This window comes from Rhodanobacter sp. Root179, assembly GCF_001428465.1.
Lineage (GTDB): Bacteria > Pseudomonadota > Gammaproteobacteria > Xanthomonadales > Rhodanobacteraceae > Rhodanobacter.
Genome location: NZ_LMHR01000083.1, coordinates 56214 through 111411 on the forward strand (window position 1 = coordinate 56214; position 55198 = coordinate 111411).

At 66.4% G+C, this 55198-nt stretch carries 54 protein-coding genes and 1 pseudogene (1 of these 55 running past the window's edge); 20 read left to right on the plus strand and 35 right to left on the minus strand.

Annotation, left to right across the window (positions count from 1 at the left end; all coding sequences use genetic code 11):
* Window positions 1–955 carry the 3' portion of a cardiolipin synthase gene (gene cls, locus ASD82_RS12320; RefSeq protein WP_056718121.1) on the plus strand. 440 nt of this gene lie to the left of the window's left edge, so 955 of the gene's 1395 nt are visible here — the last part of the coding sequence; its start codon lies beyond the left edge, outside the window; it ends in the stop codon at window positions 953–955.
* Between the two features lie 17 nt (window positions 956–972).
* The gene (locus ASD82_RS12325) at window positions 973–1752 is read left to right on the plus strand and encodes a PHB depolymerase family esterase (protein WP_056718122.1); all 780 of its coding nucleotides are present in this window, start codon (window positions 973–975) and stop codon (window positions 1750–1752) included.
* A gap of 4 nt (window positions 1753–1756) precedes the next feature.
* Here the strand turns inward: ASD82_RS12325 and ASD82_RS12330 are convergent, their stop codons facing one another.
* Window positions 1757–2143, minus strand: coding sequence for a hypothetical protein (locus ASD82_RS12330; protein WP_056718123.1), 387 nt, complete (start codon window positions 2141–2143; stop codon window positions 1757–1759).
* A 100-nt stretch (window positions 2144–2243) separates the two neighbouring features.
* On the opposite strand from ASD82_RS12330, the gene pncA reads away from it, so the two are divergent.
* On the plus strand, window positions 2244–2873 hold the full coding sequence (pncA, locus tag ASD82_RS12335; RefSeq protein WP_056718124.1) for a bifunctional nicotinamidase/pyrazinamidase: 630 nt from the start codon (window positions 2244–2246) through the stop codon (window positions 2871–2873).
* Between the two features lie 14 nt (window positions 2874–2887).
* Here the strand turns inward: pncA and ASD82_RS12340 are convergent, their stop codons facing one another.
* The 4 genes from ASD82_RS12340 to ASD82_RS12355 form a co-directional block, all read right to left on the minus strand.
* Complete coding sequence (locus tag ASD82_RS12340; protein WP_056718125.1) at window positions 2888–3076, minus strand: CPXCG motif-containing cysteine-rich protein; 189 nt, start codon at window positions 3074–3076, stop codon at window positions 2888–2890.
* Window positions 3077–3132: 56 nt separating this feature from the next.
* Window positions 3133–3588: a putative toxin-antitoxin system toxin component, PIN family gene (locus ASD82_RS12345; RefSeq protein ID WP_056718126.1), complete on the minus strand. Its 456-nt coding sequence runs from the start codon at window positions 3586–3588 to the stop codon at window positions 3133–3135.
* 107 nt (window positions 3589–3695) lie between these two features.
* Entirely contained in the window at window positions 3696–4673 is a 978-nt protein-coding gene (locus ASD82_RS12350) for a PD40 domain-containing protein (protein WP_056718127.1), read from the minus strand.
* A 45-nt stretch (window positions 4674–4718) separates the two neighbouring features.
* Entirely contained in the window at window positions 4719–5204 is a 486-nt protein-coding gene (locus ASD82_RS12355; protein WP_157599259.1) for a hypothetical protein, read from the minus strand.
* Between the two features lie 24 nt (window positions 5205–5228).
* Between ASD82_RS12355 and ASD82_RS12360 the strand changes: the two genes are divergently transcribed.
* Together ASD82_RS12360 and ASD82_RS12365 are read left to right on the plus strand one after the other, a co-directional pair.
* Complete coding sequence (locus ASD82_RS12360; RefSeq protein ID WP_056718129.1) at window positions 5229–7193, plus strand: winged helix-turn-helix domain-containing protein; 1965 nt, start codon at window positions 5229–5231, stop codon at window positions 7191–7193.
* A gap of 95 nt (window positions 7194–7288) precedes the next feature.
* Entirely contained in the window at window positions 7289–7582 is a 294-nt protein-coding gene (locus tag ASD82_RS12365; protein ID WP_056718130.1) for a hypothetical protein, read from the plus strand.
* A 13-nt stretch (window positions 7583–7595) separates the two neighbouring features.
* On the opposite strand, the gene ASD82_RS12370 is transcribed toward ASD82_RS12365, so the two are convergent.
* From ASD82_RS12370 to ASD82_RS12385, 4 genes are all read right to left on the minus strand, one after another.
* The gene (locus ASD82_RS12370; RefSeq protein WP_056718131.1) at window positions 7596–8309 is read right to left on the minus strand and encodes an HAD family hydrolase; all 714 of its coding nucleotides are present in this window, start codon (window positions 8307–8309) and stop codon (window positions 7596–7598) included.
* Between the two features lie 82 nt (window positions 8310–8391).
* Complete coding sequence (locus tag ASD82_RS12375) at window positions 8392–9060, minus strand: energy transducer TonB (RefSeq protein WP_056718132.1); 669 nt, start codon at window positions 9058–9060, stop codon at window positions 8392–8394.
* Between the two features lie 49 nt (window positions 9061–9109).
* Window positions 9110–9631: a hypothetical protein gene (locus ASD82_RS12380; RefSeq protein ID WP_056718133.1), complete on the minus strand. Its 522-nt coding sequence runs from the start codon at window positions 9629–9631 to the stop codon at window positions 9110–9112.
* Window positions 9632–9633: 2 nt separating this feature from the next.
* Complete coding sequence (locus ASD82_RS12385; protein ID WP_056718173.1) at window positions 9634–10008, minus strand: YciI family protein; 375 nt, start codon at window positions 10006–10008, stop codon at window positions 9634–9636.
* 64 nt (window positions 10009–10072) lie between these two features.
* Here ASD82_RS12385 and tsaA point away from each other — a divergent pair, with 64 nt between their 5' ends.
* A complete protein-coding gene (tsaA, locus tag ASD82_RS12390; protein ID WP_056718134.1) occupies window positions 10073–10618 on the plus strand; it encodes a tRNA (N6-threonylcarbamoyladenosine(37)-N6)-methyltransferase TrmO in 546 nt (181 codons plus the stop codon).
* Window positions 10619–10716: 98 nt separating this feature from the next.
* Here the strand turns inward: tsaA and ASD82_RS12395 are convergent, their stop codons facing one another.
* Entirely contained in the window at window positions 10717–13551 is a 2835-nt protein-coding gene (locus tag ASD82_RS12395) for a TonB-dependent receptor (protein ID WP_056718135.1), read from the minus strand.
* Between the two features lie 246 nt (window positions 13552–13797).
* Window positions 13798–16944, minus strand: coding sequence for a GH92 family glycosyl hydrolase (locus tag ASD82_RS12400; RefSeq protein ID WP_235580703.1), 3147 nt, complete (start codon window positions 16942–16944; stop codon window positions 13798–13800).
* 1025 nt (window positions 16945–17969) lie between these two features.
* Here ASD82_RS12400 and ASD82_RS12405 point away from each other — a divergent pair.
* Window positions 17970–20363: a GH92 family glycosyl hydrolase gene (locus tag ASD82_RS12405; protein WP_056718136.1), complete on the plus strand. Its 2394-nt coding sequence runs from the start codon at window positions 17970–17972 to the stop codon at window positions 20361–20363.
* A 22-nt stretch (window positions 20364–20385) separates the two neighbouring features.
* Here the strand turns inward: ASD82_RS12405 and ASD82_RS12410 are convergent, their stop codons facing one another.
* Window positions 20386–20631, minus strand: a complete 246-nt coding sequence (locus tag ASD82_RS12410) for a hypothetical protein (RefSeq protein ID WP_056718137.1) — start codon at window positions 20629–20631, stop codon at window positions 20386–20388.
* A gap of 377 nt (window positions 20632–21008) precedes the next feature.
* Here ASD82_RS12410 and ASD82_RS12415 point away from each other — a divergent pair, with 377 nt between their 5' ends.
* A complete protein-coding gene (locus ASD82_RS12415; protein WP_056718138.1) occupies window positions 21009–21812 on the plus strand; it encodes an META and DUF4377 domain-containing protein in 804 nt (267 codons plus the stop codon).
* 23 nt (window positions 21813–21835) lie between these two features.
* On the opposite strand, the gene ASD82_RS12420 is transcribed toward ASD82_RS12415, so the two are convergent.
* The 4 genes from ASD82_RS12420 to ASD82_RS12435 form a co-directional block, all read right to left on the minus strand.
* Entirely contained in the window at window positions 21836–22210 is a 375-nt protein-coding gene (locus tag ASD82_RS12420; protein ID WP_235580704.1) for a hypothetical protein, read from the minus strand.
* A 92-nt stretch (window positions 22211–22302) separates the two neighbouring features.
* Entirely contained in the window at window positions 22303–22716 is a 414-nt protein-coding gene (locus tag ASD82_RS12425) for a YbaN family protein (RefSeq protein WP_235580705.1), read from the minus strand.
* 81 nt (window positions 22717–22797) lie between these two features.
* On the minus strand, window positions 22798–24990 hold the full coding sequence (locus tag ASD82_RS12430) for a M3 family metallopeptidase (protein WP_200950293.1): 2193 nt from the start codon (window positions 24988–24990) through the stop codon (window positions 22798–22800).
* A 142-nt stretch (window positions 24991–25132) separates the two neighbouring features.
* Complete coding sequence (locus tag ASD82_RS12435) at window positions 25133–25327, minus strand: hypothetical protein (RefSeq protein WP_056718141.1); 195 nt, start codon at window positions 25325–25327, stop codon at window positions 25133–25135.
* A 250-nt stretch (window positions 25328–25577) separates the two neighbouring features.
* On the opposite strand from ASD82_RS12435, the gene ASD82_RS12440 reads away from it, so the two are divergent.
* On the plus strand, window positions 25578–25982 hold the full coding sequence (locus ASD82_RS12440; RefSeq protein ID WP_056718142.1) for a DUF4087 domain-containing protein: 405 nt from the start codon (window positions 25578–25580) through the stop codon (window positions 25980–25982).
* 39 nt (window positions 25983–26021) lie between these two features.
* Here ASD82_RS12440 and ASD82_RS12445 read toward each other — a convergent pair whose 3' ends face one another.
* The 3 genes from ASD82_RS12445 to ASD82_RS12455 form a co-directional block, all read right to left on the minus strand.
* Entirely contained in the window at window positions 26022–26945 is a 924-nt protein-coding gene (locus ASD82_RS12445; protein WP_056718143.1) for a M14 family metallocarboxypeptidase, read from the minus strand.
* A gap of 57 nt (window positions 26946–27002) precedes the next feature.
* Window positions 27003–27518, minus strand: a complete 516-nt coding sequence (locus ASD82_RS12450) for a DUF3016 domain-containing protein (protein WP_056718144.1) — start codon at window positions 27516–27518, stop codon at window positions 27003–27005.
* Window positions 27519–27675: 157 nt separating this feature from the next.
* Window positions 27676–29439: a diguanylate cyclase gene (locus ASD82_RS12455; protein WP_056718145.1), complete on the minus strand. Its 1764-nt coding sequence runs from the start codon at window positions 29437–29439 to the stop codon at window positions 27676–27678.
* 251 nt (window positions 29440–29690) lie between these two features.
* Here ASD82_RS12455 and ASD82_RS12460 point away from each other — a divergent pair, with 251 nt between their 5' ends.
* The gene (locus ASD82_RS12460) at window positions 29691–30131 is read left to right on the plus strand and encodes a CHRD domain-containing protein (protein WP_056718146.1); all 441 of its coding nucleotides are present in this window, start codon (window positions 29691–29693) and stop codon (window positions 30129–30131) included.
* 52 nt (window positions 30132–30183) lie between these two features.
* Here the strand turns inward: ASD82_RS12460 and ASD82_RS12465 are convergent, their stop codons facing one another.
* Complete coding sequence (locus ASD82_RS12465; protein ID WP_056718147.1) at window positions 30184–31203, minus strand: hypothetical protein; 1020 nt, start codon at window positions 31201–31203, stop codon at window positions 30184–30186.
* A 179-nt stretch (window positions 31204–31382) separates the two neighbouring features.
* Between ASD82_RS12465 and ASD82_RS12470 the strand changes: the two genes are divergently transcribed.
* The 3 genes from ASD82_RS12470 (at window position 31383) to ASD82_RS12480 (ending at window position 33716) form a co-directional block, all read left to right on the plus strand.
* On the plus strand, window positions 31383–32777 hold the full coding sequence (locus ASD82_RS12470) for an Hsp70 family protein (RefSeq protein ID WP_056718148.1): 1395 nt from the start codon (window positions 31383–31385) through the stop codon (window positions 32775–32777).
* A 113-nt stretch (window positions 32778–32890) separates the two neighbouring features.
* A complete protein-coding gene (locus ASD82_RS12475) occupies window positions 32891–33382 on the plus strand; it encodes an SRPBCC family protein (RefSeq protein WP_056718149.1) in 492 nt (163 codons plus the stop codon).
* Window positions 33372–33716, plus strand: a complete 345-nt coding sequence (locus ASD82_RS12480; RefSeq protein ID WP_235580706.1) for a helix-turn-helix domain-containing protein — start codon at window positions 33372–33374, stop codon at window positions 33714–33716. Before ASD82_RS12475 ends, ASD82_RS12480 begins: the two co-directional genes overlap by 11 nt.
* Before the next feature lie 9 nt (window positions 33717–33725).
* Here the strand turns inward: ASD82_RS12480 and ASD82_RS12485 are convergent, their stop codons facing one another.
* Window positions 33726–34715 carry a mechanosensitive ion channel family protein gene (locus ASD82_RS12485; protein WP_056718151.1) on the minus strand — a complete coding sequence of 330 codons (990 nt, stop codon included), beginning with the start codon at window positions 34713–34715 and terminating at the stop codon, window positions 33726–33728.
* A 174-nt stretch (window positions 34716–34889) separates the two neighbouring features.
* On the opposite strand from ASD82_RS12485, the gene ASD82_RS12490 reads away from it, so the two are divergent.
* A complete protein-coding gene (locus ASD82_RS12490) occupies window positions 34890–36995 on the plus strand; it encodes a catalase (protein ID WP_056718176.1) in 2106 nt (701 codons plus the stop codon).
* 77 nt (window positions 36996–37072) lie between these two features.
* A complete protein-coding gene (locus tag ASD82_RS12495; RefSeq protein ID WP_056718152.1) occupies window positions 37073–37414 on the plus strand; it encodes a cupin domain-containing protein in 342 nt (113 codons plus the stop codon).
* Between the two features lie 39 nt (window positions 37415–37453).
* Here the strand turns inward: ASD82_RS12495 and ASD82_RS12500 are convergent, their stop codons facing one another.
* Both ASD82_RS12500 and ASD82_RS12505 read right to left on the minus strand, forming a co-directional pair.
* On the minus strand, window positions 37454–37993 hold the full coding sequence (locus ASD82_RS12500; RefSeq protein WP_056718153.1) for a DinB family protein: 540 nt from the start codon (window positions 37991–37993) through the stop codon (window positions 37454–37456).
* 72 nt (window positions 37994–38065) lie between these two features.
* Window positions 38066–38785: an SGNH/GDSL hydrolase family protein gene (locus ASD82_RS12505; RefSeq protein WP_056718154.1), complete on the minus strand. Its 720-nt coding sequence runs from the start codon at window positions 38783–38785 to the stop codon at window positions 38066–38068.
* Between the two features lie 317 nt (window positions 38786–39102).
* Between ASD82_RS12505 and ASD82_RS12510 the strand changes: the two genes are divergently transcribed.
* Window positions 39103–39651 (plus strand): hypothetical protein, encoded by a 549-nt coding sequence (locus ASD82_RS12510; RefSeq protein WP_056718155.1) that lies wholly within the window; start codon window positions 39103–39105, stop codon window positions 39649–39651.
* Window positions 39652–39788: 137 nt separating this feature from the next.
* On the opposite strand, the gene ASD82_RS12515 is transcribed toward ASD82_RS12510, so the two are convergent.
* From ASD82_RS12515 to ggt, 3 genes are all read right to left on the minus strand, one after another.
* Window positions 39789–39989, minus strand: a complete 201-nt coding sequence (locus ASD82_RS12515; protein ID WP_056718156.1) for a hypothetical protein — start codon at window positions 39987–39989, stop codon at window positions 39789–39791.
* 48 nt (window positions 39990–40037) lie between these two features.
* Window positions 40038–41330 (minus strand): phospholipase D-like domain-containing protein, encoded by a 1293-nt coding sequence (locus ASD82_RS12520; RefSeq protein ID WP_082585330.1) that lies wholly within the window; start codon window positions 41328–41330, stop codon window positions 40038–40040.
* Between the two features lie 125 nt (window positions 41331–41455).
* Window positions 41456–43270, minus strand: a complete 1815-nt coding sequence (ggt, locus tag ASD82_RS12525) for a gamma-glutamyltransferase (RefSeq protein WP_056718157.1) — start codon at window positions 43268–43270, stop codon at window positions 41456–41458.
* A gap of 98 nt (window positions 43271–43368) precedes the next feature.
* Between ggt and ASD82_RS12530 the strand changes: the two genes are divergently transcribed.
* The 4 genes and pseudogenes from ASD82_RS12530 to ASD82_RS12545 all read left to right on the plus strand — a co-directional run bounded on the left by ASD82_RS12530 (window position 43369) and on the right by ASD82_RS12545 (window position 46710).
* Entirely contained in the window at window positions 43369–44592 is a 1224-nt protein-coding gene (locus ASD82_RS12530; RefSeq protein WP_056718158.1) for a serine hydrolase, read from the plus strand.
* A 102-nt stretch (window positions 44593–44694) separates the two neighbouring features.
* Window positions 44695–44850 (plus strand): annotated as a pseudogene (locus ASD82_RS17955) (HupB); the annotation flags it as partial.
* A gap of 125 nt (window positions 44851–44975) precedes the next feature.
* On the plus strand, window positions 44976–45392 hold the full coding sequence (locus tag ASD82_RS12540; protein WP_056718159.1) for a VOC family protein: 417 nt from the start codon (window positions 44976–44978) through the stop codon (window positions 45390–45392).
* Between the two features lie 10 nt (window positions 45393–45402).
* A complete protein-coding gene (locus ASD82_RS12545; RefSeq protein ID WP_056718160.1) occupies window positions 45403–46710 on the plus strand; it encodes a hypothetical protein in 1308 nt (435 codons plus the stop codon).
* 19 nt (window positions 46711–46729) lie between these two features.
* Here the strand turns inward: ASD82_RS12545 and ASD82_RS12550 are convergent, their stop codons facing one another.
* The 9 genes from ASD82_RS12550 to ASD82_RS12585 form a co-directional block, all read right to left on the minus strand.
* On the minus strand, window positions 46730–48352 hold the full coding sequence (locus ASD82_RS12550) for a cyclic nucleotide-binding domain-containing thioredoxin-disulfide reductase (RefSeq protein WP_056718161.1): 1623 nt from the start codon (window positions 48350–48352) through the stop codon (window positions 46730–46732).
* Between the two features lie 105 nt (window positions 48353–48457).
* Window positions 48458–48820, minus strand: coding sequence for a UBP-type zinc finger domain-containing protein (locus tag ASD82_RS12555; protein WP_056718162.1), 363 nt, complete (start codon window positions 48818–48820; stop codon window positions 48458–48460).
* A 90-nt stretch (window positions 48821–48910) separates the two neighbouring features.
* The gene (locus ASD82_RS12560) at window positions 48911–49336 is read right to left on the minus strand and encodes a GFA family protein (RefSeq protein WP_056718163.1); all 426 of its coding nucleotides are present in this window, start codon (window positions 49334–49336) and stop codon (window positions 48911–48913) included.
* 641 nt (window positions 49337–49977) lie between these two features.
* The gene (locus tag ASD82_RS12565) at window positions 49978–50292 is read right to left on the minus strand and encodes a hypothetical protein (protein ID WP_157599261.1); all 315 of its coding nucleotides are present in this window, start codon (window positions 50290–50292) and stop codon (window positions 49978–49980) included.
* Window positions 50293–50697: 405 nt separating this feature from the next.
* Entirely contained in the window at window positions 50698–51108 is a 411-nt protein-coding gene (locus tag ASD82_RS12570) for a hypothetical protein (RefSeq protein WP_056718165.1), read from the minus strand.
* Between the two features lie 207 nt (window positions 51109–51315).
* Window positions 51316–51759, minus strand: a complete 444-nt coding sequence (locus ASD82_RS17785) for a hypothetical protein (protein WP_157599262.1) — start codon at window positions 51757–51759, stop codon at window positions 51316–51318.
* A gap of 328 nt (window positions 51760–52087) precedes the next feature.
* A complete protein-coding gene (locus tag ASD82_RS12575; RefSeq protein ID WP_082585331.1) occupies window positions 52088–53245 on the minus strand; it encodes an aminotransferase class I/II-fold pyridoxal phosphate-dependent enzyme in 1158 nt (385 codons plus the stop codon).
* A gap of 67 nt (window positions 53246–53312) precedes the next feature.
* Entirely contained in the window at window positions 53313–53801 is a 489-nt protein-coding gene (locus ASD82_RS12580; RefSeq protein ID WP_056718167.1) for a GNAT family N-acetyltransferase, read from the minus strand.
* 88 nt (window positions 53802–53889) lie between these two features.
* Complete coding sequence (locus ASD82_RS12585; protein ID WP_056718168.1) at window positions 53890–55065, minus strand: hypothetical protein; 1176 nt, start codon at window positions 55063–55065, stop codon at window positions 53890–53892.
* Between the last annotated feature and the right edge of the window lie 133 nt (window positions 55066–55198).

A 55198-nucleotide genomic window follows, 5' to 3' on the forward strand; every position in this document is an offset into this window, starting at 1 on the left:
GCGCTTGCAGCAGGTCCTGCTGCAGCAAGCCGCCGCCGGGGTGCGCGTCTGCGTGCTGTTCGACGGCATCGGCAGCCATGCGCTGCCACGCAGCTATGTCGAGACCCTGCGTGCCGGTGGCGTGCAGATCCACCGCTTCGCCACGCATCGCTGGCGCAACCGGCTGCAGCTCAACTTCCGCAACCATCGCAAGATCGTGGTGGTCGATGGCGCGCGCGGCTATGTCGGCGGACTCAACGTGGGTGACGAATACCTTGGCCTGAAGCCGCCGCTGGCGCCGTGGCGTGACACCATGCTGGAACTGCGCGGACCGGTGGTGGCCGACCTGCAGCAGCTGTTTGCCGACGACTGGCACTGGATCACCGGCAGCACGCCACCGCTGCTGCCGGTGCCGACTGGAGACGGGCACGCCAGCGCGCTGATCGTGGCCAGTGGCCCGGCCGATCCGCAGGAAACCGGTTCGCTGTTCTTCACTGCCGCGATCAACGCGGCGCGCCAGCGCGTGTGGCTCAGCACGCCCTATTTCATCCCCGACCACGCGGTGCGTGCGGCGCTGCAGCTGGCCGTGCTGCGCGGCGTGGACGTGCGCATCCTGATTCCGTCGCGCCCGGACCACCACACCGTCTTCCTGGCCTCGACCCTGCACGCGTACCAGGCGGTGCGCGCCGGCATCAAGGTGTTCCGCTACCAGCCGGGCTTCCTGCACCAGAAGGCGCTGCTGATCGATCGCGAGGCCGCGGCGATCGGCAGCATGAACCTGGACAGCCGCTCGTTCCGGCTGAACTTCGAGGTCGGCGCGATGGTGGTCGACCACGGTTTCGCTGCGGACGTGGCGGTCATGCTGCTCGACGACTTCAGGCGCGCCCAGGCCATCGACGAACACGAGTATCGCGATGCACCGTACCTGCGCCGGGTCGCCATGCATGTGGCGCGCCTGTTCGATCCGCTGCTTTGACATCACGGAGAAGCACCATGCGCCAGCTCGCCCTGCTGCTGTGCCTGATGACGGCATGCATTGCCGGCCACGCCGCCGAACCGGCGCATCTGGACGAACGCTCACTAGTCCTGGACGGCGTGACACATCGCTACCAGGTCTTCGTTCCGGCCGGCTGGACGGCCAAACGGCACTGGGCGGTGGTGTTGTTCCTGCACGGCAGTGGCGAACGCGGCGACGACAACCGCGCCCAGCTGAGCCAGGGCCTGCCGCCGTGGCTCGTCGAGCACAGGGACTTCCCCGCCGTAGTGGTGATCCCCCAGGCACCGCAGGGAGCTCGCTGGAACGGCGCGGTCGAGAAGATGGCGCTGCAGGCGCTGGAGGACAGCATCAAGGCCTGGCACGGCGATCGCCGGCGGCTCTACCTCACCGGCTTGTCAATGGGCGGCTACGGCTCATGGCAGATCGCGGTGGATCGTCCGGGGCTGTTCGCCGCCGCCGCGATCATCTGCGGCGGTATCCGTCACCCGAACGACAACGCCGACCTGTACCTGCGTGGCATCCCCGCCGGCATCGACGATCCGTACACCTGGGTCGCCACCCACATCGGAAACTTGCCGGTATGGATCTTCCACGGCGCACTCGACGATGTGGTGCCGCCGCGGGAATCGCGGCAGATGGCCGCCGCGCTCAAGGCGCGCCACGCCGACGTGCGCTATACCGAATTTGCCACGCTCAACCACGGCTCATGGCAGGCCGCGTACGCCACCGACGGGCTGTGGCCGTGGTTGTTCGCGCACCGATTGCCGGCGCGCTGAAGATTCAGCGGCGGCGGCCGAAGCGGTGTTTCCAGTCGCCGCTGCACAGGGCCCAGGCAAGGTAGATGCCCACGGCCACGCCGAGCACTTCGCACAGGGTGCGCAGGCCGATGCTGTCCGGATCGTGCACTTCGGCCAGCTTCACCTTGAGCAGTTGCAGCGACTGCATCCGCCCGTAATTGAAATAGAACAGGTTCCACAGGTCGCCGCTGACGGTCAGTGCGCTGGCCAGCAGGAACGACCAGCCGATCTGCGGACCGTAACTCCAGCCATTGCGCCGACCCAGCCAGTGGAACAACAGGAACAGGACGAATCCCGCCACGGCGGAAATCAGGCCGGCCTGCAGGCCACCGATGATTCCGTATCCCATCCACGACTGGTCGTACTGCACTGCGCGCCCCCGGTTCGTATGCCTGCGGCCATTATGGGTCATCCGGTCGCGTAGCCGGTTCCGGTTAGACTTTCGCCGACCGATCCACAAGAAACCGTCGATGACATCGAACCGCCCTGCCCATGCCGCGCTGATCCTGGTCGACGTGCAACCGGACTTCATGCCCGGTGGCGCGCTGGCCTGTCACGAGGGCGACACCATCATCCCCGGCATCGACGCCTTGCTGCGCGCGCGCCGCTTCCGCCACGTGGTCGCCACGCAGGACTGGCATCCGCCAGGTCACGTGTCGTTCGCCAGCCGTCATCCGGGACGCGCCGCCTTCGAGCGGATCGACCTGTACGGCCAGCCGCAGACGCTGTGGCCCGATCACTGCGTGCAGGGCACGGCCGGGGCCGAGCTGCATCCGGGCATCGACTGGTCGGCACTGGACGCGGTGATCCGCAAGGGCAGCGATCCCGCGGTGGATTCCTACAGCGGCTTTCGCGAGAACCATGGCCCGGATGGAAGCCGCCCCAGCACCGGCCTGGCCGGCTGGCTGCGCGAACGCGGCGTGGACGAGGTCGTCGTCTGCGGACTGGCCCGCGACGTCTGCGTGCTGTGGACGGCGCAGGATGCGCGGGAACTCGGCTTTCGCGCCAGCGTGCTGTGGGACCTCAGCCGCCCGGTGACGCCGGTCAGCGATGCAACCACCCGCGCCGCGCTGCTGGAGCAGGGCATCGGCATCGTGTAGCAGCGCGGGCTCGCTCAGGCATCGTTCTCGCCGGATGCGCGCACCGCGATCGCACCGTCCTCGTCGACCTCCACGCTCAGCGTGATCGGGCGACAGCACACCTGGCAATCCTCGATGTACTGCTGGCTGGAAATCGAGGCGTCGATCAGGATGCCGATGGATTCGCCGCAATACGGGCAATCGATGATCTCTGGCGTGAGCATGGCGCATCTCCACGGGTAGCCAGGCCAGTACAGCACGAAGCCGGGTGACGCGGTCGTCAACCGTGGCGCGGCGACCAGGCCTGCGGCAGGCCGATCCAGAACAAGCCGTCGCGGGCGCAGCGCGGCGCCAGCTTCAGCAGTTCGTTGTCCTTGCTGACCAGCCAGCGTGCACCCGAGGCCTGCGCCAGCTCCAGGAACATCTGGTCGTCCGGGTCCGCGCAGCGCGGCAGCGATACCCCAGGCGACGCGGTGGCCTGTTCGTCCGGCAGGCAGTGCACCAGGGCATCGAACGCGGCCTCGATGCCGGGTCGGGCTTCGGCGCTGATCGGCACCTGCGGATAGTGCAGCACGCGCAGCCATTCGGCGCGGCAGTCTCTGCGCGTCACCGCCTGGATGCGGCCCTCGCGCATCGCCACGTGCAGCGCCGCGGACTGCGCATCGTGGAACAGGAAGATGTCCAGGCACACGTTGGTGTCCAGCACGACGCGTGGTGGCGAAGAGGCGGCAATCATCACGCCATGATGCGGCAATCAGGCCATGCGATGCACGGCACGCGCCCGGAACGAAACGAACAGGCCGCGATGGCGATGGCCGCCGCGGCCTTGTTCCCCGCGCAGGTTCAGTCGCCGCCGCTCCTGTTCAACCTGACGCGCGTGCTGACGTAGACATCGCCCGGGTCGGCCGGCACCTGGGCGAAATGCTTGCGGCCGAAGTACAGGCGGGTGCCGTCGGCCGACAATGTGGCGCGGGTTTCCGCGCCGTCCGGCGTGTTGACGGCGGTGTTCTCGATCGGACCTTGCACCGTCCACGGCGAAGCGGTGTCCGGGCGCGTGGCATGCCAGATGTCCTGATTGCGCGGATCGGCGCTGGCGCGGTTGCTGCTGAACACGATTTCCAGCCCGTCGCGGCGCACGTTCGGCATCAGGTCGGCGGCGTCGGTGCTCAGCTCGGCCACGCGCACGCCGGGCCCGAACGTGCCGTCGGCGCGCATCCGGCTCATGTAGATGTCATGGCTCTTGCTGTCCGGATAGCCGTCGCTGGAGAAATACAGGAAGGTGCCCTCGGCGGTTTCCACCACCGACGGGCTGTACTCCGAACCCCGGGTGTTCGGGCCGCCGTCCGCGTAGCCGCCCAGGTCAACCGGCGTGCCCCAGCCGTGCGCGGGGTTTTCCCGGGTCAGGAAGATGTCGCCGGCCGGCGGGCTGCCGGGCGGCGGCGCCGGCATCGCCTTGCAGCCGGCGCAGTCCCCGGCGTTCTGCCGCGAGCTGACGAACAGCAGCCACTTGCCGGGCAACGGCGTGGGACAGTAGTCGGCGGCGGTGGGCGAGTTCACCGGCGCACCGAGGTTGGCGGCGTGCTCCCAGCTGCGCAGCGCGACGTTCCAGCTCGCACGCCAGTTGTCCAGGCCGCCATTGCGGGTGGACATGAAGTACAGGTACTTACCGTCCGGCGATTCGATCGGGCAGCCCTCGGCCGCCGCGGTGTTAATCCCGGGAGCGGGCACCGCGTTGCTCCACGCGCCGTAGTTCCTGGCGTAAGTGCTGGCGGACAGGACCACGGCGATGGCCAGTGCGCATTGTGGGTATTTGCGGTTCATGCGTATCTCCTTGCGTATGAGATGGACAACCGCGGCAAGCCCCGCTCAGCGGGCTTGCCGCGCCATGGCGACGAGCCGCGGCTCGCCTTGCGAAAGCCGGTGCATCACGACCTGCACGTTATCGACGCCGCGCCCCTGGCAGGCGCGACCGATTCCGGCCATCAGTCGCTCGCGCGCGGCGTAGACTTGGCCGAAGTTGTGCAGGCCGGTCCATGCCTCGACCTGGCGCTGGGTGGGCAGGCGGGGTGACGCGCAATCGGCGACGAACCCGGTGACCCGGACCGACAGCAGCGTCGCCGCGCCCTCCTGGGCGAAGGCCGGTGCGATACATGCCGTGAGCAGGACGGCGGCGAAACGAAGGCGACGGTTCATGGCGATCTCCTCGGGCGACGTGCCGGCGGATGCCGGTGTGGCCAGCTTCGGGAATGCGACGCCACGGGTCTTGAGGCCGCCGCTGGGGAAGCACTGGACATTGCTTGGATTCCTTGGGAAAACATTGGGGGCCGCCCCGCAGCGCAGGTTTTCGTCCACCCACGTGCACCGCCACAGGACGCCATGGACCCCTCAACGCCCGCCCCGCTCGCCTTCGACGAATCCGCGATCGACTTCGCGGGCCGGCGATTGCTGCGCGACGGCATCGAGCAGCCGCTGGAACCCAAGGCCTTCGCCGTGCTGGCGCTGCTCGCCGGCACCCCCGGCCGGGTCTTCACCCGCGACGAGATCCTCGACGCCGTCTGGGGCCACCGCCACGTCACCCCGGGGGTGCTGAACCGGCTGATGACCCTGTTGCGGCACGCGCTCGGCGAGGACGCGAAAGCGGCGCGCTACCTGCACACCGTGCATGGCGTGGGTTACCGCTTCGACCTTCCCGAAGCCGCGCCCGACGACCCGCCGCAGGCCCTGCAGGCATCCGTGCCGGCAGCGCCGATGGTGCCGGTGCCGCTCTCAGCCCCACCGCCCCGCGCCAGCGGGCGGCGCGCCAGCGACCGGGGCGCCGTACCGCGTGCGCTGCCGTGGTTGCTGCCGCTGCTGGCGCTGCTCGCCTTCGCCGGCTGGACATGGTGGCCGCATGCGCCGAGCGCCCCGGGACCGGTCCCGGAGCGGAGCATCGCGGTGCTGCCGCTGGTCAACGCCGGCAACGACGCGCAGCAGGTGTACTTCTCCGACGGCCTGTCGGAAAGCCTGATCGACGCGTTGTCCCGGTTCCAGGGACTGAAGGTGATCGGTCGCACCTCGGCCTTCCGCTTCCGCGACAGCAAGGACGACAGCGCGACGATCGGCCGCAAGCTGGGCGTGGCCTACCTGCTCGCCGGCAGCGTGCAGCGCGCCGGTGACGTCGTGCGCATCAACGCGTCACTGACCCGCGCCGCCGACGGCAGCACGCTGTGGACCGAGCACTACGACCGGCCGTACAGGAACCTGTTCGCCCTGCAGGACGAGATCGCCCAGGCGGTGGCCGGTGCGCTGCAGCTGAAGCTGCTGTCGCCCGGAGCATCGGCAAGACCGAACGACCGCCCACCCGGCGGCAACATCGACGCCTACAACGTCTATCTGCAGGGCCTGCAGCATTGGCACAACCAGGATTTCCCCAAGGCCGCCGAGCACATGGCCCGGGCCGTGCAGCTGGACCCGCAATACGCGATGGCATGGGCGTACCTGTCCGGATCGTGGAGTACCGTCGCCGCGTTCCGGGACGATCCTCCCGCGGTGGCCCGCGAACAGCTGCGCCAATCGCGCCTGGCAGCGGACAAGGCGCTGCAACTGGCGCCCGGCCTGGGCCAGGCCCACGCAGCTCGCGCCTACCTGCAGTTCTACAGTTTCGATGCCCGCGGCGCCTTGGCCGAGTGCCGCCGTGCCGTGCAGCTGGCGCCTGAGGATGGCACGGTTCTCAATGGCTGCGGTTTCGTGTTGGCCGGCCTGGGGAAACTGGGGGAGGCGATCCGGCTGCGCGAGCAACTCCTCTCGATCGAGCCGTTGTACAACGTCAACGATTTCGAATACGCCAAACTGCTGACGGCGACTGGCCGGCTGGACGAGGCGACGAAGTACCTGCGCATCGCCGAGGACCTGTCGCCACCGGAATCATCCCGGCCATACCAGTTCATGTACGTAGCCATCGCGCGCGGCGACGTGGATGCCGCGCAGGAGGCCGCCCGCAAGCAGCTCTCGCCGTGGCGTGAAATGAATCTGGCGATCGCCACGCAGATTTCCCCGGACCGCGCAGAGGCGGATGCGGCACTGGCGAAGGTGCTCGCCGACAAGGTCTGGGCGAAAACCAGTCCCTATCTGGTCGCGCAAGCCTATGCGCTGCGCGGCGACGCGGACAGGACCATGGAATGGCTGGAGCGCGCGCCGGCCCACGACATCCTGTTCATGCTGAGCGACCCGCTCATCCTGCGTTTCCGCGAAGATTCGCGCCTGGTCGCGTTCTGCCGGAAGACCGGCCTGCCGCCACCGGGCGAAAGCGAGGCGCTGGGCATCGACCAGATCCGCGCCGCGAACAGCGCGCGGAACCGCTGAAGCGCGTCCGCCTTCGAGGACGGGCCCTGCCTCGACGCGCCGGCATCGGCGGCCATCCCTATACAATGCATGCTTTCCGAGCGGAACCGACAGCCATGGCCGAGCGCGAGTTCGACAACTACCTTGCCCGCTCCGGCGCCACCCTGGAAGGCTCGCGCTACGCCGCGTGGCTGGCGATCACGCCACGCCGCCACGGTTTCCCGGTGTACTACGCGATCTGCGAGAACCGCAGCTTCCGCGACAAGACGGTGGCCGAGACGGCTGCCGCCAAGGCGCTGGCCGAAATGAGCGGACTGGAACAGGACGGCACACCGATCTTTCCCGAAGGCTATACCGGCTTCGATGACGACCAGTCCGCCGACAGCCGGCCCGCCGACGATCCGGCCTGAGCTGGCGCCGGCATTACCGGCAACGCTGCGCCAGTTGCGCCACGGCCGCGGCGATCCCGGCGGGAGCGTCGACGCTCACCATCCGCGGATCGTTCGCCTCCACGGTGCTCTCCAGTTCATGGGCCCAGGTCACGTGATAGGGCATGTGCACGCCCCAGCCGCCCAGGCGCAGCACCGGCTCGATGTCCGAACGCAATGAGTTGCCGACCATCGCGAACTGCGCCGGTTGCAGGTCGAACTCGCCCAGCACGCGCCGATAGGTGGCGGCGTTCTTCTCCGACACGATCTCGATGCGGCGGAACAGGTCGGCCAGGCCGGACTGCGCCACCTTCTTCTCCTGGTGGAACAGGTCGCCCTTGGTGATCAGCACCACGTCGTGGTGCGCGGCCACCGCCTCGACCGCCTCGCGGATGCCCGGCAACAGTTCCACCGGATGCTGCAGCACGCTCTTGCCCAGCGCGACGATGCGGTGGATGTCGGCGGCGCTGATGCGGCTTTCGCTGAGCGCGATCGCGGTTTCCACCATCGACAGCGCCATGCCTTTCGCACCGTAGCCGAACAGCTCCAGGTTGCGCTGTTCGGTGGCCAGCATGGTGTCGTGCACGCGCTGGTCGCCCAGGTCCACGTAGCGGCCCACGATCGCGGCGAACGCGTCGTTCGCCTCGCGGTAGTAGCCCTCGCTGTGCCACAGCGTGTCGTCGCCATCGAAGCCGATCAGTTGCAGCATGCGTTCAAACCTTCGATTCAATCAGCAGGAGCCCGGTGCGGATATCGCAGCGGGAATGGAATAGCCATCCGGTAGCCCGCCCTCAGCGTGCCGCTCCAACTGCGGAGCCCGTCGCCGTACCTGCATCTTGGGAAGCTCCCATCAGGTTGTACGACAGCGGCGTGCTGAAACTCGTCGCCACCGGTTTGCCGTCGATCCATTCTGGCTTGGCTTGCAAACCTTGCATGGCTTCACGCGCAGCCTTCTCAAATACCTTTTCCGCGTGCTCAGCGCTACCGTAGAGCTCGCCGGAAACCTTGACTTGGCTTACCTGCACATCGGTGACCGAACCATCCGGCTGGGCGATCGCATCGATCCTCATCGTGGCCTCCGTGCGTGAGCGCATCATGCTCGGGGGATATTTCAGTGGCTTGGTAAAGATCAGGCTGGGGCCACTCGAAAGCAGAACCACACGTACGCCGTACTTGTCCGGCCCTTGTTGCAGGACTTCCAGCTTGATCCGTGCATAGGTGCGGGCGGTGACGGCCACACCATTCTTCATCACCGGCGTGAACTGCCAGTGCGACACCGCCTGCTGGATCGATGGCGCAAACGCAGCCGGCAAATCTTCCGGCGGCGCTACCTTCGCCACATGCCCCTGCGTGTCGATGTCCAGCGCCACGTCGGCACGATAGCTGCGTACCACCTGCTGCGCACTGATCGTGCCAATGCAGGTCAGGAGCAGGAGCAGGCTTGCGATGCCCGTTCTCATGGATATCCCCTTTTGTATTCCACCCGGAACACACGATGGCGCCGCTGATTCAGCTGAAATCGCTGCCCAGACGCAGGTTGATGTGCAGCGCCGTGGCCAGTTCGCGCATCGGCTCGTTGTCGCGGCTCAGCGTGATCCAGCCGGCATGCGAGTCGTCCTCGGTTTCCCAGGTCCACAAGGTATAGCCGGATTCGGCCAGCCGGTCGTAAGCGATACCAAGCACGCTGCCGGCATCGCGATCATCGAAATAATCGTCGTCGTCCGGGTCGCCGTTCCAGTCGATCGACAGGTTCCAGCGCGCGCTGAGTTCGTCCAGCGCCTGCACCAGCGAGCGCAGGTCGTCCTCGGCAACCATGAAGCCCGCGCGCCAGTCGATCACCCGCGCCACCAGCTCGACCGGCTCGGACTCGTCGCCATCGGCCACCGCTTCGCGGTAGGCGGTGAACTGCTGCAGCGCGGAGTCTTCGTCGCCCGGGTTGATCAGCAGCAGAAGCTGCCACACCCGCGCCTCGATCGAATCGTCTTCCTCGTCGAAGTCGCGGTCGTCCTCGAAATCGTCGTCGTCACGCATGCTCACGCACCTACCCGCTGGCGCACCGCATCCATGTCGCGGATCGGGCGGATCTCGATCGCGCCGGTGCGCGACCACGGGAAGTTCGAGGCGATGCGCACTGCCTCGTCCATGTCGGCCGCCTCGATCAGGTTGAAGCCGCCCAGGTATTCCTTGGTTTCGGCGTAAGGGCCGTCGACCACGCTGGTGCGGCCGTCGCGCACGCGCACGGTGCGCGCGGTCGCCGGTGCTTCCAGTTGCTGCGAATCGTGCAGCTGTCCGTTGGCGCGCAAGGCGTCGGCCTTGACGAAGCAACCGTGCATCAGGGTATCGAACTCGCCTTCGGGCAGTGCGCCCAGCAAGGCGTCGTCGCAGTAGATCATCACGAGGTATTTCATGGCGTCCTCGGCGGGAAGGTTCACGGAACCATGGAGAGGCAGGGCGAGGGTGGATAATGCCGCAATGAGCACCGCCCACGATACCTCCAGCGCCCCGTCCTGCCCGCCGATCGCCTTCGTGCGTTCACCGTATGCGCGGCGGATCGACGCGCCGCACCAGTCCACCGTGGTGGCCGGCACCGAGACCCGGGAAGCGGCCGAGGCCACGATCGAGTTCATCGCGGACTTCCCCGCGGCAGCCTACCGCGACCTGGCCGGCTTCGAACGGATCTGGCTGGTGTTCGCCTTCCATCGCAGCGAAGGCTGGAAGGCCGAGGTGCGCCCGCCGCGCGGCGGCGGCAAGCGCAGCGTACTGGCCACGCGTTCGCCACACCGACCGAACGCGCTCGGCCTGTCGGCGGTGGAACTGGTCGCGGTGGGCGATGGTGTGTTGCAGGTACGCTGCGTCGACCTGCTCGACGGCACGCCGATCCTCGACATCAAGCCCTACGTGCCCTACGCCGATGCGTTTCCGGCCTCGCGTGCCGGCTGGATCGACGAAATCGATGCAACGCAGGGCCGGCATTCCGCGCCCGGGCCGAAGCGCCCGCGCTCGTCCCCGGGCAACTAAGCCATCGTCGCCGGCGCGCACGCTCCGCACCTGAAACAGCCACGTCCCGACAGGGCGGATCATGCCGCGCCATTCGCGCGACACGATCCGCACCCAGCTCATTGGCCGAAGTCCAGTCCCAGTTCGATCGAGACCGCGCGGCCATAGGCGTTGTAGTTGCCCACGTCGTAATACGGCCAATTTCCATTGGTGCGATCCAGCGGCGGACGCTTGTTGGCGATGTTGTTCGCCACCAGCGCAATCGAGGCCATCGGGTTGAGCCGGTAGCGCACGCTGCCGTTGAACAATACCCACGGCGCGATGTTCTTCGCCGTGCCGATGGCGTTCCACGTATTGCCGTTGCGGATGCCGTAGACGGTTGAGCTCCAGTTGCCGATATTCCAGGTCAGGCTGCCACTGACGCGGCTTTTGAATTCATCGGAATTGGCACAGCACAACAGGTCGTAGGTCGGATCACCCTGCTTTTCCTGCCAGGTGTGCTTGAACTCGTTGTAGTAGTCGCCGCTGAAGATGAACTTGCCCCACGCACCGGCATCGAGCCGGTAGGTCAGGTTCGACTGGATACCGGTCTGGTACTCGGACGACACATTGATCGGATAGGTCGAAACCTGTTGCACGCCGCCGGGATTGACCGGGTCGCTGGCCGGCAGACGCTGCACCTCACCCAGTACCTCGGCGCACGTCGGCGAGTTGATGTCGTAGGCGGTCTGCCCGTTCTCGGACATGCCCAGGCGGCAATTGGCCTCCAGGTCGAGGATCTCGTCGCTGCCCAGGATCGCCACTTCATTGGAGATACGGATCGCGTTGTAATCCACCGACCAGCTGAGGTTGTTGTCCGCATTCGACCACACGAAGCCGTAGGTGAATGACTTGGCGGTGATGTCCTTCAGGCCCGTATTGCCGCTGGACACGGCAAGCATCGATCCGCCGGCCTGCGGACAGCTGTCGAAATTGTCCGACGTGTAACCTGCCGCGCGGCACTTGTAGTAATCGGTCGCGGTGGAATAGCCGCTGCTGCGGCTGGAGAACAGGTAGAACATGTCCGGCGCGCGAAACGCCGTCGCATAGCTGCCACGAATCAGCAGGTGGTCCATCGGCCGGTATTCCAGGCCCAACTTGTAGGTTGCCTTGCCATTGCCACCGCCGTCGTAGCTGTACTTGTCGTAGCGCGCCGACAGGTTGGCGCTCAAGGTCTTCAGCAACGGCACCTGCATCTCGGCACCGGCGGCGTACTGCGAGCGCGCACCGGATGCCACGGTGGAGCCACCCACTCCGCGGAAATAGCCTTCATCGGCCAGCGGGCTGCCCGAACGGTTGTCGAAACGCTCGTTGCTGGCCTGCACGATCGCGGCGAAACCCACCGGTCCGGCCGGCAACTGGAACAGGTCGGTCGTGTTGGCGGTGATCGTCTCGTTCTGCGTCCATGACATCGACGCGGCGCGATTGGTCGCGGAGAACTGCTGGTATTGCGCCGTCGTCAGCGGCTGGTACAACCGATCCAGATGGGGCGCGAAGATCGGATAGCCGGAAGCATCCGTACCCAGCTGCGGCCCGAGGTAGTACGCATCGACGCCGTTGTTGGCGAGGAAGTCGGTCGACTTGCGCACGGCCCTGGATTGAGAACGGTTGTAGTAAGCGTCGTAGCTCCAGTCCGTATCGCCGATGCCGCCGCGAATGCCGAAGCTGGCGTTGTAGGTATGGGTGAACACGTGCTGGTCCTTCGCATCCAGGCCGACTTCCTCCGGCGCAAAGATGCGCTGCCACTGTTCGTACTGGCCGGATGTCTGGTTGTAGAAGGTCTGGTTCCAGAACGGGCTGCCGCCGCTGTAGGTCGGGTTGCTGTAGCTGTACAGCATGTCCGAGTACAACTCGGTGTTGTCGTTGATGTGGTGGCGCAGGAACAGCGAACCGTTGACGTCCGTGCTCTTGTTGCTGAGCGACGCCAGGCTGACGTTGTTCGGGCTGCCGCAGTAATTGCCCAGGCTGGCGCCATCACGATGGCTGTATCGGGTGGTGCCCGAATACAAATAGCCCAATGGCGCGCAGGCGTCCGCCCCCGGATCGATGTAATGCGGATTTGCCCCGGCAGCCATGCGCAGGAAGGTCCGCGAAGGCACCCCCGGCTTGCCGGTCGGATCGTCATCGTAGGAGTCGATGTAGCTGCGCTGGAATGCCCAGACCGGTGTCTCCCTGGATACCTGCAAGCCGGCACTCACATCCAGCTTGCCCCAACGGTGTCCCGTACTCAGTTGCAGGCGCTGGTTGTCGCCGCCACCGTCGTTGTAGCCGCCCATGCGCAAACTCACATGGGTACCTTCCACGTGGTCCTTCAACACGATATTGACCACGCCGGCAATGGCCGCCGATCCGTAAATGGAAGACTGACCGCCGGTAAGCACGTCGATATGGTCGATCATGCCGACCGGGATATTGGCGATGTCGACGATATTGTTGCTGCCGTTGTAGGCCAGCGGGTAACTGGTCATCGGCTTGCCGTTGAGCAGTGTCAGGGTGAAGCTCGGATTCAGCCCGAACAGGCTGATCGTCTTGGCGCCGGGCGTGTAGCCTCCCGTGAATTGTGGATCCTGCACCGAGCCGTTGGACACCGGCAGCGCGCGCAGCGCATCGAATACATTGCCGAAACCCTGCTGCTCGATGTCCTTGGCGGTCACCGTGATGACCGGCGAGGGGCCCTCGACCTGTGCCCGCGGAATCAGCGAGCCGGTTACCTGCAGGGCCTGCAATTGCTTGACCTCGGGCGCGGCAGCCGGCTTCTTTTGCTTGTCGGCCTTGTCGGCCTGACTCCCCACAGCCACGTCCCGAGCCGCCACGGGAGTGTCGGGCACGGTGTTCTGAAGGTCGCTGGCCCACGCGTGTGCTGCCGGGATCGACAGCAGCGACGTCACGATGGCACCAAGTATTTTCAATTTCATGGGATAGATGCACTCCACTCAGGATTGACCATGTGCCGATGCACTGCGGCACGCCACGACTCTCCATGCTCGTCGGGAACATGGCCAACAAGCCGCTCACCGGCACTGCCGCCACGCCTGTTCACGACGTCCTCCCCGCCTGCGCCCAGCTTTTTCCGGGCACAAAGCTCCCCGCCGCACGACCGGAAATCGTGCGTTTTTCTTGCTTGTCTTGCCCCGCCGCTACCGCCGGCGCGCCGCTTCAGTTCAGCGACGCGCCGCCACTTTCCCTACCGGTTCCACCGCCTGCCCAAGCCACTGGATCTCCGACAACGCCACCGGTCCTGCATCATTCCCGTTGTCGATGCGCAAGCGGTAATAGATGTAGTCGCCCGGCTCGGTGACCCCAAACGCGCGCAGCTGTTGCGGCCAGCGAAAAGCCTCCCCGTGACGGCGATCCAGCACGTGCCAGCGACTGCCATCGCGGGAACCCTGCAGCTGCCAATCGCCAGGACCATGGCCGGTTGCCGCACTGGTCAGCGTATACATCAGCACGCGCCGGGCGCCATCGGTGAAATGGACGTCTATCGTCGGATGACTTCCGTCAAGGACCGAGCTCGTGGCGGCATCACCGTCGGCCAACGGCTTTGCCGCAGGCTGGTCACCGTCAAGAACAGCCACGTCATGACCCGGCCGGAAAAGATTGCGCCACGGTGCCGGTCGGCTGCCCGCTTGCGTCAGCGATGGCAAGCTTGCCGCCGCATCGGTGCCCCAGCGCGACGGCTTGGGCCCCATGCGGAATACCAGCTCGGCGCCCTCGGCGAGGTCAGCGTGGTCAAGGTAGTTCTTGCGGTACGGCCGGCCGTTGAGGGTGACGCTTTGTATGTAGCGGTTGCGATCGCTGACGCCGGGCGCACGGATCTCGATGCGCTTGCCGTTTTCGAGATGGATGATCATCCGCGGAAAGTACGGTGCACCGATCGCGTAGGTCGGCGTGCCCATGCGCAGCGGATAGAAACCCGCGGCGCTGAACAACCACCACGCCGACATCTCGCCATTGTCCTCGTCGCCGGGGTAGCCCTGGCCAATCTCGCTGCCCACGTACAGCCGGGACAGCACATCGCGCACCTTGTCCTGGGTCTTCCACGGCTGCCCGGCCAGGTCGTACATGTAGATGATGTGATGCGATGGCTGGTTGCTGTGCCCGTACTGGCCCATGCGCACATCGCGCGCTTCCAGCATCTCGTGGATCACGCCGCCGTAGCTGCCGGTGTGAAACACGCCGGGTGTGGCAAAGAACTGATCGAGCTTGGCAGCAAGGTGGTCGCGACCACCATAGAGCGACGCCAGACCGACCCCATCCTGCGGCACATGGAAAGCCATGTTCCAGGCGTTCGTCTCGGTGTAGTCGCCACCCCAGCGCAACGGATCAAAAGGCGTCGAGGCAGCGGTCCATTGCCCCCCGGCATCGCGACCGACGAAGAAGCCGACCTGCGGGTCAAACACGTTGACGTAATCCAGCGCACGCTGCTGAAAGTAGCGGGCATCGTCCGCGTAATGCGATTGATACGGATCGTCGCCGCTCGCCTTGGCCAGCGCGCCGGCCAGATTGCCGATCGCGAAATCGTTGATGTAGCCGTCCATTGACCACGACAATCCTTCGTCCACGGCATTGTCGGTATAGCCGAGATACGGCGAGCGCTGCATGCCCTTGCGCCCGGCGCCGGCGATCGGGCTGACCACGGTGGCGTCCTTCAGCGCCGACTGGTAGAACGACTTCACGTCGAAATTGCGCACGCCTTTCAGCCACGCATCGGCGAATGCCACGTCGGCGCTGGTGCCCACCATCAAGTCGGCATAACCCGGCGATGACCAGCGCGCGATCCAGCCGCCATCCCGATACTGCTGCACGAAGCCATCGATCATGTCGCCAGCCATGCCCGGCGTCAGCAAGGTGTAGGCCGGCCACGCGGTGCGATAGGTGTCCCACAAGCCGTTGTTGACGTAGACCTTGCCTTCGAGCACGCGCGCACCGGTCTGGCTCGGCGTGCTGGCGGCCAGCGGCGGCGAGAACGGACTGGCGTAGCGATAGTCCGGATGCTCGCGGCTGCCGGTGTTTTCGAACGCCGCATTCGGGAACAGGAACAGGCGGTAGAGGTTCGAATACAGCGTGACTTTCTCGTCACGGCTGGCTCCGTCCACTTCGATGATGCCCAACCGGGCATCCCATGCCTGTCGCGCACGCTCACGCACATCCTCGAAGCTGTCCTGCGGGGCGATCTCCAGTTCAAGGTTGTGCCGCGCCTGTTCCACGCCGATCAGCGAGGTGGCGATACGCATCGTCACCTGCGGTTGCCGCGCATCCACATCGAAGGCGAACCAGGCTGCCACGTGGTCGCGTGCCGTGCCCTTGTAGCGGCCGCTGGCGCGAACCGGCCGGTCGAACCTGGCGTAGAAGTACAACCGCGTAGCGCCGGTCGAAAGTCGGCTTTTCACATCGGACCAGCCGCTGATCGATCGCCCGGCGGGGTCCAGGGTGATGCCGCCGCGGTCGTCGCGATTGTCGAAGACCAGCTGGGCTTTCGGCCCGGTGAAGCTGAAACGCATCGTCGCCGCGTGATTGGTCGGCGTGATTTCCGCCCGCATGCCATTGTCGAAACGCACCTCGTACAGATCGGCGCGGGCGACCTCATTGGCGTGCTCGAAGGACAGCGCGCGTGTGGCCCGATCCAGTGATGGCACGCCATTCGCCGCCTGTGCCGGCATCACCTGAAAAGTCTGCCGGTCGCCCATCCACGGACTGGGCTCATGCGACAGCGCAAAAGCCTCAATGCGTGGCCGGTTATCGGCGCCGTTGCGTTCCTGGTACTGGTAGATCCAGTCGGAGCCGGCCTGGGTAGTCGGCGTCCAGAAGTTGAAGCCGTGGGGCAATGCCACCGCAGGAAAGGTGTTGCCGCGCGAAAAGCGGCCGTTGCTGTTGCTGCCGCGCAAGGTGTTGACGAAATCGCTGGGACGCTCCGCTTGCTGCGGTGTTGGCTCAGCGGCGATACGGATATCGTCCAGGTAACCCTCGAACTGCGCGCGGTTCGAGGCGTCGTCGTGTGTCACCAGCACTTGACGGATACGCCGACCAGCCGCCACGTTGCCCAGCGCCGTGGAGACAAGATTCCACTGGTCGGGGTACAGCACGCGGCCCTGCCCTTGCGCCTGCGCGGTCATGCCGATGCGATGCTGATCCACCGCGCCAAGTTGCGACAAGCGACTGCCGTCGTCGAACAGCAGATCAATGGCCACGTAGTTGGCCGGGTTGCGCAGATCACCATCGACGGATTGGGGAAAGATCACATACGACAACACGGAATCGGCACGCACCGGAATATCCACGTCGAACAGCGCCACGGATCCGTTGGCCACGGACCCGGCGGTGTAATGCAGCGCGTGCAATCCATCGAAACCCACATCCGCTCGCGCGGCAAGTGCGTGGCTGGTCGACGGCCCGCCCGCCACATCGAGACGGAGTGCCGCGTTGGTGGTCGCCCCGGAAACCAGCGATGGCGGTTCGGTCGGCTCAAACGAGCGCAACCAGCCCTCGACGGCGCCATCTTTTGCGATAGCCGCGCTGGCACTCGGCAAGCATGCCGTGGCGAACAACAAGCGCAGTCCCAGACCTGGCAGCAGCCTGGTCATGCGACGAACTTTCGAACCTGTGAATACGTTGCCGTGCACGAACGCCCTCCCCGAAAGCTTCACCGACCCGCGCCAGACGTGGCGGTCGAATCAGTGAATTTGTAACGATCCAAATTCCGTGCGAAAAATTCCCGCCGGCCGCCCCGTGCCCGGACAAACAAGTCCGCGGTGGATCTCCCCGCAAGGCCATCGCAGGCGCTTCCCACCACTTTCCCATCGTCCGGAAACGACGCGATGTGGAGCAGCAAGGCGCATTGCCACCACCAAACGGCGTGACGGCTGTCGCGGAGTAACTGCTTTCGGGATTTGCAGCGAACACGACAGCCACCTGGCCCGCGACAGGCTCCGCCACCAGGGCAAACCTTGGCAAAAAGAACCTGGAGGGGAGTCGGTGGTCATCGCCAGCCTTTTATTTAGATCGATCCAAGCGGCCACGCTAGCACCTTCCCCATCAGGACGCATGCTGCACCGCGACGTGAGGAACGGCGCCGATAAGTTACATTTGGATCGTTCCAAATCCACGAACTTCACCTCCAAGATGGCGTTCCTGACCCCTTGTGCGCACGGACGACGCCGGCATCCGGAATTTCTGAAGGAACGGCACAAACGCCGAGCCCTCATCTTCACCGACATGCGGCGACGGGTTTTGCTTGAGGCCTGAGCAGCGTCAGTGATCACCGCTTGATGGATCACATCCGATGGATCACACCCGGGCATCTTCTTCCGCAGGTGCGCCGACATGGGAGCAAGACATGGCAACTTCGATCCGCGTCATCGCACTCTGTGCGCTGCTTGCCGTTCCGCTGGTCAGCGCCGCAGCCGACCCACGACAGCAAATCCTGTCACCGGCTGCGGCCGTCAATCCGCTGATCGGCAGCAGTCATGGCGGCAACACCTTTCCCGGTGCCGTGCTGCCGTTTGGCATGTTGCAATGGAGCCCGGAGAACACGCGGGGCAAGCACAATCGCACCGCGGCGCCGGGCGGCTATCTTTATGAGGCGGCACGTATCCGCGGTTTCAGCCTGACCCATCTTTCCGGTACCGGCTGTGCCGGTGCCAGCGGCGACGTGCCGTTCATGCCCGTCACCACGCCGATCACCAGTTCACCTTCCTCCGATGACGATGACAGCCGCTATGCGAGCGACTTCCGTCACGCCGACGAGCAGGCCAAAGCCGGCTATTACCAGGTAAAGCTGGCCAACGGCACGGACGTCGAACTTGCCGCAGCAATGCGCAGCGGCGTCGCACGGTTCGGCTTTCCTGCCGGAAAGAAGGCGAACCTGCTGATCCGGACTTCCGACTCCGAAGTCGGCAGCAGCGCGGCCACGGTGCAGGTGGATCGCATGCGGCGCACGGTCAGCGGCTCGGTCACCAGCGGCAATTTCTGCGGCTACCTTTCCGAAGCCAATCAACGCAGCTACTACACGCTCTACTTCGTCGCCGAGTTCGACCAGCCGTTCACGCAAACAGGCAGCTGGCACGACGACCAGTTGCAACCGGGAAGCACCGAAGCCAGTGGCGGCACCAGTTACGCCGCCAAGGGTTTCCCCCCGTTGGGCAAAGGCTCCGGCGCATGGGTCGGTTTCAAGCCGGGCAGCAAGGTGCAGGCACGGGTGGGCATCTCCTACGTCAGCCTGGAAAACGCCAAAGCCAACCTCGATGCCGAGATCCACCCGGGCACCACGCTGGCGCAAGTGCGACAGCGTGCGACCGCCAGCTGGGACAAGGCACTTGGCGGAATCACCCTCGGCGGTGGCAGCAGCGATCAGCGCACCACGTTCTACACCACGCTTTACCACGTGATGATGCATCCAAACGTCTACAGCGACGTCAACGGCGAGTATCGCGGCTTCGATCAGCGCACGCATCGCGTCAGCAATGGCCAGCAGGCGCAATACGCCAACTTCTCCGGCTGGGACATTTACCGCTCGCACCTGCAGCTGGTGACCTGGCTGCAACCGCGCGTCGGCAGCGACATTGCGCAGTCGTTGTACAACCAGGCCGGACAGAACCATGGCGAATGGGATCGCTGGACCCACAACTCCGGCGGCACCCACGTCATGAGCGGCGATCCTTCCGTGCCGGCACTGGCCGGCATCGCGGCGTTCGGCGGCCAGCATTTCGACCTGCGCGGCGTCTACCATTCGCTGCGCACCGCAGCGACCATCGTTACCGCCAATGACCTCAGCGATGCGGGTTGCAACGTCGAGTGCGTGGGCCAGCGGCCGTCGCTCGACCAATGGCTGAAGTTGCATTACATCGCCAGCCAGTCGCATGCCTGGGGCGGTGCCGGTGAAACGCTGGAATCGGCCACCGCCGACTTTGCCTTGTCCGAGCTGGCTCGCCGCGTCGGCGACCACGCGGGCCAGCAGCAATTCCTGACCCGCGCTGGCTACTGGCGCAATCTGTTCAATCCCGCCGCCACGCCGCAGGGCGGATATATCCAGAACCGCAACAACGACGGCAGCTGGCCCGCCTTCAAACCGGATACCGACGAGGGCTTCGTCGAAGGCAGCGCTGCGGTCTATCTGTGGATGGTGCCGTTCGACGTCCATGGCCTGTTCGACGCGCTGGGCGGCCGCGAAAAAGCCACCGCGCGGCTGGATGCCTTCTTCCACGACACGGACGGTCACTGGGCGCTGACCGGCGCGGGCCCGCTGCATGCTGAACTGGACAACGAACCGTCGGTGGGCACGCCATGGCTTTACGACTACGCCGGCCAGCCCTGGAAAACCCAGAAAGCCGTGCGCATCGTGCTCGACACGATCTGGAAAAACGCACCGGACGGCATACCCGGCAACGACGATCTCGGCCAGATGTCGTCGTGGTATGTATGGGCGGCACTCGGCCTGTATCCGGAAATCCCCGGACGCGCCGAACTGTTGCTGGGCAGCCCGCTATTTCCGCATGCGGTGGTGCATGGTTCCGGCGGTGATGTAGTGATCGACGCGCCTGGCGCCGATCCCGAACGTCTTTACGTGCACGCGCTAAGCGTAGACGGCAAACCGCACACGAAGCCCTGGCTGCCGACCTCGTTGGTCGAACATGGCGGCCACCTGCAATTCACGCTGCAGTCGGAGCCCGATCGGTCCTGGGGCGGCGCAGCGGCCGACGCCCCGCCGTCGTTCCCGCCGCCGCGCAGCTAGGCGATCGATGGATGCATCCGCCTCAGGAGCAACTGCCACAGCAGGTGCTACCGCCGCTGACGTGAATCTGTTGCGGTTCGGACACGCGGCTGGCGGCAAAACCCGCCTCCTGCAATGCGGTGATGACCTGGCCAGACGTCAGTTGCGCCGACACGTCGATCTGTCCCGTGGCGACATCACCGGTGACTTTCGCGTTGGCGTCATGGGTCCGCAGGATGGCGGCGATGGCGCCGGCGTCGTCAACGAGATTCTTCACTTCGAACAGCATCGGTACAGCCTCCAGGACAAGGGCGGGAGATCCGCCATGAACCATGATGCCGACCCTTCCGGTCAGCCGCCCTGATCTCGGTCAGGGCGATCCGAAACCGTGAGACAACCCCCGGCTAGCTTGCACGGGCTGTCGCGAGTCCTTCGTCGCCGGCGCCCGATGCACTTGGCAGTGGTCGGTTCAAACTTTTGCCGCGCCCGGCCCCCCGCCTGGCGCGGCTCTTTTTTGATCGCGGGTCCCGGCGAATCGGGCCCAGGCCAGCCCGCTGCGATGCGCCGGCTCCCCCGTCACCGTGCTGCGCGCACTGATTCGGGGTTCACACGAGCTGCAGCATGATGCCGGTGAGGCATACGCCAGCCCAATCGTGGAGGCATCCCATGAAAGTCCTGCTCTGGTCATCGCTGTTGCCCGTGATGCTCGCCGCCTGCAGTCCGTCCCATGCACCGGACCCGGCGGCAGCGGCGCCCGTGGCCACGACGGCACCGGCCCTGGGCGGCCATCACTGGCAGTTGCACGATGCCGTCGACGGCAACAACCAGCGCCTGGACGGGCTGTTCGACGGTTCCGGCAAACCCCTGCAACTGGACTTCACCGACGATCACATCAGCGTCAGCCATGCCTGCAACGGCATCGGCGGCAGCTACAAGATCGTCGATGGCCACCTGCTCACCGGGCCGCTGATGCAGACCATGATGGCCTGCGCCGATCCCGTCCTCATGCAGCGCGAGAAGACCATCAAGCACGTGCTGGGGGCGAAGCCCGCGCTGATCACATCCAGCGCCGACGGCCAGTCCCTGCTCAGCCTGGCCGCCGCCGACGGGACCACGCTGACCTTCGCCGGCCAGCCCACCGCCGAACAGCGCTACGGGGGTCCCGGCACGATCGAGTTCCTGGAGGTCGCGGCCGAACCGGTCAGCTGCCAGCACCCGCTGCCGCCGACGAACAACTGCCTCCAGGTTCGTCAGCTGCATTACGACGACCAGGGTTTGCGGGCGGGCGAACCCGGCCCATGGCTACCGCTGGCGCAGCCGATCGAAGGCTACGAACACCAGCCCGGGGTGCGCAACGTGCTGCGGGTCAAGCGCTACGCATGGCCAAACCCGCCGGCCGGCGCAGCGTCGAGCGCCTATGTGCTGGACATGGTGGTGGAAAGCGGAACAGCGACCCCTGACGCGAAATAGCCGCCGTCACGCCCGCCTTCGCTTCACCGCCGGGCGCCAAGCAGCCCGACGTGGTAGCCGGCCGCACGCAGCCTGGCGGTGGCCTTCGCGTTCAGCACCAGCAGCACGATCAGGCTCACCAGCGGCACGAACATCAGCACCAGCAGGATCACCCGGCTGGCCATCGAGAAACCCATGCCGGTGCACAGCTTGAACGTGCCCACCAGCGCGGCGCAGACCACCAGCACCAGCAGCAACGCGGCGAACAGGCCAAGCACGCCCTGCAAGGCGACGGCGGCGAAGTAGCCGAGGATCGCGTAGATGATCAGCTTCTGCGCGCTGGCCACCTGCTCGATGCCGCTGTCCGGGACAAAGGTGTCGGCAACATCGGCCTGCGGCGCCTGATACGGATTCTGCATGGTCATTCGGTTCCCCTGATTGTTGGACCGCAGTATGCCCGGAGCCGGGTTCGCGGCGCAGCCGTCGTGCGTGTCCGGGACAACGCAGCCGCTCAGCGTGGTCCGCCCCGCGACTCGGGCAGCCGGGCGATGACCAGCAGCAACACGACCATCAGGCTGGCCAGCATCCACGGCAGCCAGGCATGTCCGCGCAGCCACCCGATCGAGGCGAGCATCGACAGCGTGACCACGATGAGCGCCGTCACCTTGGTGCGGCGTGACACGCTGCGCTCGCGTTCCCAGCGTTCGATCGCCGGCCCCAGCCGCGGCCGCGACAACAGCCAGCGATGCCAGCGTGGCGAGGCGCGAGCCCAGCACGCGGCGGTCAGCAGCAGGAACGGCACGGTCGGCAACAGCGGCAGGAAGATGCCGATCACGCCCAGCAGCAGCGACAGCGCGCCCACGCCGAACAGCAACCCGCGCATGAGGCGATGGCGACTGGGCGACGGCGTGGGGGATTCGATCATCGAGGTGAAGGATGCGGCGGAGCCGGAAGGAAACGGCCGCCCGGCGTGACCCGGGCGGCCGCTGCAGTCGACAGGTGCAGATCAGTCGACCGACGCATCCAGACCGCGACGCTTCAGCAGCGGCTCGATCTGCGGTTCGTGGCCGGCGAAATCACGGAACAGCTGCAGCGCATCCTTGCTGCCGCCGCGCGACAACAGGGTCGAGCGGAAACGGTCGCCGTTGGCGCGGGTCAGGCCGCCGTTCGCCTTGATCCACTCCACCGTGTTCGCGTCCAGCACCTCCGACCAGATGTAGGCGTAGTAACCCGCCGCGTAGCCGCCCATGATGTGGCTGAAGTACGGCGTGCGGTAGCGCGGCGGCACCGCCGCGTAATCGGTGCCGTTGGCCTTCAGCGCAGCGGCTTCGAACGCCATCACGCCGTTCGCCTCGGGGATCCTGTCCGCGCCGACCTGGTGCCAGCTCTGGTCGAGCATGGCCGAACCCAGGTACTCGGTGGTGGCGAAGCCCTGGTTGAATTTCGAGGTGGCCAGCACCTTGTCCAGCAGTTCCTTGGGCATCGGCGCACCGGTCTGGTAATGCCTGGCGTAATTGGCCAGCACGCCGGGCCAGTCGGACCACATCTCGTTCACCTGCGAGGGGAATTCGACGAAGTCGCGCGGCACGCTGGTGCCGCTGAAGTACGGGTACTGCACGTTGGAGAACATGCCGTGCAGCGCATGGCCGAACTCGTGGAACATCGTGGTCACCTCGTCCCAGGTCAGCAGGGTCGGGCCGCTGGCCGGCTTGGTGATGTTGAGGTGGTTGGCCACGACCGGCAGGTTGCCGGTGAGACCGGACTGCTGCACGTAGGAGTTCATCCACGCGCCACCGCGCTTGGACGGACGCGCGTACATGTCGGCCAGGAAGATCGCCAGCTGCTTGCCGTCGGCGTCGAACACGTCGTAGACCAGCACGTCGGGCTGGTACACCGGCAGGTCGGTGCGCTGCTTGAAGCTGAGTCCGTAGAGCTGGCCGGCGGCGTAGAACACGCCGTTCTCCAGCACGTTCTTCATCTCCAGGTACGGCTTCAGCTGGCTCTCGTCGAAGTCGTATTTTTCGGCGCGTACCTTCTCGGTGTAGTACGCCCAGTCCCAGGCCGCCAGCTGGAAGCTCGGCTCGCCCCTGGCCTTCTGTTCCTTGTCGATCATCGCCTGCAGCGCCGCGCCCTCGCGCTTCGCATTGGCCACCGCCGGCGGCGCCAGTTTGGTCAGCATCGCATTGACCGCCTCGGGCGTCTGCGCCGTCTCGTCGGCCAGCACGTAGGCGGCGTAGGTGGGATAGCCCAGCATCTGCGCCTTTTCCGCCCGCAGCTTCAGCACCTGCGACACGATCGCGGTGTTGTCATAAGCATTGCCGCGGCTGCCACGGGCCACCGACGCCTCGAAGATGCGCTGTCGCAACGCGCGGTTCTGCAGCTGCGCCAGCGGCGGCTGGCCGGTGGTGTTGAGCAGGGCGATCACGTACTTGCCGTCCAGCCCCTTCGCCTTGGCGGCGGCCGCGGCGGCGCCGATCTGCTCGTCGGTGAGGCCGGCCAGTTCTTCCTTCGTATCGACCGTCACCGCCGAATCGTTCACCTCGGCCAGCACGTTCTGGCTGAACTTGGTGCCCAGCTTGGCCAGCTCGCCATTGATCTGTTTCAGGTGCGCCTTGTCGGCATCGGACAGCTTGGCGCCCGCGCGCACGAAGTCGGTGTGGTAACGCTCGACCAGGCGCACGCCCTCGGCGTCCAGGCCCAGCTGGTCGCGCGTGTCGTACAGCTTCTGGATGCGCGCGAACAACGCCGGGTTCAGCGAGACCGCATCGCGATGCGCCGCCAGCTTCGGCGCGTAGTCGGCCTGGATCGCCTTGCGCGCGTCATTGGTATCGGCGCCGACCAGGCTGAAGAACACGGTCGAGGTGCGGTCGAGGATCTGTCCGGACTTTTCCAGCGCGACGATGGTGTTGTCGAACGTGGGCGCCGCGGCGTTGCCGGCGATCGCGTCGATCTCCTTGAGGTGCTCGGCCATGCCGCGGTCGAACGCCGGGCCGAAGTCGGCATCCCTGATCTTGTCGAACTGCGGATAGTGCAGCGGCAGCGGGCTTTCGCTGAAGAACGGGTTGCCGGCGTCAGTCGCCACCGTGTCGGTGTGCGCCTGGGTGCTGGCGGTTTCGCCTTTGCCGCTGCCGGCGTCGCTGCAGCCGGCCATGGAGCCTGACAGGGCAATGGCCAGGGCCAGCGCGATGGGATGCTTCATGGATGGTGTCCCGTTGATGGTGGACACCCGATCCTAATCGAAGGCCGCTGCCATCACCCATGACTAAAGTTATGGACACGGGGCAAGCCGCGTGCCGGCAGCGGCGTGGATCCTGATGGAAGCAGCCACCACACCATTCGCCTCAGGCATCGGGACAAGTTGTCGCACTCGTCGCCTTGGCGCAGCTCGGCGTCGTGGCCGACTGGATCGCGGAATGCTGCGCGCCGGCCAGTGTCACCGTGCGGGGCGAGGCGGTCAGCATCGCGCCCATCACCAGGGTGCACAGGGCGAAGCAGGCGACGAACAGGCTGGCGAGGATCATCGATTCGAATTTCATGGGACGGCTCCGATCATCAGGCGAGAGTGCCTTGTGATGTATCCAGAGCAATCGCCGTGCCAACCCGAAAATTTCTCACAAGCCATTGTTTTAAATGGCAATTGAGGATCGGTCGCCGATCAGCGGGGTTGTCCGCGGACATCGTCCACCCCGATTCCGGACAGCCACGCCTCGCGAAATGACTGGCCCATCGCAGATCGCCCGCAGGCGCCACGCTATCCTGCCGCCAGATCTGGCACCGGGAGTCGGCATGCGCGTGTCATCGACAGGACTGCTCCGCGTGATGCTGGCCGCGGCGCTGTGCGGATGGATGCTGACGCCGGCGCTGGCCACGGACCAGGCGGGCGTGCGGCGCTGCGGCTGGTTCGAGAATCCCACTCCGGGCAATGCCACGCTGACCGATCGCGATGGCGAATGGGAAATCGCCAGCCAGGGCGGCCACCAGGCCGACGGCGACTGGCCCCGGTTCAGTGATGCGCAATGGGTCGAGACCAACGGTCACCATGGCTACGGCTGCGCGTGCATGACCGTGATCGACGATGCCCAGGCGCACACCGTGTCGTCGATCAGCAAGGCCACGGCCAGGCCACTGGCTGTGTGCCGGAGCGACCGCCACCTGCACGAACCCGTGCACGAGCTGGATGACGAAAACTGAGGCGCGAGCAGGCGCCGATCATCGATCGGCGCAACGCTTTCAGCGCGGGTGCGCCAGGGCGAAATCGATCGCGGCGCAAACCGCCGCCGCCTGGGCGGCGTTGCATTGTTCAGGCGTTGCCCGCGGGCTGTCCGGATAGACCTCGGTGGTGGTCTTGTAGGTCGCCTCGGTGATGCCTGCGCACAGCCCCAGCTCGCGCAGCGCGTACTGGATGACGCCTTCGGCGACCACCGGTGAACCGATGATCTCGCCGTGTTCGTCGGCCGGCGCGATATGCGTGACCTTCGCCACCGCCTCGATGATCGAGCGCTGGAAGGCGGGCTGCGGATGCGCCGTATCGTCGACCAGGTAGAAGCCGTCGGGGATTTCGCCCGGCTCGTGCGGCAAGCCGTCGCGCGCGGCCAGCGCGGGGCGGAATTCGGACTCGTCGCTGTCGGTGGTTTCGTGCAGGTCGATATGCATCAGCACGCGATCGCGCAGCGGCGCCACCATGCGCATCAGCGCGGCCGATTCCGGCGCCGGGCTGTCCTCGCGGAACGAACGGTTCGGGTCCAGTGCAGCGGGATTCCAGCGGTGGATGCGCTCGTACGCCCACGGGCTCACGCAAGGCGCCACCACCAGGTTGGCCCGCCCGGCGTAATCCGCCGCGTGACGGTCGAGGAAAAGCAGGGCGCCATGCACGCCGCTGGTTTCGTAACCATGCACGCCGCCGGTCACCAGCATGGTGGGCAGCGCATCGTTCCAGTCGCGACTGCGCACGACGAACAGCGGGTAGCTGGCCGGCGGATACTCCAGCCGGCCGTACTCCGCCACGTCGAAACGCGGGCGCAGCCTGTCGATGACGCTGACGACTTCGGCCTGATAGCCGCGCTTCACCGCCTGGCTCTCGCGCCACTGCGCGACCTCGGCAGCGCCCCAGCGCACGCCGGGGGTGCCGATCGGATGGGAGGTCGGATGGTTCATCGCGCTGCTTGCTCCGCTGGCTGTCGAGATCCCCGGCACTTTATCACCAGCCCGTAATCAGAGCCCCGCCGCACCCTTGCGCAGCCAGCGGTCGATCAGCGCCTTCTCGTAGCGCAAGCTGTCCTGGTCGACAGCGCTCGCGCGGGCCAGGAAGGCCAGGTCACGCAGGCTGCGGCTGCCGCTGCGCAGCACCTTGCCGTCGGCGCCGTACAAGGTGAAGTCCAGATCGATGCGCGGCGGGTAGATGTCCTTGACGATGCGCACGTTGTTGAAGTCCGGCCCCCGCCAGGGCTCGTACTCTCCGGCAAGATCGACGTCGGTCACCTCGACGTCCAGCCGCTGGCCGGGCGCCAGGATGCGGGCCGCACGCTGCGCTATGTAAGCCTTGAGCGGCTTCAGGTACGCATCGGCATCGTTCGCATTCACTCCGAAGCTGCGCTTCGCCTCGGTGAAGTGCGCGGGGTCGCGGTAATGCACGCTGACGTTGTCCGGTGGCTGCGCCGCCTGCGCGGCCATCGCGGACAGGGCAAGCAGGACAAGGCACGACAGGCGCGACAACGAAAAGAACCTCATGGCGATTCTCCGGAGGCTGGCCAGGCGATGGCCGACGATCGGTTGGCAGTATAGATCCGCGCGACATGGACTCACCGCAGCCGACTGCTGCAGAGTACGAACACAGCCGTCGATTCCACAATGCCGCGGCGTGGCGGATGCGCTTGTCGAAGAGTGATCAGTTCCGCCCCGCCTTCCCCCGCGCCTCGCGCTTGCGGTACAGCTGGTGGTCGGCCTCGGCCATGCCCTGATCCAGGGTGACCTCGTGGCCGAAGGTGGACCAGCCCAGGGTGAACGCGATCGGCGCGTCGGCGCGATCGTGCTCGATGCGCGACACCACGCCTTCGACCGCACCATCGGCGGCATCGCCCAGCAGCACCATGAACTCGTCGCCGCCCAGCCTGATCACGGCATCGCCGGGCCGGACGTGGCGTGACAGGAAATGCGCCATCGCCACCAGCACCTCGTCGCCGCGCTGATGGCCGTAGGTGTCGTTGACCTGCTTGAAGTGATCCAGATCGATGACGACGCAACCCCAGCGGCCCTGCGCGCTTCGTCTGCCGACATCGTCGAGGAAGCGCCGGTTGTAGCAGCCGGTCAGCGGGTCGCGCACCGACATCTCGTGCAGGTTCAACGCCTGTTGATACTGTTCGGTGATGTCCTGGGCGTGGCCCAGCACGTAGGGATCCTCGTCCTCATCGTCCAGCATGTTCTGGTACTGCCAGATGCGCAGCGTGCCGTCCTTCGCCACCAGTTCCAGCACGCCTTCGTCGCGATCGTTGCGGAACAGGCGCAGCAGGTAGGCACGGAATGCCGCATGGCGCTCCGGCCGCATGAAGTCGGTCAACGGGCGACCCAGCAGTTCGCCGATCGAGTAGCCCAGCGAACGCGCGGCAGCGGGATTCACCGACAGCAGCACGCCTTCGTAGTCATGCGTGCAGATCAACCCCAGGCTGTACTCGAACAGTTTGCGGAAACGGCGATCACTGGCTTCCAGCGCGGTGACCACGCGCCGGCGAATGCTCACGTCCTGGATGGCACCGACCAGACGCACCGGCTTGCCGTCGTCGTCAAACACGATGCTGCCGATCGTGCGCACCCAGATCTTGCGGCCGGTCGCGGTCACCAGCGGCAGTTCCAGGTCCCAGCCCGTGCGATCGGCGGTGCCCTTGGTCATCGCCGCGAAAATCACCTCGCGCGCCTTCGGCGGGTAGAACGCCAGCGCCTCCTGCACGGTGGGTCGATAGCCGGCCGGCACTTCGTGGATGCGGCAGGTCTCGTCGGTCCACTGCACTTCATCGGTGCCCAGATCGACCTGCCATCCACCCACTCCGGCAAGACGACCGGTGCGATCGAGGAAGGCCTCGCTGGCGCGCAGTTTCTGGGCAAGCCGGGCAGCCTCGTCGCTGCCCGGCGGGGCAGACCCGGTCACGGCGGGATGGCGCTCCAGCGCCAGCATGCGCAGCTCCAGCGCCTCGCTCGCGACCAGCGCCAGTGACAGCAAGGCCTGGCGCTGCGTTTCATCGAGCGAGCGCGGTTCGCGACCGAACACGCACAACGCGCCCACCCGCAGGCCGTCGCCGAGCTGCAGTGGCGCACCGGCAAGGAAGCGCACGTGCGGGCTGCCGGTGACCAGCGGATTGTCGGCAAAGCGCGGATCGGCCCGCGCATCGACCACTTCCATCAGCCCCTCGGCCAGCATCGCGTATTCGCTGAAGTCGCTGGCGCGCGGCGTCTTGTCCAGTCCGGCAAGCCCCACGCGGGACTTGAACCACGGCCGCTCCCCGTCTACCAGGGCAAGCAACGCCATCGGCGCCCCGGTGACCAGGGCCGCGCTGCGGGTCAGTGCGTCGAACAGCGGTTCGGTCCCGGAATCCAGCACGGACAGTGCGTGCAGGCGGGCCAGTCGTTGCGCTTCCTCGGCAGGAACCGGAGCGGGCATGCCATCTCTCTCAAAAGGCCTGGCGCGAGTATCGACCGGAGCAGAGCAAGGTTCCGTGATTCGTTCGCCTGTACAGCGTGGCTTGCGCACGACCGACCCGGCCCGGCCCGGTCGCACATCCGTTGTCGCCACGTACACACGCCGCGGACCACAGTGGGCGGCGCTTCGACCGCCATGGAAGACATCGCCTCAAGCCGCCCGGCGGTCCTGCCGGGCACAGTCCGTACCAACGACTACCGGAGGAACCGATCATGCATCAGACACTGCGCAAGATCCTGCCATTGGCCGCCGCCGCACTGCTGGCGTTCTCCACCGCCGCCGCCGCGAAGGACGTCTCGCTCAGCGGCGATTTCGCCGGCGAGAACGGTGCCACCAACCAGCCCAGCGGGCACGTCAGTGCCACCCTGGACACGGTGACCCACCAGCTCAGGTACACGATCGACTATCAGGGTCTGAGTGGACCGGTCACCATCGCGCACTTCCACGGTCCGGCCGGTCCGGACGTGGCCGCGGGCGTGATGAAGCTGATTCCCGGCCCGTACCAGAGCGGCATGAGCAACAGCGTGACCATCGATGCCGCGACCCAGTCCGCCCTGCTCAACGGACTGACCTACGTGAACCTGCACACCAAGGCACACCCGAAAGGCGAGGCGCGCGCGCAGATGACGGTCAGTCCGTCGCCGGGGATGTAGGCATCAGGACCCGTGATTGCCGGGGCGAGACCCGGCAATCAGCTGGCCTGGCCTAGCGCGCCCACAGGCGCATGATCCACGGCCACGCCATCAGCAACACGATCAGCGGCAGGAACAGCGCCAGCATCCAGCGCTGCTTCTTCGCCTGGCGCCTGTGCTCGGCGGCGATCAGGGCCATGTCGGCACTCATCTGCGCCATCGCCTGTTCCATCTGCTCCGGATGGGCCAGCGTGGCCTCCATCGCACCCGGCTCGTCCAGGCGTGCGGCAAGGGCACCGGCCCGCTTCATCGCCTCGTTGTAGGCGTCCGACTGCAACGGGCTCCATTCGTAATCGTTGCCCGTCGACTGCTTCCACAACTGCCGGGCCAGTGCGTAGACCGCCGCCGGCGGGTCTTTTTTCGACGGCAGGCCCACGTTGACCACGCCCCTGGCCAAGGCTCCGAGATGGAACACCGCGAGCAGACGGTCGCTCCAGTGGATGCGCGGCGCCACGCGCGCGAACCGCTGCACGCGAAACATCAGGAAGAAGCTTTCACTGCCGTTGCGCTGCGTCACCGTGCGCAGGCAGATGCCGGACACTTCGCGCCAGGGAATGCGCCCGGTCAGCGGGGTGGCAAAGCCGACGCCGTCCAGTTCCAGCGCCGGCTGTCCCACGCCCGCCAGGGCACGCAGCAGGAGCAGCAGGCCCGTGGGCACCAGCAGCACGCCGAGTATCAGTGGGATCACGTCGTGCCTGACGTCGGCCGACGCCATGATCACGACCGCCACGCCGAGCAGGGCCAGCAACAAGCCGGCGAGGACGTAGCGGAGTCCGCCATGCACCTGCAGCGTCTGCGACGAACCGGCCGGCCTGCGCGCGAACTCGTCGATGCGCTGCTGGATCGCGGCGCGCTTGCGCTGCTCCGCGCGCCGCTCGCGTCCGCGGTCACTGAAGTACGCCAGGGCGATCAGCGCAAGGCCGAGCACCAGCAGCAACAGCGCCAAAACCGGCTGGTTGCGCCACAAGACCAGGCCGCTGCCCACGGCGATCACGCCGAAAATCACCAGAAAAAGATTGACCAGCTGCAACATCGCGTGACCTGCACCGCTCCATGGCGAGACGGCCATTGTGGCGAGGCGCAGCACCGACCGGCAAGCGGGAAGGCGGGAAGGCGGGAAGCCGTGACCCCGTCCACGCAACGTTCGCTGTTTGGGTTGTCGAGCGCCCGGCCTCATACTGCGCGGTTGCGATCAGACATCCCGTGACTTCCATGCTTATCGGTATCGACTTCGGCACCAGCTATTCGGCGGCCGGCGCCATCATCGCCGGCGAACTGCAGCTGGTGCGCTTCGGCGACACCGAGCAGTTCCGCACCGCGGTGTATTTCCCCGAGCTGGTGCCCGACCCGGCGGACTTCCAGCTGACGCCCGAACTGCAGGCGCAGCTGGAAGTGGAGCTGCGCCTGGCGCGCACCCGCCAGCGCGAGATGGCGTCGGCTGCCGCCGCGCGCGGGCAGACCCCGGTGGTGCGCGGCGAAGGCGACCTGCAGCGCGAGGCCTTGCGCGTGGTGCGCCGGCAGTGGATGGAGCAGCAGACCCGCGAGGCCACCGCCTCGGTCGCCAGCTTCCAGCACGCGCTGTTCGGCGAAGAGGCGGTGGAAGGCTACCTGGACAGCGGCGGCGGCAATCTGATCGAGTCGCCCAAGTCGATGTTCGGCTATCGACTGGACCCGCAGGTGCGCAAGGTGATCGTGCACATCGCCACGCACATCCTCGAACACATCAGGCTATGCGCCAGCCGCCAGTTCGGCGTGCCGGTGCGCGGCGCGGTGATCGGCCGTCCGGTGGAGTTCCGCAGTTCGATGGGTGCGCAGGGTTCGCAGCAGGCGATCGAGATCCTGCGCGAAGCGGCCGGCGTGGCCGGTTTCGACGAGGTGAGCTTCCTGGAAGAGCCGGCCGCGGCAGCCATGCACTATCACCGGAGCCTCGACGCGCGACAGCACGCACTGATCGTCGACATCGGCGGCGGCACCACCGACGTGGCGCATGCCGAACTCGGCGGCGGCGCGGCGCCGCGCATCGCGCGCAGCTGGGGCCTGCCCAAGGGCGGCACCGACCTCGACGTGAGCCTCAGCCTGCACAGCTTCATGCCGCTGCTGGGCAAGGACAGCGTGCGCATCCCGCAGCACCAGTTCGTCGAGGCGGCCAGCGTGCACAACCTGCCCAAGCAGCGCGAGTTCCGCCGGCAGGACTATCGCCTGGTAGACGAGCCTTACGGCACGCGCCTGCGCGCCCTGCAGGAGCTCGGCGCCACCACGCGCCTCAACCAGCTGGCCGAACGCACCAAGATCGTCCTGAGCAGGACACCCGGCCATCGTGTCGAGCTGGACTTCGTCGAACCCGGTCTTGCGGTCGATGCCGGCAGGGAAGATTTCGACGCAGCCATCGAACCCTTCCTGGGCCAGCTCGAACGCACGCTGGAACGCGTGCGCGGCGACTTGACCGAACTGCCCGCCAGCATCTTCCTCACCGGCGGCACCTCGCGCTCGCCGCAGATCAGCACCCGCGTGCAGGCCTGCTTCCCGGAGATTCCGCTGGTACATGGCGACCCGTCGCTGGGCGTGGTCTCCGGCCTGGCCGTGGCGGCGAGCGAACTCGACGGATAACCGCGCCAATCCGGAAGCGCCCAGAACAAGCCAACATGCAACTTTCAGGTTGCATGTACGAAAGCCGCGGATCATCATGCAACTTCCGCGTTGCATGATATCGAGGAAGTTCCATGAACACATCGACCGATCGCATCGAGCAACAGATCCTGCTGCACGCACCGCTGGAACGCGTGTGGCACGCGCTGGTCGACCCGGGCGCGCTCGGCGCCTGGTTCGGCATGGCCTTCGACGGGCCGTTCGTGGCGGGCCAGCCGGTGACCGGCAGGATCGTGCCGACCCAGGTCGACCCCGAGGTGGCCAGGCTGCAGGAACCCTACGCCGGCACGCCATTCAGGCTCCTGATCGAGCGCATCGAGCCGATGCGGGCGTTCGCCTGGCGCTGGCATCCCTACGCCGTTGACCACGACACCGACTACGAGCAGGAGCCGACCACGCTGGTCACCTTCGAGCTTGAAGTCGTCGAGCACGGCACCTTGCTGCGACTCACCGAGTCGGGTTTCGACCGCTTGCCGCCGGCACGCCGCGCCGACGCGCTGCGCGCGAACGAGGGTGGCTGGACCATGCAGATGAGCAACATCGCCCGCTATGTCGATGCGCACTGACCGCGCCCGCCGAGCCGCGGCGCTGGCCAGGAGCGCGCCGATCTTCGCCGCGCTGGGCGATGCCACGCGGCTGCGCCTGGTTGCGACGCTGTGCGCCGGCAGCGCGATGTCGATCGCCCAGCTCACCGTCGGCACCACCATCACCCGCCAAGCCGTCACCAGGCACCTGACCGTGCTGGCCGATGCCGGCCTGGTCCACGACCTGTGGCGCGGTCGCGAGCGCCTGTGGGCGTTCGAACCGTCGCGGCTGGACGAGGCGCGCAAGGCGCTGGATGCGATCAACGCCGAATGGGCCGGCGCGCTGTCGCGGCTGCAGCGCTTCGTGGAGCACTGAAGACTCGGCTCAGCGGTTGTCGCCCCTGGGAAAGCGCACGCGGTCCGGCTGGGTATTGAGTTGCTGCAACATCACCAGAAGCAGGCGCGACTTGACGCTGCCGGCGTGTTTCGGATCCACCACGTAGCGCACCCGGGCGTCGATCCAGGTATTGGCATTGACCCTGAACAGCACAGTGGGCCGCTCCTTCACCTCCACCTCGTCTACCGGCGTCCTGGCCAGGATGTCGCGATACGTGCGCACGCGCCGGATCATCGCCTCGCCCAGTTCCCTTTCGGCCGCCTGCTGCATCACCTCGCTGACAAAGGCGAGGTCGCTGTCGTAGGCGATCTGAAACGATATCTCGTCCCAGATGTAGGGAAACATTTCCCATGAAAAGTTGTAGACGGCGCTGGTCAGCACGTTGGCATTGGGAAACTTGACCAGCCGTCCGCTGGGGTGGCTGCTGGACACGTACGGCCCACCCACCTCCCACAGCGTGGTGTCCAGATAGGTCACCTCGATCACGTCGCCGGTGGCTTCGCCGATGCTGATGCGATCGCCCACCCGATACGGCCGACGCGCCAGGATGTAGATCCAGCCGATGAAACTGGTGATCGGCGTCTGCAGTGCAAAACCCAGCACCAGCGATATCAGCCCCAGTGACGCCACCGCCGCGTACCAATTCGCGAACAGCATCGACACGACGATCAGCGCGATCAGCACGAACACCACCAGTCCCGCGATCCGCTGCAGGTTGTAGCGGGTCACCGCATTCTCGATCCGGTCGATCGCCCTGGCACGGATCAGTCGCCCCACCGCCAGGATCAGCACGATCGCCATCAAGCCGACCACGATCCGGCGCAGCGGAGGAAGATAGCGCGGCGCCAGTGGCACCAGGTCGAGCCGAAGCACGTAGTAGATCGCCGCCAGCACCAGCAGGAGGATCACGTACGCCCCCAGCCACAGCGCATGGCCGCGACTTGCGGCCGCGTATTTCGTACTGGCGTCGTTGCCCATGCGTACCTTCCGATCTCCGCCACACGCTGCCACTGCATGCGTATGCGCGGCGTCGACGAGCGCGTGTCGCACGGCGCCGCGGCAACCTTCGGCAGCGAGAGCGAGGCCGGCTGCCTCACCACCACTTCACTGCGTCCGGCACAGGCTGGGGCCTTCCCCGCATCGGAGTACGCCATGGCCACCAGGGCAAAACCCGCCTCGCGCTCACGCATCCCGGCGTCCGCGACCACCGCCAGCGAAACGCGTGGCAACGCCGACGAATTGCACCAGCTTGCCGGCGCTGCGCATCCGCCCATGAGCACCAACCAGGGCGTGCCGGTCAGCGACGACCAGAACTCGCTGCGCCCTTCACCGCGTGGCCCGACCCTGCTGGAAGATTTCATCCTGCGCGAGAAGATCACCCACTTCGATCACGAGCGCATCCCCGAACGCATCGTGCACGCGCGCGGCTCGGCGGCGCATGGCTACTTCGAACTGACCCGGTCGCTGGGCAGGTACACCACTGCGAAGATCCTCACCGAAGTGGGCAGGAAGACGCCGCTGTTTACCCGCTTCTCCACCGTGGCCGGCGGCGCCGGCTCGATCGACACGCCACGCGACGCGCGTGGCATCGCGACGAAGATCTACACCAGCGAGGGCAACTGGGATCTGGTCGGGATCAATTTCGCGCCGTTCTTCATCCAGGACGCGATGAAGTTTCCGGACCTGGTGCACGCGCTGAAGATGGAGCCGGATCGCGGCTATCCGCAGGCGGCCAGCGCGCATGACACCTTCTGGGATTTCGTCTCGCTGACGCCCGAAACGCTGCACGCCGTGACGTGGCTGATGTCCGATCGCGGCATCCCGCGCTCGTTGCGCATGATCGAGGGCTTCATGATCCACAGCTTCCGCCTGCTGGCCGCCGACGGCAGCAGCAGCTTCGTGAAGTTCCACTGGCGGCCGAAGCTGGGCGTGCAGTCCACGGTGTGGGACGAAACCGTCAAGATCACCGGCGCCGATCCGGACTACCACCGGCGCGACCTGTTCGAGGCCATCCAGCGCGGCGACTTCCCCGAGTGGGAACTGGCGGTGCAGCTGTTCACCCAGGAGCAGGCCGACACCTTCCCGTTCGACCATCTCGATGCCACCAAGCTGATTCCGGAAGAACTGGTGCCGCTGACCGTCATCGGCCGCATGGTGCTGGATCGCTGGCCGGACAACTTCTTCGCCGAGACCGAGCAGGTAGCGTTCTGTCCATCGCACCTGGTGCCCGGCATCGATTTCTCCGATGACCCGCTGCTGCAGGGCCGGCTGTTCTCCTACCTTGACACGCAACTGTCGCGGCTGGGCACGCCCAACTTCCACCAGCTGCCGATCAACGCGCCGAAGTGCCCGTTCGCCAACCTGCAGCGCGATGCGCAGATGCAGATGCAGTCGCCGCCCGGCCGCGTGAGCTACGAACCCAATTCGCTCTCCGACAGCAGCCCCCGCGAAACGCCCCGAGGCTTTCCGCACGCGGCCGAACCGGCCGAGCCCGGCCGCAAGGGGCGCATCCGCGCCGAGTCGTTTGCCGACCACTACAGCCAGGCGCGGCGCTTCTATCGCTCGCAGAGCCAGCCCGAGCAGGCGCATGTCGCCAGTGCCTTCGTGTTCGAACTGTCCCGAGTGGAGACCCCGCACGTGCGGGCCGCCGTGGTCGGCCACCTGCGTCACGTCGACGAAGACCTCGCTGCCCGCGTCGCCGCGGGCCTGGCGCTGTCGCCGATGCCGCCCGCCCCGCCGGCCAGGGTGGCGCCGGTCGACCTCCCCCTGTCGCCGGCGCTGCAAACCATCGGCAAGATGAAGGACACCCTGAAGGGGCGGCTGGTCGGCATCCTGATCCACGACGGCTCCGACGCTGCCACCGTCAAGGCCTTGCGCAAGGCCGTCATTGCCGCCGGCGCGGCGGTCAGGATCGTGGCTCCGAAAGTCGGCGGCGCCACGCTGTCCGACGGCAGGAAGATGCCTGCCGATGGCCAGCTCGCCGGTACGCCTTCGGTCTTTTTCGACGCCGTGGCGATCGTGTTGAGTGAAGCCGCCGCCAGGCAGCTCACCACCGAGTCCGCAGCGCGGGATTTTGTCAGCGACGCCTTTGTGCACCTGAAGGCCATCGCGGCCGACGCCGGCGCACAGTTGCTGCTGAAGGCCGGTGGCGTGAAACGCGACGCCGGCGTGGTGGATGCGGCCAACGCCCGCGACTTCGTCGTCCTGGCCAGAACCCGGCAATGGGCGCGCGAACCGAAGGTACGCATGCTTTCCTGAGCCGGTGAACGACCATGTTCCGGTCACGACGCCGGATCTTGGCGTCCGGGTTTCGCGATGCTTCGAAGAGGTGCGTTATGCAGTTGAAGAGACTGACCCTGCAGGACGGGTTCGGGGTGGCGGACACCGTACGTGAGGTGCAGGGCGCACAGATGGTGCTGGCACCGGGAAGCAGCACCGGCGGCCCCGGCAACCGCCATGCCGGGGCTGACCAGTGGCTCTACGTGGTTTCCGGGAGCGGCGCGGCCATCGTAGAGGGCGAGCAGCATTCGCTGCGAGCCGGCACGTTGCTGGTGATCGAGCGTGGCGAGGCCCACGAGATCCGCGCTACCGGAGACCAGCCGCTGTCCACCGTCAATTTCTATTCGCCCGCAGCCTATGCCGACAACGGCGATCCGCTGCCTGCGGGCGAGGCCTGACGTCACGCGGGCTGTTCGCGTTCCGTGACGCTGTCCGGCTCAGGCCGCGCACTCCGGAATCAGCGCGGAGAGGTCGGTCACGCCGACGTCGATGCCGAGCTGGCTGAACAAGGTGGTGACCTGGCCCCGATGATGGGTCTGGTGGTTGAACACGTGGCGCAGCACCAGAGCGCTGGTCTTGACGTGCCTTTCGCCGGCGTTGTTGGCATAGCTCAGCGGCTGCGCGTAGAGCTCGTCGGTGGCTTCGGCGGTGAACGCGATGATGGTCTCATCCAGTGCCTCGCGATCGGCGCGCAGCGCGGCGAAGTCGGGAAACGTGATGCCACGGACCAGCGGCGGCAGCGGCGCGGCGCGCACCGGGTCCAGCGAGGCGAGTCCGGGCATCGCCCCGGCGAAGCGTTTCAACCAGTGCATGTCGGCCGCCAGGATGTGTGCCAGCGTGGCCAGGATCGAGCCGAAGAAGGCGCCCCGATCCGCCCGCAGTTCCGCCTCGTCCAGGTTCGCGGCCGCCGCATACAGGCGCGCATTCATCCACTGGTTGTAGTGGGCCATCAGTTCGAAATCGGATTTCAGGGACATCGTTTTCTTCGTGACAAGCGGACGGGGAGACGAGGGTAGCTGTTCGGGCGGATCCGTTGATTCACCGCGTGGCTAAAGCGGAGGCAGCACGGGAATCAGCGCCCGGGCCTCGACCGCGGCCTTGAACGTGTAAAGCGTGTCGTCCGGGTGTATTCCGTCCGGCAGGTGGGCTGCCCAGGTCGGCATGCCGCGCCGGATTTCGTGGTACTGATCGATCAGGTGGGTACCCGGATTCTCTCTCACGATCGCCGCCTGCGCATCCGCGATCCTGGCGACGATGGCGTCGGTGGTGCCGTCGGCGCAGGGGTTGGGAGTCTCGACGAAGACCGTCTTTCCGTGCGCGATGGCAATCTTCACCAGTTGCGTCCAGCGTGCTTTCACATGGGCCATGTCGTCCCATCCGGTGCGGGCAAGCGCGGCATCGTTCAACCCCGTGTTGATCACCACGATGTCGGCCTTGCTCGACTTCATCTCGGCGACCCACGAACGCGGCACGCCATGGGTGCCATCGAGCAGGTCGTCGGTGATGATCATGTTCACCCCGTGATTGGAAAGCTTCACCTTGTAGCCGGCCGCCGTGAGCATCGCATCGAGCTGGCTGACCGCATTGCGCGGCGTGACCGTGTACGTGCCGTTCTTCCGGGTCGTGCCCAGCATCGTGCTGTCGCCGTACATCGCGATCGGGACCGTCTGTCGCGCAGGCGCGGCCGAGCCGGCAGGCGTCGCGCTGGCGTCGGCAGGGAAGCCGCAGCAGACGAAGGCGCCAAGCCAGACGACGAACGCGATTTTCATGGCGATGTTTCCCGAGCAGAGGAGCTGAGCCTTCCACATCTTCTTCCACCAAGCCGATGACCTGCGACGATGTCGAAAGCAGGCGGTCCGGCGACGCTTGCAGGGTCGTCGAACGCACATGCGAAGCGCAGTATCGCAGAAGCTTCCGAAGCGTTCGGGGGAAGCCACCAAAAAGCGCGCCGTCACGGCCACCAGGCACGACGCGCCGCCCGTGTGCCAAGAGTCGGGTGTGCACGATTGAACGCCGTGATTAGAGTAAATGCTTCGACACGCGCTTCTGGTACAGACGCCTGGCCGACAGTCGAAGGAATGCACCGATGAACCGACCGAAACGATTTCACCCGTCGGGCATTGCCCTGGCCGCGCTTGCCCTGCTCGTCGCGGGCTGCTCCGGCGTGGCCACCCGGGATATCGAAGCCGAGCGCGCTTCGCTGCAGCGCGACCCGGTCAGCATGAACGCGAAGAATCTGCCGGAAGCGCACATCGACGCTTCCGGCGCGGTGAAGGTCGGCACGGATCAGCTGCCGCTGACCGACGGGCAACGCGCGCTGACCCGCGACTACCGCGCCGCCGTGATCGAACTGGTTGACCTGACCCTGTCCGGCACCGCGCGGATCACCGATCACGCCATGAGCCGGGTGCTCCTTGCATCGCTGATCGGTCGGGGCGACGAGGCGGGAGAAAAGGTCGGCCGGCAGGCCGAAGCCATGGTCCACTCGCCGCAGTTCTGCCAGCTGCTGGACAAGGTGCAGCAGAGCCAGGACCGCATGGTGCAGTCGGTGGTGACGCTGCGGCCCTACGCGAAGATCGATACACGCGCGGTCGAGAATTGCCGGGCCGGAAAGCCCTACGACGCCAGCATCTAGCCAGCGCGATGCGGCGGCGGCGCATGCGGGCGCTGCGAAAAGTTGCGGACCGACCGCGATGCATTCGTTGTCGCGTCCTGTCTCATCCGCCTGGCCGCGCCCGATCCACCGACTCTTTCGCGGCGGGTGCTGCCGGCTCATTGATCGCTGGAACGGATCAGCGCCAGGCCCGCGGGGGTCAGCTGCAAGGAGGCCGGGGCGACTTCGCTCGCTTCCATCTGCAGGACCAGACCCGCCGCGATCAACCGTTCCGCGCCGGCCTTGTCCACGGTGGCAGCCTGCCCCTGCGCCACCCGGGCCAGGTTCTCGTAATCGCGTGGACCAGGTTGCGTCGGCATGGGCATGTTCTCCGGGTCGTGGTTTCGATCTCGCCCTGGCAATCGATGCTACAGCTGCGCGGACATGGTCGAGGACAGCCAATCCGTGGCGCGCTGGCGCCACGGCCGTGCGCGCCACTGCGGCAGGGTCAGTTCGTGCGAGCGGGTCAGGTCCTGCTCGATCACCTCGATCATGTGCGCGGCAAACGCATGGTCGTAGATGGCGATGTTGGATTCGTCGTTGAGCTGGAACGAACGGTTGTCGAAGTTGGCCGATCCGGCGATGGTCAGATAGCCGTCCACCACCATCAGCTTGTTGTGGAACAGCGACGGCTGGTAGCGGTACATCCGCGCGCCGGCCTGCAGCATGCTGCCCCACTTTGCCTGCGAGGCGTCGCGCACCACCGTGCTGTCCACGTGGGGTCCGGGCACCACCAGGCGCACGCGCACGCCCCTGGCCAGCGCATCGCGCAGCGCGGTCAGGGTGAGCTCGTCGGGCACGAAGTACGCGCATTCCAGGTCGATGCTGCGCCGCGCGCCGTTGATCGCCATCAGGTACATCAGCTGCATGTTCTGGCTGCCACCCTGGGGCGAGCTGGCGTAAGCCTGCACGGCGAGGTCGCCGCCGACGGCAATGTCGGGGTAGTAGTCCGGACCAAGCAGGACCTCGCCGGTGGTGGCGAGCCAGTTGCTGCCGAAGATCGCCTGCATCTGCGCCGCCGCCGGGCCCTCCACGCGGAACTGCATGTCGCGCCAGTGATCGGGCTGGGTGCCGTCGCCGTCCCATGCGTCGGCGATGCCGACGCCGCCATTGAACGCCACCTTTCCGTCGACCACCATCAGCTTGCGGTGGGTGCGGTTGTTGACGCGGTCGATCGCGTACCAGCTCAGTGGATGGAAGTATTCGAAACGCACCCCGCCGGCGCGCAGCGCGTCGATCACCTCCTGCTTCATGCGGGTGGAGCCGACCCAGTCGGCCAGCACGCGCACCTTCACGCCCGCCCGCGCCCGTTCCGTCAGCGCGGCAACGAACTCCTTCGAGACGTTGCCGGACCAGTAGATGTAGGTTTCCAGATTGATGCTGTGCCGGGCCGCGTGAATCGACGCCAGCATCGCGGGGAAGATCTCCGCGCCATTCTGGAAGTCCTGCACCGCATTGCCCGCGCTGACGCCGGTGCCCAGCAGTGCACCCAGCTCGCGCCGGAACTGCGCGCTCTCCACCGCACTGACGTGGCCTGTGCGCTGCTGCAGGCCGCGCGTGTGCGGCCACAGGTTGAGCAGCACGATGCCCACCAGACACGCGGCAAGCACGCCCAGACCCAGCCACAGCAGACGCCGCCGCCATCGCACCACTGAAACCATCGTGACTCCTCATCCGGCAGTGGCACCAGCCTGCCTTCGAGGATGCAACGGGAGCGTGATGCAGGCGCGTGGACCACGCTCAGCGCGAGCGGGGCCGGGTCACCGTTTCAGGCATCGCCGAATCACTAGTAACCCGCCGCCAGCCCCGCCGGCCGACGCGGATCGTTGGCGCCCTCCAGCAGGCCGGTCTTCGGATTGAGCAGGATCGCCTCGACCGCACCGCCGCTGAACTGCTTGAACGTATAGCCCATCGATTCCAGCGTCTGCTGCGATTCGGGCGTGAGCAGGCCCTGTCCCGCGTAGACCACGTCGGGATACCACTGCTGGTGCAGGCGCGGCGCGTTGACGGCCTGCTGCATGTTCATGCCGAAGTCGACCACGTTGAGGAAGCTGCCCAGCACCGAGGAGATGATGGTGGCGCTGCCGGGGCTGCCGGTAAGCATGAACGGCTTGCCATCGCGCAGCACGATGGTCGGCGTCATCGAGCTCAACGGCCGCTTGCCCGGTTCCACCTGGTTGATCACGCCCTGCACCAGGCCGGCGCCATTGGCCACGCCCGGCTTGCCGGTGAAGTCGTCCATCTCGTCGTTGAGGAAGAAACCGGTGTCGCCGGCGATCTGCTTGTTGCCGAACAGGAAGTTGACGGTGTACGTGGTGGAGACGGCGTTGCCGTCCTTGTCGACCACCGAATAGTGCGTGGTGTGGTTGCCTTCGGGTGCGCCGAGGCTGCCCGTGATCTCGGACGATGGCGTGGCCTTGTCCGGCTTGATGGTCGCGCGAAGCTTCGCCGCGTGTGCGTCCGAGAGCAGCGTGTCGATCGGGTTCTGCACGAAGGCCGGATCACCGAGGTAGGTGTTGCGATCGGCGAACGCGCGACGCTCGGCTTCGACCAGGTAGTGCACGCTGTTCACCGAACCGTAGCCCCACTTGGCCAGCGGGTACGGCTTGACGATCTGCAGGATCAGGCACAGCGTGGTGCCGCCCGAGCTGGGCGGTGGCGCCGACACCACGGTATAGCCGTGGTATTCGCACTGGATCGGCTTTTCCCACTGCGCGGTGTAATCGGCGAAGTCGCGCAACGACAGGATGCCGCCGTTGGCGTCACTGCCCTTGACCACGGCGCGGGCGATCGGCCCTTCGTAGAATGCCTTGGTGCCGCCGTTCGCGATCAGCTCCAGCGTATGCGCCAGGTCCTTCTGCACCAGCCGCTCGCCGACCTTGAACGGCTTGCCGTGGTTGAGGAAGATCGCCGCCACGTTGGCGTGCTTCGCGAAGCCGTCGTTGCCGGAACGCAGGCTGTCGACGTCGCCCTGCTGGAGGATGTAGCCCTCGCGGGCCAGCTTGATGGCCGGCGCGATGACCTGCTTCAGCGACATCGTGCCGTAGGCCTTCAACGCGGTGTCGAAACCCATCACCGTGCCGGGCACGCCCACGCCGAGATAGGTGTCCGTGCTGCGGCCCTCGACCACGTTGCCTGCGGCATCCTGGAACATCGTGGGCGTGGCCTTCGCCGGCGCCTTCTCGCGGAAGTTGAGGAACAGGTTGCGACCATCCTTCAGATGGATGGTCATGAAGCCGCCGCCGCCGATGTTGCCGCAGCATGGATGCACCACGGCCTCGGCAAAACCCACCGCCACCGCGGCGTCCACCGCATTGCCGCCGCGCTTGAGGATGTCCACGCCCACCATCGTGGCCAGGTGCTGGGCGCTGACCACCATCGCATGCTTCGCGGTCACCGGCCTCGCGTTCTGCAAGGCCTCGCGCGTGTTGTCCGGCTCATGCCCGGTCTCGTCGGGATTGACCTGCTGGGCCAGCGCCGGGGCGATGAACGCCGTCAGCATCGCCACCAGCAGGGCGCGACGTGGCCAGCGGCGGTGGTGGAACGCCCCGGCGGCAGTGGCTGGGCTGCAATCGATGCGCGGCGTGTTCGTATCGGGCATGGGTTCATCCTCGGCAGTGATCGATCCAGCATAGCCCCACCCGCCCGCATCATGAAAAGCCGCAGTATCTTTCGGTAACTTCCCGACTCGAGTGAATCATGACCATGCGCTGGATCGTCTGCCTGCTGCTTCTTCTCTGCGCCGATGCCCACGCGGGCAGGCCCCCGTCCAGCGAGCCCGCGACCAGCGAACCCGTGGCCAGCGTGCGCGTGGCCTTCGATCGCGACGGCATCACCGCCACGCGGGTGCGTGGACTGGCCGACAAGTCCACCGGCCGCAAGCTCACCGCTGACGATCCCGTGCGCATCGCCTCGATCTCCAAGCTGGTCACCACGCTGGGCGTGATGCGACTGGTGGAGGCCGGCAAGCTCGACCTGGATGCGGACGCCTCTGACCTGCTGGGCTGGCGCCTGCGCAATCCGGCTTTTCCGGAGGCGCCGATCACCCTGCGCCTGCTGCTGTCGCACCGCTCCAGCCTCACCGACGCGGCCGGCTATTGGCAGACGCCACTGGGCGGAAAGCTGCGCGACATCGTCGAGGATCCGCACGCGTGGGACACCCGCCATGCGCCGGGCACCTACTTCCGCTACACCAACCTCAATTTTCCGCTGGTGGCGCAGATCATGGAGCGCGCCACCGGCGAGCGCTTCGACCAGCTGATGGAGCGCCTGGTGCTGCAGCCGCTGGGCATCGACGGCTGTTTCAACTGGGACCGCTGCGACGCGGCGACCGCGGCACGCGCCGTGGTGCTGTACGACGCGGACGGCAAGCCGGTGAAGGACGACAACCACGGCCGCAAGCCCGATTGCCCGGTGACACCGGCCGCCGACGGCAGCTGCGACCTGTCGCAATGGCGGGCCGGCGACAACGGCGCGCTGTTCTCGCCGCAGGGCGGCCTGCGCATTTCCGCCAACGGCCTGGCCCGCATCGGCCGCCTGCTCCTGGGCAACGGCAGCATCGACGGCCGGCGCCTGCTCAAGCCCGCCTCCGTGCAGGCGATGATCACCCCGCAATGGCACTACCGTGCCGGCAACGGCCTGACCTACGAAGAAGATACCGGCGATGCCGACGCCGGCTTCTTCTGTCGCTACGGCCTGGCCGTGCAGACCCTGGCCACGCCCGTGCAGGGCTGCCGTGACGACCCGTTCGGCGACGGCGTGGCGCGCATCGGCCACTCCGGTTCCGCCTACGGACTGCAGGCCGGGCTGTGGGTCGATCGCAAGAGCGGCACCGGCGTGGTGTGGTTCGCCACCGGCATGCCGGACGAGCGCACCGGCGGGAAGTCGGCGTTCAGCGCGGTGGAGGAGGCGCTCGCGCACTGAACCCTCCGTCGACGCCTTGACGCCATCGTCGTCGATCGACCACCTCGCGTTAACCCGGCGCCGCCTAGCGTGCTTTGCTCCATCCCGTGAAGGAGCAGCGTCATGTCCAAGGGCGACAAGTCGTCGTACACCGACAAGCAGAAACGCGAAGCCGCGCACATCAAGCAGAGCGAGAAGAAGGAGGGCAAGTCGGAAAAGACCGCCGAGCGCATCGCGTGGGCCACGGTCAACAAGCAGGACGGCGGCGGCAAGAAGTCCTGAGCCGCCGGGCATGCCTGGCCGCATCGCGGAGCTTGTCGATTCGGCCGCGGGTCGTTCGTCGTACAGTCGACGCTCCACGAGCGTAGAGTCTCCACACTTCGTGCCACCCGGGGAATGCCGCCATGACAAAGAAGCTCTTCATCAGCCTGCCGATCGCCGACCTCAAGGCCTCGGTCGACTTCTACCGTGCGCTGGGGTTCGAACAGAACCTGCAGTTCAGTGACGACAGCGGCGCCTGCATGGTGTGGAGCGAGGCGATCCAGGTGATGGTGATCACCCACGCCAAGTGGCGCACGTTCACCGATCGGCCGTTCCCGCCGGCGGGAAGCTGCAACTCGATGCTCTCGCTGGCGCTGGACAGCCGCGAGGCGGTGGACGCGATGAACGAAGCTGCGGCAGCCCACGGCGGCCAGGCCGACGTGAACCCGGCCGAGGACATGGGCTTCATGTACACGCGCGATCTCGCCGATCCTGACGGCCACATGTGGGCGGCGCTGTGGATGGACCCGGCGGCGATGCCTGCTGCCGAACAGGGCTGAGTCCCGCTCCATGGCGCCATGGTTGGACGCGACCCAACGCAGACCGATCGTCGCCATCATCGTGACGACGCTGATGGCAGTCATCGTGGTGATCGCCGACCTGGCCAGCGGCGGCCGTTCTGATCCGCCGGCGCTGCGCGCAGCGGCGACCCTGCTCGATGGCGGCTGGCGATTCCATACTGGCGACGATCCGCGCTGGGCCGACCCCGATACGGACGATGCGGCGTGGGAAGTCATCGACACGACCGCTCCGCCCGGCAGCCACGACGGCGACGTGGGCCTGCCCGATTACGTCGACGGCTGGATGGCGCACGGCCATCCCGGCTATCGCGGCTACGCCTGGTATCGACGCGCGGTGACGGTGCCGGCAGGCAGCGCGGCGTGGGACATCCTCGGTCCCACCCTCGTCGAGGACGGCTACGAACTGTATTGGAACGGCCAGCGGCTGGGCGGCTCGGGAAGGCTTGGCGCCGACCCGCGCGTCGTCGGCACGCGGCCGCTGCGGTTTGCCCTTCCCGCCGATGCGGCGGGCACTCGCGGCGTGCTCGCGGTCCGCACCTACATGCTTCCCGCTTCCGCGATCAGCGCCACCGGCGGCGGCATGCACAGCGCGCCCATCCTTGCACCGCGGCCAATCGCCGCCGCACTCCACCGCGTGCAATGGCAGCGAACCATTGCCGGCTATATCGTCGACGTGATCGAACCGATCGCCATGCTGGCGCTCATCGGCCTGGCGCTGGCCTGCGGGTCACGCAGCCGGCGCAGGGGCTTCCTGATCTTCGCCAGCATTGCGCTGGCGCTTGCCGCAGCCAGGCGCCTCAACAATGCAATCGTTTCATGGACCGACCTGCAGGACCTGACCACCTATGCGTGGCTGGCGTCGGTGATGTGGGTGCCGACGATCGCCGCCTGGTTGCTGGCCTGGAACCGCTGGTGCCTGCGCCCGTGGCGAAGCATCGATGTGCTGGCCATCGTGCTGGCGATTGCCGGGACGGTCGGCGCCATGACGCATGCGGCGAGCTGGACCAGCGGCACTCGACTCGGGGCGATCGCGCTGTTCGTCGTCATCGCGGCGCGCATGGTGCGCCACGGCCCGATGCGAATCCTGGCGCTGGTCACGCTGGCCTCGATCATGGCCGGGCTGTTCGGCGGCGAGCTGCTCGATCCGATTGACGTGCCCGGCATCTGGTTTCCGTTTGGCATCGGTGTGTCACGCACGCAATACGTCTACGCGATCGCCATCCCGCTCCTGGCCATCCTGATCGTGCGCACTCTCGCCCCGGACAGGGATCCGGGACTGAGCGATTCGGTCGGGTGACCTGTTTCGACTGGTCGGTTCAGCCGCCAGCGTCGACGAAGGCCCAGACCCGGGAGATCACCACCGAGCCCTCGCCGACGGCCGAGGCCACGCGCTTCACCGATCCGCTGCGCACGTCGCCCACGGCAAAGATGCCGGGCCGCGAAGTCTCGAACAGCGAGCTGGCGCCGACCGCCGCGCCGGTGAGCACGAAGCCGTGCTGGTCGAGCCTGACCAGGTCCGCCAGCCAGCCGGTATTGGGAGCGGCGCCGACCATCACGAACAGCGCCCGGCTCGGCACCGTCTCTTCGGCGCCGCTGGCGGCATGACGGATCGTCACCGCCTCGAGCTGCTCGTCGCCGTGCAGCGCGCCGACTTCGGCGCCGTACTCGATGGTGATCGTGGGCTCGGCCTCGAGCCGGCTCGACAGGTAGCTCGACATCGACGCGGCCAGTGACTGGCCGCGCACCAGCAGGCGCACCCGGCTCGCCGTGCGGCTGAGGAACATCGCGGCCTGGCCGGCCGAATTGCCACCGCCGATGATGATCGCCTCGGTGCCCTTGCTGTAGCGGGCCTCGATATCGGTCGCGGCGTAATACACGCCGGCGCCTTCGAACTCGGTCAGCCGCGGAATCGGCAGGCGGCGATACTGCACGCCGGTCGCCACCACCACCGCCTTGCCCCGGACCCGCTTGCCGTTGTCGAAGGTGGCGCAGAAGCCGCCCTCGGGCAGCGCTTCGAGCCGGGCCACGCGGCGGGGCATGGCGAAACGCGTACCGAACTTCATCGCCTGGATCTGGCCGCGCCACACCAGGTCGGCACCGGAGATGCCGGTGGGGAAACCCATGTAGTTCTCGATCCGGCTGGACGTGCCGGCCTGACCGCCGATGGCGACGTCCTCGGTCACCAGCGCGCACAGCCCCTCGGCGCCGGCATAGACACCGGCGGCCACGCCCGCCGGCCCGCCGCCCACGATCAGCACGTCGAAATCCTCGTCGTCGACCAGGTCGAGGTTGAGGCCGAGCAGGCGCGCGATCTTGTCCGGCGTGGGATCGTCGATGACCGTGTCGCGGCCGAAGATCACCGCGGGCCGGCCCGGCGCCAGCGAACAGGTGGCGGCCAGCGCGTCCGCCTCGGCGCTGCCCAGTGCATGCGAGGCGTAGGGAATGCGGTTGCGGTCGGCGAATTCGGCGATGCAGCGGACCTCGCGGTCGCGCTCCTCCCCGATCAGCACCAGCGTGCTGTCCCGCTGCTCGATCTGCCGGCGGCGACGCGCGGCAAAGACCGTGATGATGATGTCCGACATCTCGGGAATCCGCGACATCAGGGTCAGCATCGTGGCGCGCGGCACCTCGATCACCGAGGTGTCGCGCACGGCACGCATCGCCATCGAGGCGTTGCCGCCGTTGAGGAACGATATCTCGCCCATGAACTGGGTCGGCCCCAGCGTCGAGGGCAGGTGGCGCTCGTCGGTATAGGCGTTGACCACCTCGATCTCGCCGTCGAGGACATAGACGAAGCGATCGGCCAGCTGACCGGGCCGCGCCAGGTACGTGCCGGCCGTGTAGCTCACCTGCCTGCCCGCCTCGCGCAATGCGGCGACGTGCGCGGGTGCCAGCGGCGTGCGCTGCATCTCGCTCAGGTTGGCGCCGATCGATTCCATGGTCCTGTCCTTGCGGTGGGCGGGTCGGCCACCCTGCGCGGGTGGCTCCGGGAAGTCACGTCCGGCGGATCATGCCATCCGGGCGAACTCCGGCGATGGCCCGCGTCAGTCGTTGAGCAGGTCCATCCAGTTCCGCGGCACCTGTTCCGCGGGACCGGGCACCGGCTGATCGAGTGGGTGCATGTGCGGTGCGCGCAACGTCGGGCCGTTGAAGGTGGCACCGCTGCGGTAGTCGTAGAACCAGTCCTCGCCGGGCTCGAAGCTGGTGATGATCGGGTGGCCCGTCTCGCGGAAATGCGCGGTCGCATGCTGATTGGGCGACGTGTCGCAACAGCCGACATGTCCGCACGTGGCGCATCGGCGAAGATGGAACCACCACTGGCCAGCCTGCAGACATTCCACGCAACCGGTGCCCGAAGGCGCCACCGCGGGATCGATATCGTCACTGCCGTGCGGATCATGCGTCATGGTGGATTCCTCGGCTCGGGTCGTCCCCCGAAAACGTCGCAGAGTCGACGCGGTCGTGTCCGGAAGAACGGTTCGGTGAGTGCGGTCGTGCTACGCCTGCTTCTGCGTGGACGGTGACTGCGCAAAGTGCGGCAGGGCTTCATCCAGGCAAACCCACGATGGCGCGCTGGACGTCCAGATGTCCAGTGCCGGCTGGAAGCCACTGGTGTCGTCCAGGCTGCTGAAGCGGATGGACATGAAATCCGGCCTCGCCTCACCCATGGTGAACAAGGGGCTGCCGCAGGTGGCGCAAAAGCTCCGCGTGACCAGGAGACCACTGGATACGCTAACCGCATATTCCTGCGGCGAGCCCGTGATGTCGACGGACGCCCTCGGCACCACCACGCCCGAGGCAAACGGTGCGCCGCTCGATTGCTGACAATCGCGGCAATGGCAGTTCAGCATGGCCAGCGGCTCGCTGGAACACGCGTAGCGGATGCTGCCGCAGGCGCAGCCGCCCGAGAACGGAACCTTCATGGGAGCCTCTCGAATACATGGGTGGGAGGCGAATGATGTCACGGGCAATCGCCATCAGGCCACGGAAACTGACCCGACACGAACTGCGCCGACGAGCCCGACGGCGCGATGCGCAGGCTCGAACAGACGACGATCGGACTTCAGTGAAACAGGAGGATCAACAGGTGAGCACGAAAAGCAGCGGTCACGATGGAGGCGGCGGCGCCCCACACGATGGGAATCGCTTACATGACGTTGCCCTCGTTTCCCTCGACCAGAAACGGACCTGCGGTCGTCACCGCAAAGATCACGTAAAGCCAGCTCAGCACGATCGCCGCCCCAAGTGCCCACCAGAACGCCGCGCTTGTCAGGGCGATGAAGCGAGCGACCAAGGCCACGATGACGGGTGTAATGAGCTTGTGGGTACAGAGGAAGTCGCTGATCCGCGAAGGCAGTCGCCCCTTTTGAACAACCCTATCGCGGCGCCAGAGCCGAGCACGTCCAGCGCGAAGAAGATCCACAGGAAACGGGGCATGGGGGCTATCCGGCAAGGCCGAAACGTTGAGAGCATCCCATCTTCTCCACCGGAGTCACACCCGGTCATCGGTGGAAGCCCTTGCCACCGGTCAGGCAATGTCGCTGATCCCTCTGGCCGCGCCTCCTTACTGACCACGCCTCGACTGACGGATCAGGAGATGCAAATAAGTCAGATACAGCGCCGTCGCCGCCAGCGGAAGGCCGTACCACCCATACGACAGCGCGCTGCCGCCACGCCAGTGCAGATACAACACGATTGCCGCACTCAGCACGCAACTACCCGGCAGCGCGAACAACGACAGATCCAGGATCTTCATCTGAACCCGGCGAAATTGGCCACCGTTGGCCAGGCCACCGGCGGAGAAAGCCACCAGCATGAACAGGACGTGGGCCAGCATCAGCTGGCCTAACGTTCCCAGCACTGTCCATCCGATCGACATGCCTCTCCCTGCCTTGTTGCATCGGCACCCGATTGGCGCCGGGCAATCGTGCCTGCTCTCGCGCAAAAAGTCCTGGCGACCTCAGGCACTGGACTGATGCAGGCATCAAGCAGGCACTCGTCGAACTGCGACGAGCCCATCCTTGCCGGGGTTGGCGCAAGCTGTACTACGTGTTGTTGGATCGTGGCCACGTCGATGTGCCGGTGCCCAGCAGCATCACGCACATCCTTCGGCGCCACGGCTTGATCCCTGAGCGAAACGCCGGCCAAGGCGGCATGGAAGCGTAAAGTTCTGGCGAGCGCGGTCGCCGTATCTCGACAGAAGAGCACAAGGGCCAGATTCACTTGCCGCATGCGGCTTGATGAAGCTGATCCACTGCCCGTCAAGCGCCCCTGGCCCTGCGGCCTACAAATTCACCCGCTTGCCGACAACCCATCCGGGTGTGTGCCAGTCGATATCGTACGAGGCGCCCTTCTCGTCGTGGTGCGAGCCCACTCCGATCACGCTGCCGACCTCACCGGGCTCGAGCGTGAAGAACAGGGTGACGTGGCCGGCGCCCTTGCCCGTGGTGATATGCCGAATGCTTTTGCCGTTGTGCCGAACGACCGAGCCATTACCGCGCCCGTCGTGGCCGAGCACGTTGCCCGCCGCCGTCAGAAGACTTGCCTTCCAGGCGGGCGATCCGCCCCCGACCTTGGAAGTGATGAATGCGGCAATGTCTTCCGCCGTCATCGAACCGTGCTTTCCGCCTATCTTCTCGCCCCAGATCACTGCCATTTCAATCTCCTTGTTGGCTTGTGTGATTTTCGTCGACATCCGTTTGGCAAAGGCTTGGCATTGAAATGCAGAGAACGCTGAGGCGCGACACATTCCAATTCACCTTTATACACTCCCGCCTGCGCGGTGACATCGGGGCGGAGTTAAATGCGTCGATTCAATTATCTTCGTCACCTCTATCCCCACACGACAGCGACCATCATGCTCCGCGACCTCATCGGAATGGATGTGGCTTGACGACTGAAATCATGCCTCGCCATGACGCGGCGTCGGCCTGGATGGAATCCGGGGCAAGGCAATAGCTGCAATTGCCGCAAGCAGCATGCTGCAGCCCCACACGTACGCGCCGACAAGTACCACTTGTGACTGAGACAGGAGCCAGGAGTACGCATGCAGTCCAGGAACAAGCACTGAAGTAGCGGCCACCACAAGGAGTGCCGCCCAAAACCGGCGGGCGCGAATATTCTTGCGTCGCCAGAGGCTGCAGGAAACATAAAGGAAAATGGGGTTGGCATACCAGGCGAAATCGCCGGTCAGCGGGCCGGCCCAACCTTTCAGCAGGATCTCAAACCCGAACAGGAAGCGATCTGTTGGGTAGTCATCCCAGACGGACGCCGGCAAGACCAGCGAGATGACGAATAGCGCATTGGCGATGGATGCTACGTGGATTCTTTTGTTGACAGCTAACATGACACCCGCCACCCGAGTCAAATGGAATTGCATAGCGCAGACAGCGGCGTAGCAACCCGCCCCAGCCGCCGTTGACACGGCGAAACTACCGTCTGGGCCATGAGCAATGGTAGAGGCGGCACCGGCGACCGTACACACGACGACGCTGCGACCATCTCCCTGTCGACAAGCCGACAACCTGCCCAGTCACAGCGGCGGTGGTGACCACAGCGGTTCAATCGCGGCGACGCCGCTTCCTGTTCGCGCGCACTTCGCCCTGGCATGTGGCCCGTGATCACGCATTTGATTGCCCCGCCCCCTCGGGTTTGCTTGTGGCGACTTCGTCGCCCTAACCGATGAACGCCCTCAGCAACTCGTGGACTGGGCGACGCAGGATGCTCTCGTTGATGAAGAACGGCATGTAGCCGTCTTCGAGGTGGACACGAATATCCGCCGCCGCGAGGCGTTGCTCCAAGCCCACCAGCCGCTCCGGCGCGATATACACCTGACAGATGTTGCTGGCGTGGGGTATCCGCTGCAGCCTGAAACCACCGGCGGCCTGCAACGCCGTCAGCAGTTGCTCGCCGCGCTCGCGTGCCTTGATGAAACGTTCGGCGAAGCCGGGCAGCGTATCGAGGACGGGCAGTGCTGCCTGCCAGCCGGACATGATCTGGCCGCCGAACAGGTGGCGCAGTGCACGCGCCCGGGCCACCATTTCACCGCTGCCGGCGAGGATCGCGCCGTACGGCGCACCCAGGTATTTGTAGAGCGACACGTATACCGTGTCGAACAGCGCGCTGGTGCGCTTGAGGTCAAAGCCAGGCGTGCCGTAGAGCAGCATCGCGCGCGCCCCATCCCAGTGCATGCCGATGCGATGTTGCCTGGCCAGAGCAGCAATCCCCTCAAGCTGGTCGAACGGAACGCTGGCCCCGTGATGCCGTCGCACCGGACTCTCGATCGAGATCGCGCCAACCTTCAATGGTGCGTGGCTGCTCTCCGCTTCATCGATCGCCGCCTTGAGCTCATCCATATCCGGTATCGCCTTGCCCGCTGACAACGGCACCAGATTGATCCCGCTCAGCGTCTGACTGGCATCGCTCTCGTCCAGGTAGACATGGCTGTCATGCTGGGCGAGCGCGTGGCGGTTGTCGCCGCACAGCAGGCGCAGCGCCAGCTGGTTGGCGAGCGTGCCGGTGGGCATGAACGCCGCGTCCGGCTTGCCCAGCAGGGCCGCCATGGATTTCTCCAGCTCGCCGACGGCGCCGCCTTCCAGATATCTGTCTTCCGCCAGCGGGTAGCGTTCGACCAGATGGGCCAATCGCCGCGCCTCCTCCAGCGGACTCAGCGGCGCCGCATCACGCAGCAGCGCCACCGTCCGCGCGCTGACCGGTGCAGGCGTCTTCTTCGCAACACTTGCGGCAAACAGCGCGGGTGCCGCCTGCATCAAGCCCAAGCCACCGACAGCCGCGGGTAGCCCGGCAAGAAATGTGCGTCGGCTCAGCGTCATGTGCGTATCCCCTGGTTTCGATGATTCGACGGGTTTCGGACGAAGCAGCTCCTCGCAATCCACGACCTCACGGGGCAGCTACGTCGAGCACTTGCATGGACACCACCTTGCCGCCGTCGACCCGCCGCTGCCCGACTTCGTGGAAGCCTTGCCTGGCATGAAAACGTGCGGAGGCCGGGTTGGGCGGATCGATATCGAATTCGCAGGCGATCAGCGGCACCGCGTCCGCCGAGGCCAGCGCACGGACATCGGCATAGAGCCGACTGCCGATGCCCCCGGCCTGCCCGTCACCGGCGACCACGATGCGGTCCACGTACAGAAAGCGCGCATGGCGCTGTGCGAACCAGCGGTAGTTGGCGCCGTCGTAATCCGCGCCCTCGCGGAAGGCGAGCAGGAAAGCCTCGATCCGCCCATCCCGCTCGACCACCCGATGCACGGCCGCCTGCGCATGCAACTGCGCCAGGCGCCCTGCGTCCAGCGGACTGAGCACGGCGACGAAGGCCTCGTTGAGGGCGAGGATCGCGGGGAAGTCGGCAGGATGGGCGTTTCGAAGCATCGGGCGACCTTACATGGATTCATGCGGGAAGCGACGCGCCTGCATCGGGCAAACGCGTCCCGCCATCCGGTTTCGCGGGTTCGTCCACTCAGGACGGCGTCAACTGCCGGTTCAAGTGTGACGGCAAGGCGCCGGCATTGTGTCGCCAATGCGTCGCGCCCAGCTCCACGATGTCGTAGTAGTCGGTGCGCCAGGCCGCGTATTGCATGGAGCCCAGGAACGCCTGCGGCAGGCTGGATGCGTAGGCGCCCGGGTTGTAGGGCAGGCCCGCCTTGCTCGCCACCGCCATGGACTCGTGGTAGCTGTGCATGCCGCCGCCGACGAGATAACCCACGATGGCGAGCACGTACTGCTTGAGCGGCTCCCCGCGAAACACGCCGGCGAAGGCGAAGGCCGATTGCAGCAGCGAGCCGGTGGTGCCCGAGATGCCGGCGCCGAACAGCAGATTGCGCGCGTCGACGTCATCGTAATAGGCGTCCGCTTCCGGCTGGCGCGTGCGCGCGGTGTCGCGCTGGAACATGTCGACGCCGCGACCCCGCGCGATCGCCGTGGTGCCCACCGCCCCGGCCTGCTCTGGCCTCACGATTCCCCCGACGCTGGTGGCGCCAGCGCGCTGCGCGGCCGGCTTGCGGCCACGCTTGGCGGCGTCGTCGAACCAGTCCTGGCGCAGGATCGGCCCCCAATGGTTGTACGCCGCCAGTTGCTCGCCACCCAGGGCGGGGAGCACCTTGCGGCCGACGGCGTCATGGATCGACATCTTCTGGTCCAGCCGTCCCCGCGCCAGCGCATTGAAGATGCCCTTGCGCACGCCATCGGGCCCGAGCGCCGCCTTGGCCACCGTATCAATGCGGCCGAAGCCGCTGCCGCCGCCGGTGTAGAAATACTGGCCGATGGCGAACAGCTCCCTCGTCAGCGCGGCCCGATTGGTCACCAGCTGGTGGTCCAGGTATTTCTGGATGGCCAGATTGACCTGCCCGACCCCTTCGTCCGTGAACTGCGGATGATCCAGCGCCATCAAGCCGAGCGCCGACTCGGCGAGGCGACGGCGATCCTGGCTGACCAGGCTGTCGTAAGGCCGCAGACCCGCCGACCCGCCCCGCCAACTGGTGTGCTCGCCGGTCTTGGCATACACCACCCGCCGGTCGGCCGTGAGCGCCCAGGGCACGTAACTCTCCACCGACGTGCGCGGCAGCACCCCCTGCGGAAAATTCTGCGGCGTGAAACTGCGCGGGTCGCCAAAGCTGCGGATGAGGAACTCGGACATCGACTTGCTCCAGGACAGGAACCACCGGTGGAGACGAGCGGCGCGACGCCCGCGATGGCGCAGTCTGCCGTGACCAAAGCTTTCAGAGACAGAGAACACTACTCGCCAGGCGGTATCGCAGTCACGCCGCGGG

What these genes read in the sequence shown, in the direction of transcription:
- ASD82_RS12325 (WP_056718122.1), top strand. Translation starts at nt 973, where the DNA reads ATGCGCCAGCTCGCCCTGCTGCTGTGCCTGATGACGGCATGCATTGCC.
- pncA (WP_056718124.1), top strand. Translation starts at nt 2,244, where the DNA reads ATGACATCGAACCGCCCTGCCCATGCCGCGCTGATCCTGGTCGACGTG.
- ASD82_RS12340 (WP_056718125.1), bottom strand. Translation starts at nt 3,076, where the DNA reads ATGCTCACGCCAGAGATCATCGATTGCCCGTATTGCGGCGAATCCATC.
- ASD82_RS12345 (WP_056718126.1), bottom strand. Translation starts at nt 3,588, where the DNA reads ATGATTGCCGCCTCTTCGCCACCACGCGTCGTGCTGGACACCAACGTG.
- ASD82_RS12350 (WP_056718127.1), bottom strand. Translation starts at nt 4,673, where the DNA reads ATGAACCGCAAATACCCACAATGCGCACTGGCCATCGCCGTGGTCCTG.
- ASD82_RS12360 (WP_056718129.1), top strand. Translation starts at nt 5,229, where the DNA reads ATGGACCCCTCAACGCCCGCCCCGCTCGCCTTCGACGAATCCGCGATC.
- ASD82_RS12365 (WP_056718130.1), top strand. Translation starts at nt 7,289, where the DNA reads ATGGCCGAGCGCGAGTTCGACAACTACCTTGCCCGCTCCGGCGCCACC.
- ASD82_RS12370 (WP_056718131.1), bottom strand. Translation starts at nt 8,309, where the DNA reads ATGCTGCAACTGATCGGCTTCGATGGCGACGACACGCTGTGGCACAGC.
- ASD82_RS12375 (WP_056718132.1), bottom strand. Translation starts at nt 9,060, where the DNA reads ATGAGAACGGGCATCGCAAGCCTGCTCCTGCTCCTGACCTGCATTGGC.
- ASD82_RS12380 (WP_056718133.1), bottom strand. Translation starts at nt 9,631, where the DNA reads ATGCGTGACGACGACGATTTCGAGGACGACCGCGACTTCGACGAGGAA.
- ASD82_RS12385 (WP_056718173.1), bottom strand. Translation starts at nt 10,008, where the DNA reads ATGAAATACCTCGTGATGATCTACTGCGACGACGCCTTGCTGGGCGCA.
- tsaA (WP_056718134.1), top strand. Translation starts at nt 10,073, where the DNA reads ATGAGCACCGCCCACGATACCTCCAGCGCCCCGTCCTGCCCGCCGATC.
- ASD82_RS12395 (WP_056718135.1), bottom strand. Translation starts at nt 13,551, where the DNA reads ATGAAATTGAAAATACTTGGTGCCATCGTGACGTCGCTGCTGTCGATC.
- ASD82_RS12405 (WP_056718136.1), top strand. Translation starts at nt 17,970, where the DNA reads ATGGCAACTTCGATCCGCGTCATCGCACTCTGTGCGCTGCTTGCCGTT.
- ASD82_RS12410 (WP_056718137.1), bottom strand. Translation starts at nt 20,631, where the DNA reads ATGCTGTTCGAAGTGAAGAATCTCGTTGACGACGCCGGCGCCATCGCC.
- ASD82_RS12415 (WP_056718138.1), top strand. Translation starts at nt 21,009, where the DNA reads ATGAAAGTCCTGCTCTGGTCATCGCTGTTGCCCGTGATGCTCGCCGCC.
- ASD82_RS12420 (WP_235580704.1), bottom strand. Translation starts at nt 22,210, where the DNA reads ATGCAGAATCCGTATCAGGCGCCGCAGGCCGATGTTGCCGACACCTTT.
- ASD82_RS12425 (WP_235580705.1), bottom strand. Translation starts at nt 22,716, where the DNA reads ATGATCGAATCCCCCACGCCGTCGCCCAGTCGCCATCGCCTCATGCGC.
- ASD82_RS12430 (WP_200950293.1), bottom strand. Translation starts at nt 24,990, where the DNA reads ATGAAGCATCCCATCGCGCTGGCCCTGGCCATTGCCCTGTCAGGCTCC.
- ASD82_RS12435 (WP_056718141.1), bottom strand. Translation starts at nt 25,327, where the DNA reads ATGAAATTCGAATCGATGATCCTCGCCAGCCTGTTCGTCGCCTGCTTC.
- ASD82_RS12440 (WP_056718142.1), top strand. Translation starts at nt 25,578, where the DNA reads ATGCGCGTGTCATCGACAGGACTGCTCCGCGTGATGCTGGCCGCGGCG.
- ASD82_RS12445 (WP_056718143.1), bottom strand. Translation starts at nt 26,945, where the DNA reads ATGAACCATCCGACCTCCCATCCGATCGGCACCCCCGGCGTGCGCTGG.
- ASD82_RS12450 (WP_056718144.1), bottom strand. Translation starts at nt 27,518, where the DNA reads ATGAGGTTCTTTTCGTTGTCGCGCCTGTCGTGCCTTGTCCTGCTTGCC.
- ASD82_RS12455 (WP_056718145.1), bottom strand. Translation starts at nt 29,439, where the DNA reads ATGCCCGCTCCGGTTCCTGCCGAGGAAGCGCAACGACTGGCCCGCCTG.
- ASD82_RS12460 (WP_056718146.1), top strand. Translation starts at nt 29,691, where the DNA reads ATGCATCAGACACTGCGCAAGATCCTGCCATTGGCCGCCGCCGCACTG.
- ASD82_RS12465 (WP_056718147.1), bottom strand. Translation starts at nt 31,203, where the DNA reads ATGTTGCAGCTGGTCAATCTTTTTCTGGTGATTTTCGGCGTGATCGCC.
- ASD82_RS12470 (WP_056718148.1), top strand. Translation starts at nt 31,383, where the DNA reads ATGCTTATCGGTATCGACTTCGGCACCAGCTATTCGGCGGCCGGCGCC.
- ASD82_RS12475 (WP_056718149.1), top strand. Translation starts at nt 32,891, where the DNA reads ATGAACACATCGACCGATCGCATCGAGCAACAGATCCTGCTGCACGCA.
- ASD82_RS12480 (WP_235580706.1), top strand. Translation starts at nt 33,372, where the DNA reads ATGCGCACTGACCGCGCCCGCCGAGCCGCGGCGCTGGCCAGGAGCGCG.
- ASD82_RS12485 (WP_056718151.1), bottom strand. Translation starts at nt 34,715, where the DNA reads ATGGGCAACGACGCCAGTACGAAATACGCGGCCGCAAGTCGCGGCCAT.
- ASD82_RS12490 (WP_056718176.1), top strand. Translation starts at nt 34,890, where the DNA reads ATGGCCACCAGGGCAAAACCCGCCTCGCGCTCACGCATCCCGGCGTCC.
- ASD82_RS12495 (WP_056718152.1), top strand. Translation starts at nt 37,073, where the DNA reads ATGCAGTTGAAGAGACTGACCCTGCAGGACGGGTTCGGGGTGGCGGAC.
- ASD82_RS12500 (WP_056718153.1), bottom strand. Translation starts at nt 37,993, where the DNA reads ATGTCCCTGAAATCCGATTTCGAACTGATGGCCCACTACAACCAGTGG.
- ASD82_RS12505 (WP_056718154.1), bottom strand. Translation starts at nt 38,785, where the DNA reads ATGAAAATCGCGTTCGTCGTCTGGCTTGGCGCCTTCGTCTGCTGCGGC.
- ASD82_RS12510 (WP_056718155.1), top strand. Translation starts at nt 39,103, where the DNA reads ATGAACCGACCGAAACGATTTCACCCGTCGGGCATTGCCCTGGCCGCG.
- ASD82_RS12515 (WP_056718156.1), bottom strand. Translation starts at nt 39,989, where the DNA reads ATGCCGACGCAACCTGGTCCACGCGATTACGAGAACCTGGCCCGGGTG.
- ASD82_RS12520 (WP_082585330.1), bottom strand. Translation starts at nt 41,330, where the DNA reads ATGGTTTCAGTGGTGCGATGGCGGCGGCGTCTGCTGTGGCTGGGTCTG.
- ggt (WP_056718157.1), bottom strand. Translation starts at nt 43,270, where the DNA reads ATGCCCGATACGAACACGCCGCGCATCGATTGCAGCCCAGCCACTGCC.
- ASD82_RS12530 (WP_056718158.1), top strand. Translation starts at nt 43,369, where the DNA reads ATGACCATGCGCTGGATCGTCTGCCTGCTGCTTCTTCTCTGCGCCGAT.
- ASD82_RS12540 (WP_056718159.1), top strand. Translation starts at nt 44,976, where the DNA reads ATGACAAAGAAGCTCTTCATCAGCCTGCCGATCGCCGACCTCAAGGCC.
- ASD82_RS12545 (WP_056718160.1), top strand. Translation starts at nt 45,403, where the DNA reads ATGGCGCCATGGTTGGACGCGACCCAACGCAGACCGATCGTCGCCATC.
- ASD82_RS12550 (WP_056718161.1), bottom strand. Translation starts at nt 48,352, where the DNA reads ATGGAATCGATCGGCGCCAACCTGAGCGAGATGCAGCGCACGCCGCTG.
- ASD82_RS12555 (WP_056718162.1), bottom strand. Translation starts at nt 48,820, where the DNA reads ATGACGCATGATCCGCACGGCAGTGACGATATCGATCCCGCGGTGGCG.
- ASD82_RS12560 (WP_056718163.1), bottom strand. Translation starts at nt 49,336, where the DNA reads ATGAAGGTTCCGTTCTCGGGCGGCTGCGCCTGCGGCAGCATCCGCTAC.
- ASD82_RS12565 (WP_157599261.1), bottom strand. Translation starts at nt 50,292, where the DNA reads ATGTCGATCGGATGGACAGTGCTGGGAACGTTAGGCCAGCTGATGCTG.
- ASD82_RS12570 (WP_056718165.1), bottom strand. Translation starts at nt 51,108, where the DNA reads ATGTCGACGAAAATCACACAAGCCAACAAGGAGATTGAAATGGCAGTG.
- ASD82_RS17785 (WP_157599262.1), bottom strand. Translation starts at nt 51,759, where the DNA reads ATGTTAGCTGTCAACAAAAGAATCCACGTAGCATCCATCGCCAATGCG.
- ASD82_RS12575 (WP_082585331.1), bottom strand. Translation starts at nt 53,245, where the DNA reads ATGACGCTGAGCCGACGCACATTTCTTGCCGGGCTACCCGCGGCTGTC.
- ASD82_RS12580 (WP_056718167.1), bottom strand. Translation starts at nt 53,801, where the DNA reads ATGCTTCGAAACGCCCATCCTGCCGACTTCCCCGCGATCCTCGCCCTC.
- ASD82_RS12585 (WP_056718168.1), bottom strand. Translation starts at nt 55,065, where the DNA reads ATGTCCGAGTTCCTCATCCGCAGCTTTGGCGACCCGCGCAGTTTCACG.